The organism is Flavobacterium sp. IB48, from assembly GCF_016405855.1.
GTDB classification, from domain to species: Bacteria; Bacteroidota; Bacteroidia; order Flavobacteriales; family Flavobacteriaceae; genus Flavobacterium; species Flavobacterium ginsengisoli.
The window spans coordinates 1-57671 of the sequence record NZ_JAEFCA010000012.1 but is presented as its reverse complement, the minus strand read 5'-3'; the positions used below and the strand labels follow the sequence as shown (position 1 = coordinate 57671).

Genomic DNA, 57671 nt, shown 5'->3' with positions numbered 1-57671 from the left:
TAAAGTTTCATCAGGAAGTTTAAAATCGTTTAAAGCAAATTTCGTTCAAGCAGATTCTATTCCGATTTATGGATTTAATTTTGATAACGGCGCAGGAGTTCACGTAGATAATTTCTCGCAGAGAGGAAATTCTGGACTACCGATTTCGATGTTTAATGCAGACGTAATGAGAGCATTTAATAATAGCTTGAAATATGATTTGATTATCTTGCATTACGGAACCAACGTTTTAAATTACGGAACAAAAAATTATTCTTGGTATGAAAAAGGAATGACAAAAACCGTAAATAAAATTAAAGAATCTTTTCCTGGTGTTTCAATTTTAATTGTTTCTACTGCAGATAAATCAACTAAATATGATTTAGAAATGAAAACCGATTCTGCTGTAGTTCCGTTAATGAAAGCGCAAAAACATTACGCGCTTGAAGCACAGGCAGGTTTTGTGAATTTATATACTCTAATGGGAGGAGACGGTTCTATGATTAAATGGGTAGATGAAACTCCAGCAAAAGCAAATAAAGATTATACCCATTTTAACCAACGTGGAGCAAAGGCAATTGGAAATTTGCTATACGGGCAATTAAATAAAGGATACGAAGAATATAAAGTGCTCAGAGAAAAAAGAGATGCTGAGGGAACTAAGCCAAAACCAGTACGAAAAGCCAGACCAGATTCCGTTTCAGTAACAAAAGACAGTGTATGATAAACAAACTTATTCTTTCTTTTTGTTGTCTTTTTTTTGCAACAAATGAAAAAACTTCAAAAACACCCGTACATCCAACACCAAAAAGTATGATTCAAAAAGCAGATACAGCAGCAATTGGTGCTCCTTCTGAGGGTCAAATTTACAATGCAAAAGCATTAAATGATTTTTTTCAGAAACTGGAAAAAAACGAAGATCAGAAGAATCAAAAAATCAATATTGTACATATTGGTGATTCGCATATTCAAGGTGATTTGATGACCAATGAAATTAGAAAAAAACTGCAACAGAAGTTTGGTAATGGAGGGCGTGGTTTAGTGTTTCCATATCAATTGGCTAAAACAAATGGTTCTTATAACGAACGTTTTAGATCAAACAGAACTTGGGAAAGCTATAGAAATATTCATCCTGTTAAGAATTGTCCGATTGGGTTAAGCGGAATAGGACTTTGGAGAGATTCTGGTGGATTCGTGATAGAAATGAATGTAAAAGATCTAGCTTACAAATTCAATACGATAAAAATTATTACGCCTCAGAATCAAGATATGTTCGATTTGGCGATTTCATCTAAGATCAATTCTATTCAGACCACAGAGCCCAAAATAATTACACACAAAATTAAAAAAGGCGAAGTACTTGGTTCAATTGCAGATAAGTATAATGTTTCGATTATAGAAATTAAAAGAGAGAATCATTTAAAGTCTAATAATATTCGAGCAGGAAGAATTTTGAAAATTCCCACAAAGGAAACGAAACCAAAGACAATCTCAATGTCAGAATTTGTTCCTTTAGCAATAAAAACAGATTCGTATTCGCATTATTATAATTCAGAAAATGCTTTGAGTCGAATTTTCTTAATTCCGAACAAAGAAGCAAAAGATTATGAATTAAACGGAATTGTTTTAGAAAAAGATGCTCCAGGATTAATCTACAGTAGTATTGGAGTAAATGGCGCTAAATATTCAGATTACAATAAATATCCGTTATTCTTTGAGCAATTAAAATCATTGCAAGCAGATTTACTGGTTTTTTCGTTAGGAACAAATGAAAGCTACGATCATTTAGATGTAGAAAAATATATTCGTGAGCTAAAAGAATTTATCAGCAATATAAGAGCACAAAAAATAGATGCGCCAATAATTGTAATGACACCGCCGCCATCTTTGCTAAGAAGAAAACCAAATACTTATATTGATGATTATGCTAGACAAATTATTGATATAGCTCAGAAAGAAGGTTTTGCCGTTTGGGATCTGTACGATGAGTTTGGCGGAATGAGCGGAATAAGACAATTAAAAATACAAGGACTAATTGGTCCAGATTGGGTTCATTACTCAAAAAAAGGATACGAGAAACAGGGAGATTTGTTTACTCAGGCATTTTTAAAATCATACGATAATTTTAAATTAAAGAATTAAATTGACAACAATAGATAGCATTAATAATTGGTTTATTCAAAACTTTGGTGCAATTACGATAGAACAAGTTAAGAGTTGGTTCGTTTACGATCCAGACGAAAAACTTTTATTCAATACTGGTTTATTCTTAGGTTTATTTCTGGTTTTCTATTTTGTGTATGGTTTTTTACGCAAAACATTTTATTTGAGATTAACGTATGTTATTCTCTTCTCACTTTTCTTTTACTATAAATCAAGTGGAATTTACTTTCTACTGTTATTGCTTTCATCTGTTGTAGATTATGGTTTGAGCCAGATTATTTATAGAGAAAGTAGAGATGGCGTTAAGAAGTTATATTTGGTTATAAGTGTTATTTTGAACTTAGCACTTTTAGGCTATTTTAAATACATGAACTTCTTGATTGTGACTTACAATGATATGTTTCATGGTAACTTTGCACTTCATAATGTTTTCCTTCCGGTTGGAATTTCGTTCTATACTTTCCAATCGATGAGTTATATTATTGAGATTTACAGAGAAGAAATTAAACCGACAAAAAATTATATCGAATATTTATTTTTCGTTTCTTTTTTCCCGCAATTAGTTGCTGGACCAATTGTGCGTGCAAAAGATTTCTTGCCTCAGATTTATCAAAAATTAAACTTGACGAAGCAAGATGTAAATAATGCTTTGTTTTTAATTATCGGAGGTTTAATTAAGAAGACAGTAATCTCAAATTATATATCAGTAAACTTCGTAGACCGTGTTTTTGATACGCCGATGAGTTATACTTCGTTTGAAAACCTAATGGCTTCGTACGGATATGCAATTCAGATTTACTGTGATTTTTCTGGATATTCAGATATGGCAATTGGTATTGCATTATTGCTTGGGTTTAAATTGCCAGTTAACTTTAGAACACCATACAAATCGACTTCTATTACAGATTTTTGGAGAAGATGGCATATTTCGCTTTCAACTTGGTTAAAAGACTTTTTATATATTTCAATTGGAGGAAACAGAGAAGGTTCTTTCGCAGGATATTTATTTCCGAGTTTATTCTTCTTCGGATTATTACTTTGGGGAATGTCTTGTTACAACGAAAGTGTAATTCCGCTAATAATTGCAGGAATCAGTATTTTGATTTTTGCTTTGTCATTTCTGCTTTCAAGTAAAATAAAACAGACATTGGTAACCAATTTCAATCTGTTTACTACAATGCTTTTAGGCGGTTTGTGGCACGGAGCAGGAGCACAGTTTATTGTTTGGGGAGCGCTTCACGGATTAGCTTTGGCTGTTCATAAAATATTTATGGAATTCTTTCCGTCCAAAAAAGATAAAAGCCCAAATTTCTTATGGAGATTTTTCTCAATCGTAATCACATTTCACTTTGTGGTTTTCTGTTGGATTTTTTTCCGTGCAAGAGATTTCGAAACTGCTTTGCAAGTAATTAATAATATTGGCCAATTAACATTCGAACCAGAACTTTGGAAAACAATTGTATTAGGTTACAAAAATGTTTTCGGATTAATGTTATTCGGTTACGTTTGGCATTTCTTACCAGAATCATTCACAAACGGAATGAAATCTGTTTTCGACAAAACACCTTTACTTATTAAAGCAATAATCTTAGGATTTGTTTATTGGATTGTTTACGCAACAGCGGTAGCAGGTTCACAGCCATTTATATACTTCCAGTTTTAATTCTGGAGGTTCAAAGGTTCATAGCAACAAAGGCACAAAGATTTTATTCTTTGTGCCTTTTTTCTTTTGCCACAGATTAGATGGGTTAAAATGATTTTTTTCTCTCGCAGATTCTGCAGATTTAGGGGATTTTTATTCTCAATCAAAAAATATTCTGTTCGATCTGCGAGAGAAAAATATTTGTTTCAGTAATTCGAGAAATTAGCGTAATTCATGGCAAAAAAACTTTGTGTCTTAGTGCCTTTGTGGCAAAAAAAGCATTTAAATAAAAATTGCCTGAAATATCTAATTAGATTATCTTTGCACTTCAAATAAAGAAAATGATATGTTTGATAATTTAAGTGATAAGTTAGATAAAGCGTTCCATATATTAAAAGGACACGGTAAAATTACAGAAGTAAACGTTGCAGATACTTTAAAAGAAGTTCGTCGTGCGTTACTTGATGCCGATGTTAACTTTAAAATTGCTAAAGATTTTACGGCAAGAGTAAAAGATAAAGCAATTGGTCAGGATGTATTAACAACATTACAGCCAGGACAATTGTTGGTTAAGTTAGTAAAAGACGAACTTACCGAATTAATGGGTGGAGATGTTGCTGGCGTTAACCTTTCAGGAAATCCAACAGTGATTTTGATGTCAGGTTTGCAAGGTTCTGGTAAAACTACTTTCTCTGGAAAATTAGCAAACTACTTAAAAACAAAGAAAAATAAAAAACCACTTCTTGTAGCGTGTGATATCTACCGTCCGGCGGCGATTAATCAGCTTCATGTTGTGGGAGACCAAATAGGTGTTGAGGTTTACTCAGAACCAGAAAATAAAAATCCTGTAGAGATTGCTCAAAACGCAATTAAACATGCCAAATCAAACGGATTCAATGTTGTTATCGTCGATACAGCAGGACGTTTGGCAGTAGATCAGGAAATGATGGACGAAATTGCTCGCGTACACAAAGCAATTCAGCCACAAGAAACATTGTTCGTTGTAGACTCTATGACAGGACAAGATGCTGTAAATACAGCAAAAGCTTTCAACGATATCTTAAACTTTGATGGAGTTATCTTAACGAAATTAGATGGTGATACTCGTGGTGGAGCAGCGCTTTCAATCAAATCGATTGTAAATAAACCAATCAAATTTGTTGGTACTGGAGAAAAAATGGAAGCAATTGATGTTTTCTATCCAGAACGTATGGCTGAGCGTATATTAGGAATGGGAGACGTTGTGTCTCTTGTTGAAAGAGCTCAGGAACAATTTGATGAAGAAGAAGCAAGAAAACTTCAAAAGAAAATCGCTAAAAACGAATTCGGTTTTGACGACTTCTTAACGCAGATTCAGCAAGTAAAGAAAATGGGTAACATGAAAGATTTAGTCGGAATGATACCAGGTGCTTCAAAAGCGATGAAAGATGTTGAAATCGAAGACGACGCTTTCAAACATATCGAAGCGATCATTTATTCGATGACTCCAGGAGAAAGAAGCAAACCAGCCATTATCGATGTAAAAAGAAAAGCTAGAATTGCAAAAGGTTCGGGAACAAAAATCGAGCAAGTAAATCAGCTGATGAAGCAGTTTGACCAAATGAGCAAGATGATGAAGATGATGCAAGGTCCAGGCGGAAAGAATCTGATGAAAATGATGGGTGGTATGAAAGGAATGCCAGGTGGTATGCCAGGCGGAATGCCAAAATAATAAAAAGAGTTTCAAGTTTAAGGTTTCAATTTTAGAAACCAAAACTTGAAACTTTTTCACTTAATATATTAAGAGTTTCGTTTTAACATGAAACCTGAAGCTTGAAACAAAAATTAAAACCTGAAACAACACACAATGCAGCTACTAGACGGTAAAAAAACATCTAATGACATTAAAAACGAAATTGCAGTCGAAGTTCAATCTATAAAAGCAGCTGGAGGAAAAGTGCCTCATTTAGCAGCTGTTTTAGTGGGTAATAACGGAGCAAGTTTAACTTACGTAGGAAGTAAAGTAAAATCATGTCAAGAAATTGGTTTCGATTCAACTTTAGTTGCTTTACCAGAAACGATTACAGAAGACGAGCTTTTAGCAAAAATTAAAGAATTGAACGAAGATGACAATCTAGATGGATACATCGTTCAATTGCCTTTGCCAAAACACATCGACGAGCAAAAAATTCTATTAGCAATCGACCCTGACAAAGATGTAGATGGATTTCACCCAACTAACTTTGGTAGAATGGCTCTTGAAATGGAAAGCTTTATTCCAGCAACGCCATTCGGAATTATGGAATTGTTAGAACGTTACAAAGTAGAAACCGCAGGAAAACATACAGTTGTAATAGGAAGAAGCCATATCGTAGGACGTCCGATGAGTATTTTAATGAGCCGAAAAGGAAATCCTGGAGACTCAACCGTTACACTTACTCACAGCCGCACTAAAGATTTAGCAGAATTTACTAAAAATGCTGATATTATTATTACAGCTTTAGGAGTTCCAGAATTCTTAAAAGCAGATATGGTAAAAGAAGGAGTAACAGTTATCGACGTTGGAATTACACGCGTAGAAGATGCATCAAATGCAAAAGGATATGTTATTAAAGGTGACGTTGATTTTGATGGTGTAAGCAAAAAAGCATCATTTATTACGCCAGTTCCAGGTGGAGTAGGACCAATGACAATTGCAATGCTGCTTAAAAATACACTTCTGGCAAGAAAAATGAGAAGCGCAAAAAATAAGTAATATTGTGTCAAAATAAAAAGAAAAAGCCTGTTCATTAAAGAATAGGCTTTTTTGTTTTTATCATTTGGGCGTGACCATATTTTGCGAATGGCGCGCCAATCTTTACGCATATGCACGCCATTCGCAAAATATGGTCGGGCTATCCGCGCTACTTCGGTAGCCAGCTTCTATCCCTCACGCGGTTTGTACAAATAGACCTGATAGGTTTTTAAAACCTGTCAGGTCTTGTTGAAATAAAAAATCACTTTTTTATTTGCCAATTAAAAATAAATAATAACTTTGTAACGCAAAGTACTTTAATTATGAATCAAAAGCACCAAGAAGATTTAGCACATATTCGTTCCATGATGGAGCGCTCTTCAAGAGTTTTATCGTTAAGCGGACTTTCAGGAGTTTTCGCGGGTCTTTCGGCTTTAATTGGCGGAATCTATGTTTACGAGCTTTTCAAAGCAAACGGAATGGATTATCTAAGCGATGAGCATAGATTATATTCTGCCAATCTGGTTTCAGAATTATTCTGGATTGGAATTACAATTTTAGTATTTGCATTTTTATTCGGAATCTTTTTTACCATAAGAAAAAGCCGAAAATATAATTTGCCAATCTGGACTTCAGTAACAAAAAAATTATTGTTTAATTTGGCTGTTCCGCTTGTAACCGGTGGTGTATTTTGTCTAGCTTTAATGTATCATGGACACTTTGGTTTAGTAGCGCCAGCAACATTAATTTTTTATGGACTAGCACTTATAAATGCAGAAAAATATACATTTTCAGATATAAAATATCTAGGTTTTTCGGAACTGATTTTAGGATGTATTGCACTTTTTAATATAGGATATGGATTGATTTTCTGGGTTTTAGGATTCGGAATCTTACATATCGTGTACGGATTAGTGATGTTCAAAAAATACAAATAATCCAATGGGAATTATTGATAAACTAAATAAAGATTTTGAAAGCCGTGTCAGACTGGGTATTATGTCCGTTCTGATGGTTAACGACTGGGTAGATTTTACCGAGATGAAAGCGCTTTTAAATATCACTGATGGTAATTTAGCAAGTCATTCCTCTGCGCTTGAAAAAGCGGGTTATATCGAAGTGAAGAAAGAATTCGTGGGCAAAAAGCCAAAAACCTCTTATCAGGTGACCGATTTGGGGCGTGCGGCTTTTAAAGAACACTTATCGTACCTTGAAAAATTAATGAAATCCTAATAACGCTATTTTTTTACCCATAAACTTTGAAATGCAAAGTACTTTTAGATTTAAAACAATGAAAAAACATCAATTTATTTTAGCTTGCACAGCGGTTTTTTTACTGCTTTTTTACAACGAATCTGTTGGAATCAATATTTCTATTTTCGGTGTAGTTCTTACGCTCTTGATTAGTTATTTCTATCAGGAAAAGATGGTCGACAGATCACATTTGGTTCTTGTAATGACCTCTATTTTATCTTGTTTTGCCTTTGCTTGGTACGGAGATGCAGCCTCATTCTTTGCCTTAGCCTTATCAATTATATTTTTGCAATTCAAAACTCAAAATGGAGAACTCAAGATGATTCAGGTTTTTCCACTAATATTCTTAAACGGATTTGCTTCTGTAGGTAGAATATTTATGTTTCACCAATGGCTTCCAGAGCGAAAAATCCATAATGATTTTGCTAAAAAACTAGTGGCGTTTGTTTTGATTCCAATTGTTTTTCTCGGATTGTTTTTTATTGTGTATTCTTTTGGAAGTGATCATTTCTCTTCATTATTTACGGATTACGAATTAGATATCGATTTACCGCAATTAATCGGAATCAGTATTTTAGGATTTTACATTTCATTCAGTTTTTGGAATTATTGGGTTCCAGATGCCTGTTATGAATACAATCCGAAATTAAACAATGATTTTAGCAATATTTCTGAAGTGAAAAATCAAAGTACTTTTTCTTTTTTAGATTTGGACTTCGAAAGAAAAAGCGGTGTAATTACCCTGTTTCTGTTAAATATTATGCTTTTAGTTTTTATCGGAACGTATAATTATGAGCAGTTTTTTGAAGTAGTGACAGCACAGGCTTCTAAACTTAGTTCTGATACACATGAAAGAGTAAATTCTGTTATCTTTTCGATTCTCATGGCAGTTGGTGTAATTATGTTTTATTTCAAAGGCGGATTCAATTTTGATAAAAAAGCAACACTTCTTAAAACACTTGCTAAAATCTGGATTTTTCTAAATGGAATTTTGATTGTAAGTACCATCATCAAAAATTCAGAGTATGTTTCATTTTTTGGTTTAACCTATAAACGTTTGGGAGTTTACGCTTTTCTTATTTTGGCAATTATTGGTTTGGTATACACTTTTTTGAAAATTACAAAACAAAAAACCAATGTTTATTTAGTAAATCAGATGGTTTGGTGTTTTTACGGGACTGTACTTTTATGCAGTTATGTAAATTGGGGAAACATAATTACCAATTATAATATCTCAGTAAATAAGGGAGTTTCGCCTATTTTTTTAAGCGGTTTAAATTTTAATGATGAGGCTCGAAGAGAATACTTCCAAAAGAACAATTTAGACGGGAAATATGCAGAATCAGTCAGAGAAGAAATGATTTTAAATTATCAAGAGGCTAGTTTTTTATCTAAAGCATTATACTATGATTTTTTAGATAAAAAGAAATAATAAAAAAATCCCATTCAAACGAATGGGATTTTTTTATTTATTATCTCCTCTTTTTTTAAATCTAGGATCGTGTTTTGAAATAAATGCTTTTCTTCTGGTTGGAGTTGCAGTGTTTGAAGTTGAACTTTCAGTTTTAGGAAAGCTGGCTTCTTCCGTTTTGCTAGAAGGCTCAATTAACTGATTTAATTCTTTTATTTCAGCATCTGTCAAATCTCTATATCTTCCAACAGGAACATCCAAAGAGATGTTAATGATTCTAATACGTTTTAAGGCAGTAACTTCATAACCCAAGTATTCAGACATTCTTCTAATCTGACGGTTTAATCCTTGCGTTAAAATGATCTTGAAAGTGAATTTGCTAATTTGTTCGACTTTACATTTTTTGGTAACCGTATCAAGAATAGGAACACCATTCCCCATCCTCTGAATAAAACGATCTGTAATTGGTTTGTTTACCGTAACAGTATATTCTTTTTCGTGGTTGTTTCTGGCACGAAGAATCTTATTTACAATATCACCGTCGTTGGTCATAAAAATTAATCCTTCACTGGCTTTATCCAATCGTCCAATTGGGAAAATACGTTTTGGATAATTAATATAATCAACAATATTATTTTTAACTTCAAGGTTAGTCGTGCATTCAATTCCGACAGGCTTATTGAAAGCTAAATAAACCAATTTTTCGTTTTTCTCTACGATTAATTTACCATTAATACGTATTTCGTCATCTGGCGAAACTTTAGTTCCCATTTCCGCCACCGAACCATTTATAGTTACGCGTCCTTCTTCAATTAATTTATCAGCTTCACGGCGAGAACAATATCCCGTTTCACCAATAAATTTATTAAGACGTTTTAAATTTTCTTCCATACTGCAAAAGTAGACAAAAGTTTAGACATCTTGGAATTTTAGATTTCAGACTTTAAATTTCAGATCTTTGAAAAAAAAACTTAGTCCCGATAGCTATCGAGATAGTAGCTTAGAATCTTAGCACCTTTTCTAGGAATCATGAAAAACCGAACTATCTTGTGGATTTTCTTTTCGATCAAACATTCCGTAATCACGAATCACAGTTGCAATTCGTAAATGATAATCTTTGAAAACTTCATTTCTGCCTTTTGCCTGAGCTGCACGATGCATTTCTAGATTTCTCCACTGCTGAATGCTTTCTTCATCTTTCCAAAAAGATAAAGACAAAATTTTTCCAGGATCAGCTAGACTCTGAAATCTTTCTATTGAAATAAAACCATCAACGTGACTTAATTCGGGTTTTAAATTTGCAGCGATATCTAAATATTCTTCTTTCTTTCCCTCGTTGGGAATGACTTCAAAAATTACAGCACTCATCTTTTTGAGTTATGAATTATGAGTTATGAATTATAAGTGAAATAAAAAAAAGCTTTGTTCCTTTGGGTCTTTGTCACTTTGTGTCTAAGAGCTTTGCTCGCTAAACAAAAACTCAATCACTTTGTCATACAATCCATCATCATGCATTCCGTGACCTAAACCGCTGGTTTCGATAAACTGGCTGTTTTTCCAGCTGCTGGCTATTTTTTTTCCTTCTTCAAAAGCTACGATTTTATCTGAAGTATCATGAGCAATAAAGCCAGGAATAGTAAATTGAGATGCAAATTTTTGTCCTGAAAAATCTTCCAGTTTAAAATTGAAACGGTTAACAAATTTGTTTTCTAATAAAGACAACATTCTTCTATTCAAACTCAGCATTGAGATATAATTGTCGATCAAAGTTTTTAAATCAGAAGGAGCGCCAAGAACAACCATTTTGTTAATGCTCGTGTTCGGAAACAAATATTGATGATAAACGCAGGCCGCTCCGCCAATAGAATGCCCAATTATAATTTCTGGCTGATATTTTTCTACAGCTTTATTGATAAATTCGGCGTAAAGTGGCACATTAAATTCTTTTCCGCTACTTTGTCCGTGTGCAGGCGCATCAATTGCAATAATGGTGCTTCCGGATTTTTGAAGATGTGGTAAGGTTTTTTTCCATCGTGCAGCATTGCTTTCCCAGCCATGCACTAATAGAATTTTGGTTTCATTTCCTTTCCAAATATAGGTTTGAAAATGATGTTCATTATGATGAAATATTTCTGTTTCTGTATGTCGTAAAACTTTTGGAAGTTCCTCTTTTTTTAATCGGCCAATTCGAGGCTGGCTAAAAAGAGCATAAGAAAGTTCCATAGCTTTTTGCGGACGAACATAACTCAAAAAGTTAATGTAAGATCCAACTGATTTTAATGTGATGAACCGAATTCCTTTTTTAATTCCCAAAACTTAAATTTTTTCTAAAGATAAAAAAAGGTCTGCCACGAATTACACAAATTGGAGCGAATTTTTTATTCTCAAAGGAGTAGATTAAAAAAATAATTTGTGAAAATTCGTGGAATTCGTGGCAAAATAAACGTAAAAAAAAAGTCCCGATTTAATCGGGACTTGATATTTAGAATTTTGTGAACAATTGTTCCATTTTTTCTTTTTCTTCTTCAGCTAATTGTGTATCAACTAAGATTCTTCCAGAGTGCTCATCAGTGATGATTTTCTTTCTTGAAGCAATTTCAACCTGAGTTTGAGGTGGAATTGTAAAGAAAGATCCAGCAGAAGCTCCTCTTTCGATAGAAACTACAGCTAATCCGTTACGAACACTGCTTCTGATTCTGTTGTAAGCAGCCAATAATCTGTCTTCGATTTGTGCAGCAAATTCAGCAGATTTCTCAGTTAAGAAAGTTTCTTCTTTTTGAGTTTCAGCCATAATAGCATCTAATTCAGATTTTTTATGTTTTAAATGAGAGCTTTTAGCATCAAGTTTTTCTTTTAAATTAGAAATAACTTCTTTTTTGTGCTCGATAGAAGCTTTCATTTCTTTGATTTGCTTTTCAGCCAATTGAATTTCTAATTCTTGAAATTCAACCTCTTTTGTCAAAGAATTAAATTCTCTGTTGTTACGTACTGATTCTTGTTGTTTTGTGTACTTCTTGATCACTTCTTTATGCTCCTCAATAGCAATTTTCTTTGCTTTGATTTGCTCCTCAATCACTTCAAGTTCACCTTTCAGTTTTTCTGAACGAGTGCTTAAACCTGCAACTTCATCTTCTAAATCTTCAACCTCTAAAGGAAGTTCTCCTCTAACGTTTCTGATTTCGTCAATTCTAGAGTCAATAAGCTGTAAATCATATATTGCTCTTAACTTGTCCTCAACACTTAATTCTTTCGTATTCGTCATATTCTATAAGTACTTAACTGGATTTGTATTTTCTTCCGATAAAATGATTGCAAAATTAAGAATTTTTTTTCGAAGATAATCAACAATATAATTTTTTGTATAGCGTTCGCTCTCAAAATGACCAATATCTGCCAAAAGTAACTTGTTTTCGGCTTCATAAAACTGATGATACTTCAAATCGGCAGTCAAAAATGCATCTGCTCCAGAACTTATTGCATTTCTAATTGCAAAACTTCCTGAACCTCCTAGCACAGCGACTTTTTTGATTTTTTTTCCTAAAAAAGCAGAATGGCGAATTCCGTCGGCAATCATTTTTTCTTTTACAAACTGAAGAAAGTCTTTCTCATCCATTTCAACTTCAAATTCGCCAATCATTCCTAAACCAATATTCTGATGAGAATTTTCAAGATTGTAAATTTCATAAGCTACTTCTTCGTAAATGTGATTTGCAAAAAGAGCTTTTAAAATTCGGGATTGCAAGTGCTTTTCAAACGTAACTTCGATTTTTATTTCTTGCGTTTCGGTTAAGTTGTGGCGTTCTCCGATTACAGGATTGCTTTCAGAATTTCCTTTGTATGTTCCAACTCCTTCAGAGTTAAAACTGCAATTGTCGTAATTGCCAATTGTTCCTGCGCCCGCTTCAAATAATGCTTTGCGAACTTTATCTGCATTATCAGGAATTGTATAAGTAACTAATTTTTGGATGAAATTATTTTTAGGAACTAATATCTTAGTATTTGTCAGACCCAAAGCATCACAAAATATTTTATTAACTCCTGCCGAGTGATTGTCTAAAGCTGTGTGAACGGCATAAATAGCTATATCATTTTTAATTGCTTTTAAAATGGCGCGTTCCACATAATTTTTACCTGTGATTTTTTTAATTCCAGAAAACAATATCGGGTGAAAGCAAACGACTAGATTAGAGTTTTTAGAAATAGCTTCGTCAATTACATTTTCTAATGCATCGTGACAAACTAAAACTCCCGTACATTCGGTTTCAGAATCTCCGACTAAAAGTCCAACATTGTCAAAATCTTCGGCATAGGCCAAAGGAGCCATTTCTTCAAGAACCGATATAATATTTTTGATTTTCATTTTAAGATTTGTTTCAAGTTTTAGGTTTCAAGTTTCAAGTTCTTCGACTTGTGGCAAAACCTCAAACAAATTAACGAAAAAAATTATACTTTCGTAAAATGAACTTACTTCGAAAATTACTTTTCCCTTTCGCCATTTTATACGGATTCATTACTTCAATCCGCAATTTTCTTTTTGATAAAGGAATTTTAAAATCAACTTCATTTGATCTTCCTGTTATTGCAGTTGGAAATTTAAGCGTTGGCGGAACTGGGAAAACTCCTCAAATAGAATATTTGATTCGATTATTATCTGATAAATATAAAGTGGCAACTTTAAGTCGCGGTTATAAAAGAAAATCGGAAGGTTTTGTTTTGGCTGATGAAAATTCGAATGCTGAAATTTTGGGCGACGAACCTTTTCAGTTTTATCAAAAATTTCCAAATGTAATGGTTGCTGTTGACGCCAATCGTACAAATGGAATTCAGCAACTGCTTTCGCAAAAAGAAAAACCTGAAATTGTTTTGCTCGATGATGCCTATCAGCATCGAAAAGTAAAAGCAGGTTTTTACATTTTGCTTACTTCTTATGGAGATTTATTTGCAGATGATTTTATGCTGCCGACAGGAAATTTGAGAGAAAGTAGGAGTGGAGCAGAAAGAGCCAGTATCGTGGTCGTTACAAAATGTCCAAGTATTTTAACTGAAGAAGAACAAACTGCGATTAGATCAAGATTGAAGCTTAATTACAAGCAAAAGCTATTTTTTAGTTTTATTGATTATGATAATGTGATTTACGGTAAAAATGAAAAAATTTCCGTTAACGAAATTAAATCAGAATCAAAAATTCTTTTAGCCGGAATTGCGAAACCAAAACCATTTTTTGATTATTTAAAGAATGAAAACGATGAATGTTTGACTTTTCCAGATCATCATCATTTTTCTGATGCGGATCTAGATTCAATTCAAGTTAAAGCAAACGGCAGAAAAATAGTTACAACCGAGAAAGATTATGTGCGTTTAAAAGATTCAAAATTGGTTTCTCAATTGTATTATCTTCCAATAAAAAGTTCATTCATCAACCATCAGCAAGACTTCGATGCTACGATTTTAGAGTATGTAAAAGAAAACTTAGAATCTTAGTATCTCATAAGAACCTTTGTTAATCAAAAAACTTAGCAATAGTGCTGTAGAATTCGTCTGGTACAAAAGGTTTGGTAATAACATCATCCATTCCAAAAGAAAGAAGCATATCTCGGTTTTCGTCAAGCGAAATTGCTGTTAAGGCAATAATTGGAGTTGCTTTGTCAAATTCACGAATCAATTTAGTTGCTGTAGTTCCGTTAATACCAGGAAGATGAACATCCATTAAAATCATATCGAAGCGCTTGATTTTTAAAAGTTCGACAGCATCTTCTCCATTGTCAACAATCTCGCAGGTAATGTTTTTGTTTTCTAGCATTTTGCGAGTGATCATTTGATTGATCTTGTTGTCCTCAATCAATAAAATAGATTTGTTTTTCAATTGTTTGTCGTTATAAGGTTTTACTTCTTCAATTACTTCCAATGGTTCGTTGTTAATTTTAAAATTTAGTTTAAAGGTGAATGTAGAACCTTTGCCCACTTCACTTTTTAGTTTTATTTCGCCTCCTAAGAGTTCGATTAATTTTTTTACGATAGTTAATCCAAGGCCAGTTCCTCCGTATTTTCTATTTACTTCTATAGAGCCTTGAGAAAAACTTTCAAAAACAGTTTGGAGTTTATCCTCAGGAATTCCAATACCAGTATCCACAATTTCAAAGTAAACTGTTGCTTCTTCTCCTTCTTGCGAATACAATTTTGCAATAACATTTACATGTCCGTTTTGAGTAAATTTTAAAGCATTGTTGATTAAGTTTAATATAATCTGAGATAATTTGGTCGGATCACCAATTAGATTGTCTGGAATTGCTTTGTCTATTTCTAGATTGAAATAATTTTTGTTGGCAGTTGCTAGTTCTTTTAATGAACTTTGAATATTAAAAAGTAGTTCTTTCAAATTAAAGCTGATATTTTCAACTTCAACTTTAGTCGAATCAATTTTATTAATTTCTAAAATTTCATTGATAAAAGTAGTTAGATAATTACCAGAGAATTTTAAAGATTCTAAGTACTTTAATTGCTTTTTCTTTGGTTTGTCTTCAAGTAGAATATGGGTTATTCCGTTAATGGCGTTCAATGGCGTCCGGAGTTCATGGCTTACTGTAGATAAAAATTCAGATCTGGCTTTTGATGCTTTTTCTGCTTTGTTTTTAGCCAAAATCAATTCTTTGTTCTTTTCTCGAAGCAATAAATTATTCTGATTTCTAATGATATTGTTTTTGTACAATGCTAAACTCAAAAGAGATAAAATTGAAATTAAAGCAATTGCCAGAATACTAACCAACTTAGAATAGCGATATGTTTTGAGCTGAAATTTTTCTTCGCTTTCTTTTTTAATGGTGTTGTTTAAAGATTGATTTTTTTTGAATTTTGAGAATTCATCCAAATCAATTTTGGCATTCTTTAATTTTAAAATATAATTTTCAAGCTGGTAATGTTCGTCTAAATACGAATACGCTAGATCATAATTTTTATTTTGTTTGTAATATTGGCTAATTGCTAGAACGATTTTAGATTTCTTGGTAAAATCATTTATTTTGGTATTGTAATCTAATGCTTTGTCAAAATAAATCATTGCCGAATCATTTCGTTTAAGCTGTCCCTCAATTAGTCCAAGCTGATAATATGCATCTATTTTGGTTTTTATAATTGCATTGTTATCCGGCTTTTTGGTGATGGCTTTAAGAGTTTTTACTGCCGATTTAAGATCATTATTAGTCTTAAATGCCAAAGCTTTCTGATAATCTAAAACTGCGGCATTATCATTAATGTTTAGTTGTTTTAGTAAATCTGTGGCTTTCGTATAATAGACACTAGCCGTTTTGTAATCGCCTTTTGCTGTATTGGCTACTCCAATATAATGCAATGCCAAAACTTTTGTACAGCTTGGTTTTAAAGTGTCAAATAAAGAAACTGTTTTATGGAAGTTTTTTAAAGCTTCTTCAAATTTTCCTTGGTTATAATAAATTTTACCAAGCTTAAAAGTCTGATTTGCAAGATTCTCTTTTTTGCCATTTTCTTCACAAAAATTAATCGATTTTTCAGTGTAGTAAACTGCTTGATTGAACTTTTTATTGTTAAGATTAGAATTAGCGAGCTTGTTATAATACATGACGCTATCCGTATTCTTTTTGGCTTGAGAATACAAAAACGAGTTAAAAAAACAAACAACAATAAAAAGATAGTATTTCATGTATGGCAATGCTATTACAATGAATCTTATTTTTTTCTTATCAGTAAAATTAAATCGATCAACCTTGATGAATAGCCAATTTCGTTATCGTACCAGCCTACAACTTTTACCATTTTATCGATAACTGAAGTTAGCTGAGCATCAAATAAACAAGAATGTGTGTTGCCAATTACATCTACCGAAACAATCGGATCTTCGGTATAATCTAATATTCCTTTTAAATTTGTTTTTGAGGCTTGTTTGAATGCTTTATTTATTTCTTCAATGCTCACAGCACGTTTTACATTGAAGGTTATGTCTGTTAATGAGCCGTCTGGAACAGGTACTCTAATACCACATCCACCCATTTTGTTGTGCAATTTAGGAAAAATTTTCGTTAATGCCTTAGCTGCACCCGTAGTTGTTGGAACAATCGACTGGCTGGCACCTCTTGCACGGCGTAAATCCTTATGGGGCTGGTCATGAAGACTTTGGTCTGTTGTGAAAGAATGTATAGTTGTAATGTATGCTTGTTCAATTCCGCACAACTCTTCGATAATTTTAATCATCGGAGCGGCGTTGTTTGTGGTACAGCTCGCATTAGAAACTATATCTTCATTTCCTTCCAGAATATTTTGGTTTACACCTAGAACAACCGTTTTTATGGTGTCAACTTCTGATGGAGCAGAAAGAATTACTTTTTTTGCTCCAGCTTCTAGGTGCGCATTTAATTCTTCATGCGTTTTGTATTTACCTGTCGATTCGATTACAATATCAATCGAATGCGATTTCCAGTCTATGTTTGCAATATTTTTTTCGTGAAAAAAGAAAAAATGCCTTCCATCTACAATGATACTATTTTCGTCATGACTTACTTCAGCAGGCAAAACTCCATGTATACTGTCGTATTTAATTAAATGCGACATGGTTTTATTGTCTGCAATATCATTTATAGCTACGACTTCGATTTCGGGGTGATTTAAAAGCAATCGGAATAAATTTCTTCCAATTCTTCCAAACCCATTAATAGCAATTCTTGTTTTCAATGTTTTGTTTATTCGTTTAACTGTTTAATCGTTTAATCGGTTTTACAATTAAACGATTAAACGATTAAACTTTTTTTATAAAATATGTTTTTGTGCTTTATAAGAAGAACGAACAAGAGGTCCGCTTTCTACATGTCTAAAACCTAATTCAATACCAAATTGTTCATATTTGGCAAATTGCTCAGGCGTAATAAATTCTTTTACAGGAAGATGTTTTTTACTTGGCTGTAAATATTGTCCAATAGTAACCACATCAACATTTGCATTTCTCAAATCAGTCATAGTCTGGAAAACTTCTTCTTCTGTTTCGCCAAGCCCAAGCATAATTCCAGATTTTGTTCTATTGATTCCTTTTTCTTTTAAATAACGAAGGACTTCTAAACTTCTGTCATATTTTGCCTGAATACGAACTTCGCGAGTTAAACGTCGTACCGTTTCCATGTTATGAGAAACAACTTCAGGATTTGCTTCTACAATACGATCAAGGTTTCTTTCAATTCCTTGGAAGTCTGGGATCAAAGTTTCAAGAGTAGTTTGAGGATTCATTCTTCTGATAGCTCTTACAGTTTCCATCCAAATGATAGAACCGCCATCTTTAATATCATCTCTATCAACACTGGTAATTACAGCGTGTTTAATGTTCATGATTTTAATAGAACGAGCTACTTTTTCAGGTTCATCCCAATCTACTGTTTCTGGTCTTCCGGTTTTTACACCGCAGAAACCGCAAGAACGAGTACAAACATTTCCTAAAATCATGAAAGTTGCAGTTCCTTCACCCCAGCATTCGCCCATGTTAGGACAGCTTCCAGAAGTGCAAATGGTATTTAAACTATATTTATCAACTAAACCTCTAAGCTCAGTATATTTTTGTCCGATAGGTAATTTTACTTTTAACCACTTTGGTTTTGTGGTTTGTATATTTTCAGTGACTGTTTCCATATATCAATGTTCAAAGTACAAAGATACGGAATGTAGTTTATTTAGAGATGTTTATTTGCTTTTCGTTTGCTTTTGTTGAAAGAACAGACATTTTTGCAATAAATAAGTTTTAATGTTAATACTTTGATTTAAAATGTTTTTTTGACTTTGTTTTCCTTGCTTATTGTTTCTTCTTCTGACGTTTTGGCTATTTTATTGTAAAATAAGAATATAACCTTAATCTGTTACAAATTTGACTTCTTCAGATATTGTAAAATTTATGCTGTACTAATTTTGCTGTTAATTTAACAGTTTAAAAACATGAAAAAGAAATTTATTCTAGTAGGAATGTTGTTTGCAGCTCTTGGCTTTGGTAAAATAGAGGCACAAATACTTTCGGATAAATCAATGGGAGCTTTGAGCAAAGGTGTTTCAGGATTTACTTTTAGTGATGCGGATGCGGCGGCTCTAGCAAAAAAATCTATCGATGAAATGGATGCAAATAATCCCGTTGCAACACCCGCAGATGGCTACTCAATTCGTTTAGATCGAGTATTTGGAAAACACATAACCACCGAAGGGGTAACTTTAAATTATAAAGTATATCTGGTAAAAGATATTAATGCTTTTGCTTGTGCTGACGGTAGTGTTCGCGTGTTTGCAGGTTTGATGGATATTATGGATGATAATCAATTGCTTGCTGTTATTGGGCATGAAATTGGGCATGTTGTTAATCATGATACAAGAGACGCAATAAAAGCGGCTTATAAAAAAGAAGCTCTTATGGATGCTGCATCATCACAATCTGGAAAAATGGAAACGCTAACCAATTCTCAATTAGGACAAATAGGAAGTGCCATGATTGATAGCAAACACAGCCGAAAACAAGAATCTGAGGCAGATGCTTTCTCTTATAATTTCATGAAAAAAAATGGCTATGATGTGAATGCTGTAGAATCTGCTTTTAGAATTCTGCAAAATTTAAGCGAAGGAGCTGAGTCGTCTTTTATGACCAAAATGATGAGTTCTCACCCAGATTCTGGAAAAAGAGCCGATGATGCTAAGAAAAAGGCAACAAAAGACGGTTTGTATCATGCTTATGTGCAACAGAAAATTGATAACACAGCGCCTGTAAAAGCAAAAACAACGACAACGGCTAAAAAAACGACTGCAAAAAAGAAATAATTTTTTTGATATAAAGGTAAAAGGCAAATTCATTAGAGTTTGCCTTTTTTTGTTTTAAAATATTGTTAGATAATATTTTAAGCGACTGCAGTATAGCTAGTTTAAAAATTATACCTTTAAATGTTAAAAAACTAGATTTCTAATAGAAATGTGAAAATGTTATTATAGTATATTTGTTGTTAAATTAATAAAAGTAAAAAATGAAAAAGAAATTTATTGTATTGGGAGTTTTATTGGCCGCTTTTAGTTTTACTAAAACAAATGCACAGATTAATCTGGGAGATAAAGCAATTGGGGCAGTTCAAAAAGGAGTTACTGGTTTTACTTTTAGTAATGCTGATGCAGCAAAACTATCTAAAGAAGCCGTTGATAAATTAGACGCTGAACATGAAATTGCTGGACCGACAGATGGTTATACTTTAAGATTAAATCGTGTTTTTGGCAAACATGCATCTGGAGAAGGATTTACTTTAAATTATAAAGTGTATAAATTGAAAGAAGTAAATGCTTTTGCAACTGCAGACGGAAGCGTTCGTGTGTATTCTGGATTAATGGATATCATGGATGATAACGAATTAGTTGCTGTAATTGGACACGAAATCGGACACGTTGCAAACAACGATTCTAGAGATGCTGTTCGTGCAGCTTATCAAAAAGAAGCTTTAATGGATGGAGTTGCTTCTCAGTCGGCAACTGTGGCAACAGTAACAGATAGTCAGCTTGGAAAAATTGGAAGCGCGATTATTGATAGTAAATACAGCCGTAAACAAGAATCTGAAGCCGATTTATTTGCTTATAATTTCATGAAGAAAAATGGTTATGATGTAAATGCTGAAGAATCTGCTTTTAGAATTTTGGCAAAAATGAGCGAAGGATCTGAAGCGTCATTTATTGATCAAATGATGAGTTCGCATCCAGATTCTAAAAAGAGAGCAGATGATGCTAAGAAAAGAGCAGAAAAAGATGGTTTGTACAAACCATATGTACAGCAGAAAATTGTAAATACAGTTCCTGTAACAAGCACTAAAAAGACAACTACAACAACCAAAAAGAAAACGACAACAACCAAAAAGAAATAAGAGTTGTTCTTTAGAATTATAAACCCCAGCAATGCTGGGGTTATTTTTTTATCCTAATACATGAAAAGCAAGAACTTTTTGCACTTCATAAACATTAACCGATTTGTTGAATTGTTTTACAATACTTGGTTGCTGTTCGCTTGAGATCCAGATTTTTAATTCGGCATCAAGATCAAAAGTTCCTGCAGTTTCTACACTGAATCTTGTAATATTTTTGTAAGCAATAGATTTGTATTCTGTTTTGCTTCCTGTAATTCCTTGCACATCAACTAAGATTAATCTTTTGTTGGTAAAAATAAAAGTGTCGCGAATAAGTTTAAAACCCATTTCGATTTCTTCATTTGTAGTTAAAAGCTGCCCATACTTTTTGATTAAATCTTCTGAACTTACAGAACCTGCATTACCAAGAATGGCTGAAAATATTCCCATTATTTTGTTTTTAATTAGTTGAAATGAATTCCGTTTTGAAGAGGTAAATGTAGTGGATTTTAAACGAATATAAACAAAAAAGCAGAACCTAAAGTTCTGCTTTTTACTTTTCAAAATATCTATAATTAGTCAACTTCTGTTTTTATTGTAATAGGAAGATTGTATGCAGTTCGTACTGCTTGTCCGTTAAGAACTCCTGGAGTCCATTTTGTTTTTAATGATTTTAAAACTCTAATAGCTTCTTTGCCCATTCCGTAGCCAGGATCATTTTTTACCATAATGTCAGTAAGTGATCCGTCTTTTTCAACTACAAACGATACATACACTTTTAATGTTTTTTCTACATCAAGTTCTGGTCTGCGGAAATTATTTCCAACATATTTGTAAAACTGTGCAATTCCGCCTGGGAATTCTGGAAGCTTATCCAAAACAGCAATAGAGACAGGCTCATTAGTTGGTGGTGCAACCGAAGCAACTTCACCATTTCCTCCAGAAGAAGGCATTGTATTAATTGCAGGTCCATTTCCAGTTGTATTGTCTGAAACAGGCACATTTTCTGTATTTACTGCAATGTTTTCCACTGCATCTTGTGTTCTACTAACAACAGGATTTGTCAACTGAACCGCATCTGTTTTTGGAGCTGTGCTATGTTCAACCATAGGCGCAGGCGGAGCTGGCGGTGGCGGCACAACAATTGGATCCACAGGTATAACTGTAGGTTTGTAGATTGTTGGTTCTGGCTCTACTTCAACGGGTGAAGTCCTAAATAGTTTGCTAATAAGTACTGGTGTACTTCCTAAAGCCGTTATTAACAATAAACCCATAAAGAGAGCTGTAACAGAATTTTTGGAATTCTCCTGGCGTAATTGATACGCGCCGTATTCTTTGTTTTTGTTCTCGAAAACAAGATCGGTCCACTTGTTTTCATAAATGCTTAATTTAGACATAATTTTTGGGTTTTAAGGTTAAGTAACTTTAAATCATACGCAGAAAAGGTTTAGGGTTGAGCTAACAACGTAGAAGTTGTAGTTTTAATGTTGTGAAAATATATCTATTTTAAGAATAAAGGTAAGAATTGTTTATTCTTTGATTAAAGATAGTAAATTATCTGTTACGTTCAATGATTTCTGCTAATAATTTTTTAGCACGCAAAAGTTTTACTTTGACGCTACTTAAAGGTTCGTCAATCTTAGCCGCAATTTCCTGATAAGACATTTCTTGGAAATAACGAAGCTGAATTACTTCTTGATAATGTGGTTTAAGTTCTTTGATGCATAAGAGCAGACGAGAGAGATTCTGTTCTTTAATTAAAGCATCTTCTGCAGATGGAGTAGGGTCTGCAATGTTGTATGCCTGTTGGTCTTCATTGTCTGTGATTTCTATAAAAAGATTGGTTTTCTTTTTTCGAAGTAAATCAATATAGACATTTTTTGCAATTGCAATAAGCCAGGTATTAAACTGAAATTCTGGATTATAAGAAGCTATTTTGTCAAAAGCTTTAGAGAACGTTTCTATGGTAATATCTTCTGCGGTGGTTTCATTTTCGGTTCGTTTGAGCATAAACGAATACACCTCATTCCAATAATGATCTAATAAAAAAGTAAAGGCGATCTGATCGCCTTTTTTTGCTTTTTCTATTTTAGAATTTATTTCCAATATACTGGTTTTGAAAAGATATTAGTTATAAAGATATTAATTTGCGTTAATATAAGCGCTATCTCAACAACTGGAAACCAAATTTTAATATCTTTTTCTTTTAGTTTTCCTGCTGAAAATCCGATTACTGTCCATACAACAGTGTAACGTGTTGCTAAAATTGCTAATACGGCGATCCATTGAAATTGAAACGCTAACAATATTATAACTGACAAAAAGAAAAATAATTGCGAAAGAAAGAACAAACCTAACTGCATTTTGTCAAAAAACTTGTAATGTTCTGCAGTAGAAACATGTCTTCTTTTTTGAGTAAACCATTCCTTATAAGTTGTCTTAGGTCTTGAATATGTAAAACTTTCAGGTGTATAAGAAATAGTGGTATTTGTTTTATTCGCCGCTTGGTTAATGAACAAATCGTCATCGCCAGAACGAATCTGAATATGGTCAATAAAACCATTTACATTAAAAAATTCTTCTTTTTTATAAGCAAGATTTCTGCCGACTCCCATGTATGGAAGTCCCATTTTTGCCCAAGAAAAATATTGCATTGCTGTTAAAACAGTTTCAAAACGAATAATTTTGTTTAAAAACGAACGCTCTACTTTCTCATAGCCACCATAACCCAAAACGATAGTTTTGTTCATAGTAAAATGAGAAGACATGGAAGAAATCCAATCTTTAGAATTTGGGAAACAATCTGCATCTGTAAAAAGTAAATAATCTTTCTTTGCTGCTTTTATTCCAAGCGTTAAAGCGTATTTTTTATTTCCCCAAAAAGCCTCATTGTTTTCGACTTTAACCAAACGGATATTAGAGAATTCTTTTTCAAATTCTTCAAAAACTTCAAGAGTTTCATCGCTAGATGCGTCGTCAATTAGAACAACTTCGAAATCTGGATAATCTTGCTGTGCCAAAAGCGGAATGTATTTTTTTACATTCTCTTCTTCGTTTTTAGCGCATACAATTACAGAAACCGGAAGATTTTTAGGTTTCACATGTTGAGGTTTGGCAAAAGCAAATTTTCCAAAAACTCCTAAATAATAAAATAATTGAACTACGACAATAGCAATAAAAAAGTAAAATATGTATATAAGCATCTGATTTATTTGGTTCTATTAATTTCACGTTCTGCGACTGCAAATGTACTTATCAATTCGCTAAATTCAATAACCAAAACCGATTTACTTTCGGCATTTTGACATTTCTTTTGCAACAGCAATAGACTGAGGGTTTTCGGTTTTTTCCAGTTCCGAAATTATATTTTTGTAATTGTGATCGTCGCGGTTTTGGGACAGTTTTTTTGTAGCTTGAATTTCTTCAATTTCGATTTCAAAACCAAAAATTCCACGGGCTTCCCGCATAGTTTTTTCAGATAAATCTTCAACACAAATAGGGTTCTTAGAATTCGCTTCGTATTTGTCTACAAGTTTTTTCAGTTGTTCTACAGAAGTTTCATAATCTACAATCTTGATTTTTCCGTAAACATGTACGGCTATGTAATTCCATGTTGGAACATTTTCGTGATCATACCAAGACGATGAAATATAACTGTGTGGTCCTGTAAAAATAGCTAGAACCTGATCGTTTGCTGCAAAACCTTCTGCTTGTGGATTCAGTTTTGAAATATGCCCTTGTAAAATTTCCTTTCCATCAGAATTTAATTCTAATTCTATCTGAATATGAGTTGCGCACAACTTCCCGTTAGTCTGATTAACTAGAATTCCAAAGCTGTTTTCTTTTAAAAAAGCTCTAATTTCTTCAGGATTTTCGTTTTTATATAGGTCAGGTGTGTACATTATTTGTGGTTTAAGAAAGATTTACAAATAAATTTTTATGTTTAATTTTCAGCAACTTCTTTATCTAAATTAAACAATTTTGAATTTACGCTAAAATAAATAAGGAAAAGTCCAATGATCGTAAAAACAATTCCTTCGATTAAACATTGTATGGCAAAATCATCTGAAAGCATTACTCTGATTGGTCTAAAAAGAAGTGAAAATATTTCTTTTCTAAAAAACTTTAATCTTAAAAGAACATACAAGGCGATTGCAAGCAAAATAGTGTTTATAGAAGAAAGTTTACGTTTCCAGTTAAGAAATGCAACGTAGAAAATGCCCATTAAAAGAGCAAAAAAGATCCATATAAAAACACTTGGCCAGAAATTGGAAACATCTTCATTTGTAGGGAATAATCTGTTCCAATTTTCGGGTTTTTGAAACTGAAATTGATTTTTCATGCAAATGACTTTTTCTGCAACAGTAAATAAACGCAACTGAAAAATGCCATTAATTAGGAAAATCATTCCTAGAAATTGAACTAAAAGAATTCCTATGTTTAGTTTTTTCATTAAAGATTTAAAAAATGAAGATTATATTTAAATCACATTAACTTCCGCCTCGATCTGAATGCCGAAAGTTTCAAAAACCGTTTTCTGGACTTCTTTCGAAACCGCTAAAATTTCTTGACCTGTCGCGTTTCCGTAATTTACCAAAACTAAAGCTTGATTTTTATGAACTCCAGCATCGCCAAAACGTTTTCCTTTAAAACCTGCTTGCTCAATCAGCCATCCTGCAGGAACTTTTACTTCTGTTTCCGAAACTTCATAAAATTTCATTTCTGGGAATTTTTGGTGTATTTTTTCAAAATCAGATTTCAATAAAATCGGATTTTTAAAGAAACTTCCACTATTTCCTAATTCTTTTGGATCTGGCAATTTACTTTGTCTAATAGCGATTACAGCATTACTTACATCTTTTAAAGTTGGTTCTGTAATGTTGTTTTTAGCCAATTCAGCCAAAATATCTCCGTAAGATGTATTGATTTTATGATTGCGTTTGGTCAGTTTAAAAATAACCGAAGTAATGATATATTGGTCTTTAGCTTCATGTTTGAAAATACTTTCGCGGTAGCCAAAATTACATTCGGCGTTCTCAAAAGTTTTTATTTCCTGAGTTGCAATATTTATGGCTTCACAAGAAACAAAAGTGTCTTTAATTTCCGTTCCATAAGCGCCAATATTTTGCACTGGAGTTGTGCCGACATTTCCAGGAATTAGTGACATATTTTCTAATCCGCCGAAATTGTTGTCGATTGTCCAAAGAACGAAATCGTGCCAAGTTTCTCCTGCTTGACTTTCGACCCAAACAAAATCGTCGTCTTCTTTTGTGATTTTTTTTCCTTTTAAATCGATATGAATAACCAGCGCCTCAATATCTTTTGTCAAAAGCATATTGCTTCCGCCGCCCAAAATGAATTTTTTCTCGTTTTTGTTTTCTGCTAAAACTGTTTTTAATTCATCAATAGAATGAACCGCAACAAATTGTTTAGCACTGGCTTCAATGCCGAAAGTATTATATTTTTTTAAAGAAAAATTGGATTGGATTTCCATAAATAAAAGGCTTTTTAAGTTCCGAAACTTCGGAAAAATTCTGAGATCAAAAGTAACGATTATAATTTATTTGAGTAGATTTTCTGTAAAAAGACTTTTTTCAAAATTTTACTTTATGGCTTCAATAAATCGCTGCATTTCTTTCATTGTGCCAATAGTAATTCTGGTCCATTTTCCGTTTTCTTCGTAGATTTTTGTTCCTTGTATATTATTGGCTTCTAATTGCTTGAAAAAATCTTTTTTATAATTGTCTAAAGAAAAATAAATAAAGTTTGCGTGTGAAGGAATGCATGTTAAATTTAGTTTAGTAAGCTGGTCGATAGTGTATTTTTTTACTTCTTCATTTGCCGTGTGTACTTGCTGAATAAATTTATCGTCATTTAGCGATGCTATCGCCGCAGCTGTAGATACCACACTAACAGACAAATTTGGAGAAGATTTTAAAATGCTAAGTTCTTCAATTGTTGACGAAGATGCAACTGCGTAGCCTATACGAGCACCGGCTAGACCATACATTTTTGAAAAAGTTTTTGTAACGATTAAGTTTTTATTTTCGATTACAAGATTACTTAATGATTTTTCTTTTGTGAAATCAAGATATGCTTCGTCTACAAAAACAATTGCTTTTTTAGAAGCTTCTTTTACAAAAGAAATTAGTTGCTCATAATCGCAAATTGTTCCTGTCGGATTATTGGGATTACAGATATAAATCATTTTTGTATCAGAATCAATTGCTTTTAGCATTGCAGTTAAATCATGTTTTTTATCAGCAGTTAGCGGAACTGTGATTTTTTTTAACCCTAATTTCTCAGAAGGAAATGTCCAATAATTAAAGGTTGTTTCGGCCAGTATAAAATTGCCTTTTTGTAAAGCAGTATATTGAAGAACCAAGTCTAGAATTTCTGTTGAGCCAGCGCCAAGTAAAATATTCTGGTTTGAAACATTGTTTTTTGTAGCAATAAGTGCAATTAATTCGTCTGAAAGATTCCAGCCATATCGATTACTATTATTAATGCTTTTTTGCATGGCAGCACGAGCAAGTGGAGAAGGTCCGTAAGGATTTTCATTTGATCGTAATAATATGGGCGACTGGTCTACATCTGGAAGTATATATGTTTCTGGTGGAGTGTTTGCGAATGTTTCAAATTGGCAGAGGCCTAATCCAACTGCACCTAAACCTATTTGTTTTAACCAGTTTCTTCTATTGCTCATATTACTAAAGAATTAAATTAGACAATTTGTTTTAGTAATATGTCGTTGAGTTTTAATAAAAGTTACGATGTAGTTTTTACCGCAAAGACACAAAGTTTGCGCAAGGAGCGCTAAGCTTTGTGTTCTTTGCGCAGATCTTAGCGAACTTTGCGGTTAAATTATTTTCTAGAATCAATCAATTTGTGATATTGATCAGCGATAACCTTCATATTAATATCATAATTTGCATTTTCCTCCACAAATTTTCTATTTCGAATAAGTGTTTCATTTCTTAATTCAGGATTTTCTAAAGACCAGATTAATTCATTGGCTAACATTTCAATATTATCAATTGTAATTAATTGACCATTTTCTCGATGCGTAATCCAACTTTGGTTTCCGGGAATGTCTGAAACAACTGGAAAACAATTAGAGGCCATTGCCTCAAACAAAGATGCAGAAACACCTTCGGTAATAGGCATGCTGATATAAATATTCGATTGTTGTAGTAATTTTGGAAGTTCTGTATTCGGGATTCTTCCTGTAAAAATTACTTTATTTTCGATTTGAAGTTCTTTAGATAAATCTTTTAAATACTGCAATCTTGTTCCGTCGCCAACAATTGTCAAAGAAAAATCAATTCCCTTTTGATGTAAAATTCCAAATGCTTTTAATATACAATCGTGTCGATATTCAGGCATTAAAGAACGCGTTACAATAGCTTCAATTTTATTTGAGTTGTTTGTGGATGGAGTAAAAAGCGATAAGTCAATTCCTTTTGGAAGTATTAAAACTTTATCCATGTCAACGCCAGTTGCTTTCATGTGAATTGCCATAACTGGTCCCCAGGCATGAATTAAATGCGCTTTTTTGAAAGCATATTTCTGAATGAATTTTTTAAAAGGGTATAATTTAGATTCCTCTGGCCATAAATCGGTACGGCCTTGCTGTGCGATTGCAATGGTTTTTGATCCAGATAATGCTGCAAGAAAACCATAGCTGGTAGTTCTTTCTGCAATAACCATATCTGGTTTTTCTTTTTTAATGATTTTTCGAATAGAAAGAGGAGAGAAGAAATACTCTAAAATACGCTTGAATCTATGATTGTTAGATGTTTGAAGTTCCCAAGTGACAATTTCAAAATCGCCAAATTCTTTGAGGCCTTTCATCCAAGTGATAGCATCGGCGCGGTAAGATTCTCCAAGAAAAAGTATTTTCCTTTTCATTCAGTAAATGAGTTTTTGTCGCCGCGAATTTCACAAATTTTCACTAATTAATTCGTGTCAATTCGTGAAATTCGTGGCGTTTTATCTTTTTCTAGAATTCTTCAGTGTCTAAAGCTCGGTTTATAAATTCGTTTAAAGGTTTTAGAGCAATCAATTTCTGGCTTATCTTTTTTACAAAGTCTTTCTGAGTAACTTCGGAGATGTCATATTTTTGAGTTGCCGTAAAACTTTTCAGTTTCAAAAACTCAATTGCTGGATGGTCTTTTTCGTAACCGCGAGGCATGCTTTTTAGTGAATTGTTTTCGTTTATATCTAAACTTCCAAACTCTTTTTTGAAGTTTTTGTCATTTAAGATTTCCTGTAAATCATCGTAGAAAAAAGCAATTTCTTTACGGACTTTTTTCAAATCTTCAGATTCGGGAGAATAAAATCCGCCAGCAATAAAACTTGCTCCTTTCTCAATATGTACATAATATCCGGCGCGGTTTAAACCTTTTGTTCCGCCAGACATCCAGATTCCTAAATGCGCTTTGTATGGAGATTTGTCTTTTGAGAATCGAATGTCACGATTAATTCTGAAAGTGCAATTTTTTACTTCCAATAATTCTAGTGAAGGATCAAGCGGTTTCATTGCATCTAGAAAATCGCTTACCAATTGATGATAATCTTTCTTGAAAACTTCATATCGTTTTTTGTTTTCTTGAAACCATTCTCGATTATTGTTCTTTTTTAAATCGTCTAAAAATTGCAATGATTCTTTCGCTAACATATTCCTTAATATATTTTATTGCAGTTAATTTTTAAGTTTTTTGTTTAAGCTAATTTAATGATTTCTATTTTGGAATTGATTCTAAAAGCTGATACAAATTATATCAATTTTTAAGGAATCGGATAAAATCACAAATTAAATATCTTATAGGTCTGATGCGTCGATTTTACAATCGCTTCAGTTCTTTCTGGATGAGTGTCAGAAATAAAAAGTTGTCCAAACGTCTCGCTGTTTACCATTTCTATGATTTTGGCAACACGCGTTTCGTCTAATTTGTCAAAAATATCATCAAATAAAAGAATAGGTTTTACACCACTTTGTTTTTTCAAGAATTCAAATTGCGCCAATTTTAAAGCAATCAGAAAAGATTTCTGCTGTCCTTGCGATCCGAATTTTTTTATCGGATGTGAATCAATTTCAAAAGACAAATCATCTTTATGAGTTCCAACGGTTGTGTAGTGCAACGCTCTATCTTTGTTGATGTTTTCCTGTAAAAGTATCAAAAGATCTTTTTCGAATAAATGGCTTTCGTAAACCAACTGCACACTTTCTTCAGATCCTGTAATTGCTTGATGATGTCTATTAAATATAGGTATAAACTGCTCTAAGAAATCTTTTCGTTTTTCAAAAATCGATTTGCCGTAGCCTTGCAGTTGTTCGTTATATATAGATAAGGTATCGTTGTCAAAGACATGATTGAGAGCAAAATATTTTAAAAGTGCATTTCGCTGCGTAATTACCTTTTGGTATTGTATTAATTCGTGCAGATAAGTCGCGTCTAATTGCGAAATCACGCTGTCCATAAATTTACGACGTGTTTCACTTCCTTCAATAATCAAATCGCGATCGGCTGGCGAAATAATTACAAGCGGAATAAACCCAATATGATCTGAAAATTTATCGTAAGGTTTTCCGTTTCGCTTTAAAACCTTTTTTTGCCCTTTTTTTAAACTGCAAACAATCTGTTCTGTTCTCTCATTTTTTTCGAGTTCGGCATCAATTACAAAAAACTCTTCACCGTGTTTGATATTTTGTACAGCAAGCGGATTAAAATAACTTTTTCCGTAAGCTAAATGGTAAATAGCATCGAGCACATTGGTTTTTCCAATGCCATTTTTACCCACAAAACAGTTGATTTTGATGTCAAAATCAAAACTTGCTTCAGAAAAGTTCTTGTAATTGAATAATGAGATTTTGTTTAAATGCATTTTTAGGGACTCCAAGTGTAAAATTCACCGTTTTTGAACAGTAAAAATTTGAGGCTGCAAATTACCGAAAATTATCGATATAATTGGCTTTAGAGCGATTCTCAGCCAATTTATTTTAGCGCTTCCGCGAAAGTACAAATCACAAAAGAAAATATTTCTTTTAAAATAGTGATAAAATTGAAATTTTTTACGTCATTTTCAATAAAAATTTTATTTTTGCCGTTCACTAAATAAATTTTAAATGGCAACTTACAATAAAAGAGGATATAAGACACCAAAAGAAAAGGAAGTAAAAGAAGTGGTTACTGAAGAGCAACAAGTAGTTATTGACGAAAAAGACAGCACAACAGCTGGAGTTTTCTCAAAATTAGATGAAACGGCTTCAAGAACTGAGGATTGGGTGGCTAAAAATCAAAAAATCATTATTGGTTTAGTTGCTGGTATTGCAGTTGCTACAATTGGATATTTGGCTTACCAAAAATTTATTGCAACTCCTAAACAAGAAGAGGCTGCAAGTGAAATGTTTGTTGCGCAACAAAACTTTGAAAAAGCTGTAAATGGTGTTTCTAGCGATTCATTATTCAAATTATCATTAAACGGTTCTGAAGGTAAATTCGGATTTATCAAAATCGCTGACGAATATTCTGGAACTGATGCTGGAAATTTAGCAAACTACTATGCTGGTATCGCTTACTTGAATACTGGTAAATTTGATGAGGCAATTAAATATTTAGGTGAGTTCAAATCTAAAGATGTAATCTTGAGTGCATTAGCTAAAGGTGCTACAGGAGATGCTTATTCTCAAAAAAATCAGCAAAAAGAAGCTTTAGATTTTTATGTAAAAGCTGCTGAATCTAACAAAAATGATTTTACAACGCCTCGTTTCTTATTAAAAGCTGGAAAAACTGCTTTGGCTTTAGGGCAAAAAGAAGATGCTTTGAAATACTTTAATGACATTAAAGATAATTACGACAGTACTCCAGAAGCTGCATCTGTTGATGCTTTGATCGGATTAGCACAATAATTATACTATTTGAGTTCAGTTTTTAGATTTTAGATTCGTATTTTAGCAGTCTGAAATTTAATAACAAAAATAGTACAGATGGCTACTGAAAATAAAAATCTATCAGAATACGATAAAAACACAATCCCAAACGCGAAAGACTTTCGGTTTGGGATTGTTGTTTCTGAATGGAATGATACTATAACAGAAGGACTTTATAATGGTGCTTTTGACGCTTTGGTTGATTGCGATGTTCCTGCTCAACAAATTATCCGTTGGAATGTTCCTGGAAGTTTTGAGTTGATCTACGGAGCTAAAAAAATGCTTCAAACACAAAATGTTGATGCGGTTATTGTAATTGGATGTGTAATTCAAGGAGAAACTAAACATTTTGATTTTGTTTGTGAAGGCGTTACACAAGGAATTAAAGATTTGAATGTTCAAACTGATGTTCCAGTTATTTTCTGTGTTTTAACAGATAATAATATGCAACAGTCAATTGATAGAAGTGGAGGAGTTCACGGAAACAAAGGAACTGAAGCGGCGATTGCAGCAATTAAAATGGCTTATATTCGTCAGCAAGCTTCAATAGCTCACATTTTTAATCAGCCATTACTAACTTCTGGAGCAATTCAAATTGAAGATTCTCCGAAGAAAATAGAAAACGAATAAGCACATTTGTTTTAAAAAATATTAAAACCTATACTGTGTAATAACGGTATAGGTTTTTTGTTTTTTTTATGATTGTTCTTATTCTAAAAGCCAATCAAAATTTACTAAATTTGTACTTCTTGGTTTGCAAAAACCTAATCTAACTTTTAAACTTATTTTTGCTTAATGTCGAGTATTATTCAATTGCTTCCTGATCACGTTGCTAACCAAATTGCTGCTGGAGAGGTGGTTCAAAGACCAGCTTCAGTCGTAAAAGAATTGTTAGAAAATGCTGTAGATGCGAAGGCAACTGATATTAAATTAATTATTAAAGATGCGGGCAAATCATTAGTCCAAGTTATTGATAATGGAGTCGGAATGACAGTTACAGATGCACGTTTGTGCTTTGCGCGTCATGCCACTTCAAAAATTCGTCAGGCAGAAGATTTATTTTCGCTTGGTACAAAAGGTTTTCGTGGAGAGGCTTTGGCTTCTATTGCAGCGATTGCACACATGGAAATGAAAACGAAACAGGACCAAGACGAACTAGGTACGCATATTGTAATTGAAGGAAGTAAATTTGTTTCGCAAGAAGTGGCTGTTTTGCCAAAAGGAACTTCATTTGCGGTTAAAAACTTGTTTTTTAATATTCCTGCTCGCCGTAATTTCTTAAAATCAGATACGGTTGAATTTCGTCATGTTATGGATGAGTTTCAGCGTGTAGCATTAGCGCATCCTAATATTCATTTTAGCTTTTACCATAACGGAAGTGAGATGTATAATCTTCCAGCAGCAGGATATCGCCAGCGAATTGTTGGTATTATGTCTGGAAAAACGAATGAAAAATTAGTTCCTGTAAACGAAGATACCGAAATTATAAATGTTCAAGGTTTTGTATGTAAACCTGAATTTGCTAAGAAAAATAGAGGAGAGCAGTTCTTTTTTGTAAACGATCGATTTATAAAAAGCAGTTTCTTGCATCACGCTGTAATGTCTGCATATGATGGATTACTGAAAGACGGTTCTCAGCCAAGTTATTTCTTGTATTTGCAGGTTCCACCAAACACAATTGATATTAATATACACCCAACTAAAACGGAAATTAAATTTGATGACGAGCAAGCATTATATGCTATTTTAAGAGCCTCTATAAAGCATAGTTTAGGACAATTTAATGTTGCGCCGGTTTTAGATTTTGATAGAGATTCTAATTTAGATACGCCATATCATTATAAAGATGTAGAAGCAGAAGTACCAACGATTCAAGTAGACGGAACTTTTAATCCATTTACTGATGATAAAACCAATCAGCATTACAGTAAAGCTGGTTCGGGGTCATCAGGATATAGTTCTGGTTCTTCTTTTTCGTCTTCATCTTCTTCATCAGGATCATCATCTTCTGGATCATATTCAGGATATTCTAAAAGAGTAGAACCAACTGCAAGCTGGGAGAGTTTATATGTTGGTTTAGATGTTGAAAATCCAGAAAGCATTGAAAGTTCGCCTTTTACATTCGAAAACGAAGAAGTGACTTCTTCTTTATTTAATGACGAAGATGTAGAACAAGCTACTCAGAAAACGTATCAAATTCATAAAAAATATATTGTTTCGCCAATAAAATCAGGAATGATTATTGTTGATCAACAGCGCGCGCATCAGCGAATTTTGTACGAACAATTTTTACTGAATATGACGGTCAATCAGGCCTCGAGCCAACAGTTGCTTTTTCCTTTAGATTTGTTTTATTCAGCATCTGAAATGGAATTAATCGAAGAGTTAAAACCTTCACTGGCAACAACAGGATTTGTTTTCGACGAAAGTAAAACGGATCATGTTGTAATTTCTGGAATTCCAGTAAATATTACAGAAAGCGAAGTTTCGCAGGTCATAGAGCAATTATTGAGCGATTTACAAGACGGAATTCCTGGTAATAGCTACAGTCAGAACGATACAATTGCAAAGTCAATGGCCAAAAGTTTAGCGGTTAAAACAGGATCTTATTTAACCGAAAAAGAACAAGATAATATAGTAAACGGATTGTTTGCTTGCAAAGATCCAAATATTTCACCTTTTCAAAAACCTACTTTCATCACCATGCGTGTTGAAGATATAGATAAAAAGTTTGCAGTATGATGAATATCACACCAGTAGTTAAGCAACTACTAATTATTAATATAATATTTTTTATTGGGGCTCAGTTAGTGCCAATTTCTTATGAATATCTTGCCCTTTTCTTTCCGGAAAATCCAGAATTTAAAGTTTGGCAGCCGGTTACTCACATGTTTATGCATGGCGGTTTTGCTCATATCGCATTCAATATGTTTGCATTGTATTCTTTTGGATCTACATTAGAACATTTTTGGGGAGGAAGAAAATTTTTATTTTTCTATATCTCATGTGGGCTAGGAGCAGCTTTGGTGAATTTTGCGGTTAATTATTACTTTTATCAAGATAGCCTTAATATTTTGATGGGACACGGGTTTGCGAAAGCGGATATATTAAATATCTTAAATCAAGGAAAGATTGATACTAGATGGCAGCAAATTTTGACAGTCTCAGAATTTAAACATTTTACAAGTGCCTATTTCGGAACTGTGGTCGGGGCTTCTGGAGCAATTTATGGATTGTTGGTGGCTTTTACTTTTATGTTTCCAAATGCAGAACTGGGAATTATGTTTATTCCTATTCCAATAAAGGCAAAATATTTTGTGCCAATTTACATGCTTTTATTTGATGGTTTCTTCGGAATTTTTGGAAGTTCGCTGATGGGAATAGAATCTGGAATCGCACATTATGCGCATATTGGCGGTGCATTTTTTGGATTTATGATTATGTGGTACTGGAAAAAAAATCAGTTTAATAACAACCGTTGGAATTAATTTTTAACTTTAAAGTACGAATTCTAAAATAGAAGAATTTTTATGAATATTCTAGACGATTTAAAATTACAGTATAGATTGGGTGGTATTGCTATGCGAGTTATGTATTGGAACGTAGCATGTTTTATTGTGTCACTTATCTTTTTCTATCAATTTTCAGTAGGTCAGTTTGCATTTCCAAATTGGCTGGCTTTGTCGTCAGATCCTCAGGTTTTTATGTTTAAACCTTGGACTTTTTTAACGTATGCGTTCTTTCACGACGGATTTTTTCATCTGTTATTTAATATGATGGTGCTTAATTTTGCAAGCACTTTGTTTCTTACTTATTTTACTCAAAAGCAATATTTAGGATTGTATCTTTTAAGCGCTCTTTTTGCAGGAGTAGCTTTTGCGCTAAGTTTTTATTTTTCTAATATCAGCGGTTCTATTGTTGGTGCCTCGGCGGCTATTATGGCTATTTTAGTGGCAGCAACAACTTATTCTCCTTTAATGAATGTGCGATTATTTCTTTTCGGAAATGTAAAACTTTGGCACATCACAGCTGTTATTATAATCTTAGATTTAATGCAGTTTCGTTTAGGAAATATGGGCGGACATATTTCGCATCTTGCAGGTGCTTTCTTCGGATTTGTATATATTAAATTACTCCAGAACGGTACCGATTTAAGTGTCATTGTTTCTAAAACCTTAGATTTCTTCGTAAATCTTTTTAGAAAATCTCCTACGACCCCATTCACAAAAGTTCATAAAAATTACAAAAAACCTACAGAAAAAACAACATCAAGAATTGTTACGAAAGACAAAACGCAGCAACAGATAGATGAAATTTTAGACAAAATTAGCCAGTCAGGATATGATTGTCTGACAAAAGAAGAAAAAGAGTTTTTATTTAAAGCTGGAAAATAAACTTGTAGGAGAATTAAATATGAAAAACCTTTCTTGGTTTAATAAAATAATGTTCTTTTTGAATATAGTGCTAACTGTGCTTACATTTAGCGTCTATGTTTTACCTTTTTTAGCACCTAAAAGTTTTCCGCTTTTATCGGTGCTTACGTTGTTTATGCCTGCTTTTTTTGTAGCCAACATATTGTTTTTCGTCTATTGGGGAATTCAGTTCAAAAAACGTCTTATTTTATCTGGTTTAGTTTTATTGACAGGTATTACATTCATTAGTAAGTTCTATAAGTTTTCTGCAAAAGAGTATGTGAAAGACGAAAAAGATTTTTCTGTTATGAGTTACAATGTGCGTCTTTTTAATGTTTTTAAATGGCTTGATCGCGATGATATTCCAGCAAATATTAAAGCTTTTATAGACGAAAAAGATCCTGATATTTTGTGTATTCAAGAATATTCTAATTCGGCACATTTAGATTTGAAAGTATATCCGCACCGTTATATTTTTATCGATGGAAAAAAAATAAAAACGGGACAGGCTATTTTTTCTAAGTTCCCAATTATTGAAGAAGGGAAAATTATTTTTCCAAAATCAGACAATAATGTAGTTTATGCCGATATTAAGCGTGGAAAAGATATTATTCGTGTTTATAATATGCACTTGCAGTCTATTAAAATTTCTCCTGATGTAAGTGAAATATCAGATGATATTGATAATGTTAACCAAAAAAAATCTCAGCGAATTTATGGCAGAATAAGCAAAGGGTTTAAGCAACAGCAAGAACAAGCTGAGATTTTTAGAGAGCATATAAAAAACTGCAAAACTCCAATGATTATTTGTGGAGACATGAATAATAGTCCGTTTTCTTATGTGTATAGAAGCATCAAAGGAAAATTGAAAGATGCTTTTGAAGAAGCAGGAGAGGGTTTTGGAGCTACTTATAAATTTAAATATTATCCAGCAAGAATTGACTACATCTTTACAGACAATAAAATGAAAGTAAAGCAATTTGAAAGCTTCCCTGATTTCGAAAATTCAGATCACTATCCGATTATGACAAGATTGTCAATGGAATGATTTATTAATCGTGATAAGTTAAGAAAGATATGAGAATTCATAACTCATAACTTACAATTCATAATTTATACGATTTTCTGTGTTTTTAAATAATCCATTGCAAATTTACCTTCGTTAAAAAGTAGATCCAAAACACTTAGATTATTAATGAAGCCATGTTTGTCATCAAAAACCTGAGTGTATTTTTCAAAAGAATTAGCATCTTTTTTACCATTTGCCAAATATCTGAAATCGTTAAAATCATTTACTTCATGAAAGTATTCTGCGGTTTTTCCAAATTCCAGTTTCATTCGAAGACATTTAGTTACAACATCTAGAACTTCGAAGTTTAAATCCATCAAAAATTGGTGTTTTTTCTCGAAAATAGGAGCGATATCGTCTTCAAAGTACTCGAAGAAAGGAGAGCTTCTATATGCCGCTTCAAGCGATTTAAAATGCTGTTTCTGCCAATCAAATTCGTTTTCGATCAAAATGTCTTTTGTCTTCTGATGCGTGGCTTTAGAATGCTTAACAGGGATATTTAATAATTGAATTCCATTTGGGCTATAAATATAAGTCCTATTTCTATTGGTCTGTTTTTGGAAATTATCTTCCATTTCAAAAGTAATACTGTCAGATTGTGCTATAACAGCAAAATGACTGATAGATGGGAAATAAGTTGGAAGTATTAAGGAATTCATTTTGTTTTGTTTCAAGTTTAAAAGTTTCAGGTTTCAAGTTGACGTAAAAACGTGAAACTTGAAACCTGACACAAAAATAACTTTTTTTTAATTATGCTTTATTTTCTCTTCTTTTTTTCCAGATAAAATCTCCTACGAAATAAATAGCTAGAAGTATTAAGAAATATTTAAAGTAAGATTGAGGCTGACCTTCGCCATCTACAGTTGTAAATACTCGGCTCCAGCGAATCTTGTTAATTCCTTTTCCGTTAGTATCCCAGCTCATCCAAATGAATACTGGTTTACCTACGATATGATCTTCTGGAACATAACCCCAATAACGGCTATCTTCTGAGTTATGACGGTTGTCTCCCATCATCCAGTAATAGTTTTGTTTGAAGGTATATGTTGTAGCAGGTTTTCCATTAATAATGAATTTAGAACCTTGTAATTCTAAAGTATTTCCTTCATAATTTGTAATAATCTCTTTATAGAAAGGAAGTGATTCATTTGTTAATGCAACTGTTTTTCCAGCTTCAGGAATATAAATAGGTCCCATGTTATCTTGGTTCCATTTGTTGATATGAGGGAAAATATCATTGTTATTTCCCGTGTCAATTTTTCTAATTACAGCAGTAACTCCAGGAGTATGTTTGAATCTTTCTGCTCCCGCTTCTGTTAATGAACCCAAGTAGAGTGTGTCTCTTTTTTCTGTTCTAAAACCTGCTGGGTCTGTAATGTCTAATTCTTTGAAGATTGTTTCAAAGTCAATTGGAGTTTTTCCGTCTAAAGCTACAGCGTATGAATACTGTGGTTTTGCTCTTTCTGGTAAAACTAATTTTTTTCCGTTAATAAAAACGTAACCATCTTTTATTGATAAGCTGTCCCCAGGTATACCAACACATCTTTTTACGTAATTTGATTTTTTATCAATTGGTTTAATGACACCTGGTCTTCCTTTTGGTTCAAAGAAGTAATGAACGGTATCGACCGGCCAGTTGAAGACGACAATGTCGCAACGGTTTATTTTTTGAAGAGCTGGAAGTCTTAAATAAGGTAATTGTGGCCAGCTTAAATAGGATTTAGTTTTGGTTAAAGGAATAGAGTCGTGAACCATTGGCAAAGCTACCGTGGTCATTGGGACTCTAGGCCCATAGTTTAATTTACTCACAAATAAGAAATCACCAATCAATAAAGATTTTTCTAAAGATGATGTCGGAATTGTGTATGGTTGTACAACATAAGTGTGTACTAATGTTGCTACTATAATTGCAAATAATAAAGAGCTAACCGTATCTGCAGTTTTATTTTCGGGAGTTAATTTACGATCTTTATTATACTCTAATTTCTGTGTGTAATTGACAACATAAATGTAAAAACCTAAAGTAAAAAGACCTAAAATAGTGTCTAAAGTTGATTTTTTGCCAAAAGTTCTTAAAGTTTCTACCCATATAACTGGAAACATAATCAAGTTAATGATTGGGATAAAAAGCAGTAATGTCCACCATGTTGGGCGTCCAATAATTTTCATTAAAACGATAGAATTGTATACCGGAATTGCTGCTTCCCAACTTTTTCTTCCTGCTGCCTGATATAATTTCCATGTTCCTAGAAAATGAATAATTTGAACGGCTAAGAAAAATACGAACCAAGAGTAAAATGTCATAATATTGTATTTTAAGTTTCAAATTCAAGTTTTTATTAATCTTGAATTTAAGTCAATTTATTGTAAGTTTAATACATCTTTCATTGAGAAAATTCCCTGTTTTCCTGCTAGCCATTCTGCAGCGATAACAGCTCCAAGAGCAAAACCTTCGCGGTTATGAGCAGTATGTTTAATTTCGATGCTGTCAATGGCAGAGTCGTAATTTACTGTGTGAGTACCAGGTACTTCTCCAATTCTTTTTGCTTCAATTTGGATTTCATTTGCTTTAGCTTCTTCCATAGTCCAATTAGCGTAATTGCTGTTTTCAATAACGCCTTGAGCTAAAGAAATGGCCGTTCCGCTTGGAGCATCAAGTTTATGAATGTGGTGAATTTCTTCCATCGAAACTTTATAAGAATCGAATTGCTTCATGATTTTAGCTAAATATTCATTTAATCCAAAGAAAATATTTACTCCTAAACTGAAGTTTGAACTAGAAATAAATCCTCCTTTTGTCTCATTGCAAAGTGCAATCATTTCGTCATAATGTTCTAACCATCCAGTAGTTCCTGACACTACAGGCACATTAGCATTAAAAGATGCAGAAATATTACTCACTGCTGCAGAAGGAACACTGAAATCGATGGCAACATCAGCAGTCGAAAGTCCGTCATAGGTGTTAAATTCATCTTTTCTTAAAACTATTTCATGACCTCTTTCCAAAGCAATTCTTTCGATTACTTTGCCCATTTTTCCGTATCCTAAAAGCGCAATTTTCATTATGATTTGTTTTTTGATTTTTTAAATAGAATTCAATCTATTAAAACTTATAATTAAAGGTTAGTCCGACGTTTGGTTTAAATGTTACATCGGCAGGATAAATTTCTGGACGCATTGAGAGTCTTTCATTTACGTTAAACTGTATCAAAGCCGCGTCAACATTGGCATCAATAATGTTTAAAACATAAAATCCGACAACAAATAAGGCAGATAAGTCTCTGTTTCTCTGGTAGAATTTTTGACCAGCAACAAGTCGGCTTTCATCCAAATATTTATATTTATCATCATTATAGCCTTCTAATCTTCGTTTGTAGGCGTCACGATAATCGTGGTATTTTTTATTGTTGTCTATGTAGAAATATAAACTTGTTCCAATTGCTCCGTAAACCAATGGGATTTTCCAATACTTTTTGTTGTATGCTTGACCTAAACCTGGTAATACAGCAGAATAGAAAGCTGCTTTTGCTGGTGTAAGCGGGTCTATTTCTTCTAATGCAGTAGTGTCTTTTACGACCAAAACCGTGTCTTTTTTTGCTTGGGCAAAAAGAGAAACGGTTCCTGTTAGAAAGAACAATAGACCAATGGGGACAATTTTATTCACTATCCGTTTATTAATTTCATAATTCTGTTAAAGTCAGCTTCAGAATTAAATGGAATTGTAATTTTTCCTTTTCCGTTGCCAGCGACTTTTATATCAACTTTTGAGCCAAAATAATCGTTAAAACTGTTTTTTTGAGTTTCTCTAACTACGAATGCAGCATCAGCTTTTGGCTTTCCGTCAGCTTTTGGCTGTAAACCTTCGTGATAATTTTTGACTAAAGCTTCTGTCTCACGAACTGACAAATTTTGGCTAACGATTTTTTGATAAATATCGGTCTGAACGTCTAAATCTTCAATGTTGATAATTGCTCTACCATGTCCCATGCTAATAAAACCATCGCGAATACCTGTCTGGATAATCGGATCTAATTTTAAAAGACGTAAATAATTGGCAATTGTAGAACGTTTTTTACCAACTCTTTCACTCATTTGTTCTTGAGTTAATTGAATTTCGTCAATTAAACGCTGGTATGATAAAGCAATCTCAATTGGATCTAAGTCATGACGCTGGATGTTTTCAACCAAAGCCATAACCAAAGATTCGTTGTCATTTGCAATACGAATATAGGCAGGAACATGAGTTAAGCCTACTAATTTTGATGCACGAAGACGACGCTCTCCAGAGATTAATTGATATTTATTAAAATCTAATTTACGAACAGTAATAGGTTGAATTACGCCAAGTTCTTTGATTGAAGTGGCTAATTCGCGTAATGATTCTTCATTAAAATTGCTTCTAGGCTGAAACGGATTTATTTCAATCGCACTTATTTCAAGCTCAATGATGTTTCCAACAACTTTATCAGCATTTTTGTCTTCTACTGATTTAATGTCATTTTCTGGATCTTTTAATAGTGCAGATAATCCTCTTCCTAAGGCTTGTTTTTTAATTACTTTTGTCATAAAAACTATTTACTGTTTTTCTTTATAATTTCTTGAGCTAAATGAATATAGTTTACAGCACCTTTACTTGTAGCATCATAATTAATGATACTTTCTCCAAAACTCGGAGCTTCACTTAATTTTACATTTCGCTGAATTACAGTGTCAAAAACCATGTCGTTAAAGTGTTTTTGAACCTCTTCTACAACTTGATTAGATAAACGTAATCTTGAATCGTACATTGTTAGCAATAAACCTTCAATGTCTAAATCAGGATTGTGTATTTTTTGAATACTCTTAATAGTGTTCAATAATTTTCCTAATCCCTCAAGTGCAAAATATTCACATTGAATAGGAATAACTACAGAATCTGCTGCTGTTAAGGCATTCAAGGTTAACAAACCTAAAGAAGGCGCACAGTCGATAATGATATAATCATATTCTTCTTTTGCTTCTTCCAATGCTTTTTTAAGCATGTATTCACGGTTTTCTTTGTCAACCAATTCAATTTCGATAGCAACAAGGTCAATGTGAGCTGGTATCACATCTACATTTGGAGCTGTACATTTTAAAACGGCTTCTTTTGGTGTTACAGTATGCTCAAGTATTTGGTAAGTTCCAGTTTCAACTGTTTCTACGTCAATTCCAAGACCAGATGTAGCATTGGCCTGTGGATCTGCGTCGATCAACAATACTTTTTTCTCTAAAACACCTAATGAGGCAGCAAGATTTACTGATGTAGTAGTCTTTCCAACGCCTCCTTTTTGATTAGCAATAGCAATGATTTTGCCCATTTATTTTCTGAATTTTGAACCGTAAAAATACAATTATTTATGGTTTTTGAAAATCTATTTTGTTAACATTTGTGAAAGTTCGCTTAATCGTGGTTTCATGGGTGCTTGGCGGAAAATAATTTTAGTTATGAATAAAATTATAATAAGATTTTTGAATAATTTAGTTGATATTCTAGCTGCAAAAAGACAAGAATCTATTTTTGTTTCGAAAAAAATCTTATTTTAAGATTTCAATTGTAACATAAACTAAACCGCTTTTTTTATTTGAAGCAATCTCCATAAATGCTCTTTTACTGAGGTCAATTTCTCGTCCTTTTACAAAAGGGCCTCTGTCTGTAACTTCTACAATTGTAAATTTCTTATTTATTTCGTTTGTTATTTTTAGGATAGTGCCAAAAGGAAATTTTTTATGCGCTGCAGTGAGTTTATTATTATTAAATCTTTTGCCACTTGCTGTTTTTCTTCCATTAAATTTATCATGATAATAGGAAGCGTGTGCATTTTTCTTATATAAAATACTTTCTTTAATTAGCGTACACGAGTCAATAGGAAAGCTGTTTTTTTGCTGTGCTTTAATAATGGTGAAAAAAAGTAAAGCAATAAATAGTACAATTTTTTTCATTTGATTTTTTCTTTCTATTTGATTAAAGACAAACAGATGAGTTCAATAAGCTTTCTTTATGTTATAAAAAGGCAAAATATCCAGTTTTTGTAGTGTTTTTGATAAGAAAATTGAATGTTCTAATGAAGATACGGGTTAAAGATTATTGCTATTTTGGGATTTCTAAAAATTACATTTATTACAATCTATCAAACCACAAAAAAGAACATTCTTATGAGTAAAAAAGCATTCTCATTACTTGCAGTATTTGCGTTTTTTCTGTTTTTATGCAGTTTTGTTTCACCTGATTCGATTAACGAAACAATGGAAGGAAATAAAAAAATAGAACGCAAAATTGTTTACAACAAAAAGAAACATACTATTACATTATCATGGTCGGCTTTTGGCTCTTCGGGAAATTATATTATTACAAGAGGAGGAAGTCGTTTAGCATCAGAATTTGTGTCAGTGGGATCGACTTCTAAATTGATATTTATTGACAATAAGCCTAATAAAGCTAAATATGAGAATTATTATAAAGTCACTCGTGACAATATCACTATTGTAATTTCTCTCGAAAATCAAATTTTTGGAGACAATATGTATTTCTATGATCGAAAACACGAAAAAACTGAAACGGCACGAGATGAAATTAACTCTCAGTTTAGCAGTATTGGCTTAGGTGGTGCAAATGGCGAATGGACAACAAAACGCCAAGCTTATTACTTTAAACCAAATGTAAATGGTCAGACTTATGATGTTGGTGGTTCTGGTTCTGCATCGTCAAAAGAGGCAAATGCTATAGAGTTAGGGTTTTATTCTCATATTGGAGGTTTAGGAAAAGTGCCTTCTGACGTTAAATTGGGCGCAATATTTACAAGACCGCATCTTTCTGGCGGAGCAAATGCGACATGTACGTTTTGGCGTTCTGTAGAAAACGTAGAAATTATGCGTGATTTTTCGTGGACGGTTTCTCAATCAACGAGCGCAAGAAGACTTTTGATTGAAAGTACTTCTAAGTATATTTCGGATATTGGAGATACCAATTTTTGGGGAAGTGGCGGTTTTATTGCCGATGCTCATTACACTACGTCAAGGCCGAATTGGGGCGGACAGCAACAATGGTATACAAGAAATGCAGTTTTTCCTTCGGGTTCTATTGCCATGGGAGGTTCTTATAATATGGTGTGGCAAGGTTGCGTCAATGCTCCTGAAGCAGATAATAGTAATTCGCCTATTCCTACGACACCTATTATCAGAGAAAAACCTTTCCTTTTTATTGATAGTGATGGAGAATACAAAGTGTTTGTTCCTGCGTGGCAAAATGATAGAGTTGGGGTTTCTTGGTCTATGACAGATATGGGGAAAGGTAAAGTTCAAGATTTAATTACGAGTTGGTATGTTGCCAAAGAAGGAGATACCGATAAGGAAATTAACGCAGCTTTGAAAGCTGGCAAAAATATATTTTTTACTCCAGGACATTATGCGTTAAATGCTCCAATCCAAGTAAATAGGAAAGATGCGATTCTTTTAGGAGCAGGTATTGCATCAGTTACACTTGAGCCTACCGAGAAAAATAGTTGGGGATGCATTTATGCAGATGATAAAGATGGAATTGTCATTGCGGGACTTTTGATGGATTCATTAAATAGTACCACATATCAAATTAGAATTGGTAATGAAGGAGCAAATACGGATCACAGTGCAGATCCTATTCTGCTTAGCGATATTACTTGTAGAGTAGGTGGAGTTCAGTCAAAAAATATTCAGATTGAGGCTTCTATGCAAATAAATAGCAATAATGTTGTAGGAGATCATTTCTGGTTGTGGCGTGCCGACCATGGTTCGCAAAAAGGAGGTGATGCACGCTGGACGAGAGATAGATGTAAAAACGGACTTATTGTTACAGGAAATGATGTTACGCTTTATGCATTATTTGTTGAGCATTATCAGGAATACGAAGTGTTATGGCTTGGTGAGCGCGGGAGAACTTTTTTCTTTCAGAATGAACCTCCATACGATGCTCCGAATCAAGCAAGTTGGAGTAGTCAAGGAGGTAGAGTTGATGGGTATGCGGCTTTTAAAGTAGCAAATACCGTCAAAGAACATCATACAGTCGGAATGGGTTCATATGCAGTTTTTACAGGAACGGATGGAAATGTAAATAAGAAAAATGGTTTTGAAATGCCAAACAGTCCAAATGTGAAATTGGAGAAAATGTGCATTACTCGGTTTGCTGGATCGGGTAATATTCAAAATGTTATAAATAGTACGGGCGGAAGCACGTCAACTGGTGCAAAACGTGTAGCGTCTTATAATAATGGCGAAGGCACACAGCCTTTTGATGAGGAATTTGTTTTGCCAAAACGTGAATCGTATCCTTCTTATATTAGTATGGGGAAATAATAAAAAAAAATCTCGAAACAAAAACTCTGAAGGCTATTGGTTTTCGGAGTTTTTTTTATTTTTCTATTGTGTTTTTTGCTCGTAAAGTTGCAAAAACGCAAAGTTGATGTTTTAAGTTTATGGAAATAAAAAAGCCGAACATTTCTGTTCGGCTTTTGTCGGGGTGGCAGGATTCGAACCTGCGGCCTTCCCGCTTTAAGGCGGGACGCGATAACCGAGCTACGCTACAATTGATATTCAAAATTTATATCTTGAAGATACCTTTTTGCACCACGTTTTTTTATTTTGTCTTCCAGAGTCACTGCTTCAGACCTTGTGTTTAATTGAATTGTATAAATGATTTTCCAAGGAGTACCATTTTTTGTGGATAGTGATTGTCCACTATTGTGTCTTCTCAATCTATCGTCGATATCATTTGTTTGACCGTTATAGAATTTTTCCTTTGTAGCGCTGTAAAGAATATAAACGAAAAACATAAGGTTGGAATTAAAATAAAAAAGCCGAACATTTCTGTTCGGCTTTTGTCGGGGTGGCAGGATTCGAACCTGCGGCCTCCTGCTCCCAAAGCAGGCGCGATAACCGGGCTACGCTACACCCCGAAGATGTAATTTTTGTTGTAGTGCCCGAAAGCGGATGCAAAGATATAAATAAATTTGATTTGTAAAAGAAAAAAAGGAAAATAAATAAAACTTATTTTAAGATAGCTATTTCAGATTTATTTTCGAGGTTATTTTTTATAATAAAGTTTACATTTGCAACTCAAAAAAACTATTACTATGTCAAATACAATCGAAAAAATTAAATGCCTTATTATAGGTTCTGGTCCTGCAGGTTATACTGCAGCTATTTATGCGGCTAGAGCTAACATGAATCCAGTATTATATCAAGGAATGCAGCCTGGTGGTCAGTTGACTACGACTAATGAGGTTGAGAACTTTCCAGGTTATGTTGATGGAGTAACAGGACCTGAAATGATGATTCAGCTGCAAGAACAAGCAAAACGTTTTGGTGCGGACATTCGTGACGGATGGGCAACAAAAGTTGATTTTTCTGGAGATATTCATAAAGTTTGGATTAATGATACAATCGAATTACACTGCGAAACTGTAATTATTTCTACAGGTGCTTCGGCTAAATATTTAGGATTGCCATCAGAACAACACTATTTAAATATGGGTGGTGGAGTTTCTGCTTGTGCAGTTTGCGACGGATTCTTCTACAGAAATCAAGATGTTGTTATTGTTGGAGCAGGAGATTCTGCTTGTGAAGAAGCACATTACTTATCTAAACTTTGTAAAAAAGTAACAATGTTGGTTAGAAGTGAGAAATTTAGAGCTTCTAAAATTATGGAAGAGCGTGTTCGTAAAACTGAAAACATTGAGATTTTAATGAACCATGATACAGTTGAAGTTCTTGGAGATAATAATGTAGTTCATGCTATTAAAGCATTAAATAAAACTACGGGAGAAACTATCGAAATTCCTGCAACTGGTTTCTTCGTAGCAATTGGACACAAACCAAATACAGATATCTTTAAAGATTATATCACATTAGATGAAACAGGTTACATCGTAAATACTCCAGGAACATCTAAAACTAATGTTGATGGTGTTTTTGTAGCTGGTGATGCCGCTGATAATGTATACCGTCAAGCAATTACTGCTGCAGGTACAGGATGTATGGCTGCATTAGATGCAGAAAGATATTTAGCTTCTAAAGAATAATTTTAGTTTAAAGCTTTCAAGACTGTTGGAGCGTTTAAAACTTTGCATAAAAAATCCCAATTTTAATTGGGATTTTTTTTTATGATTATTTCTAGTCCTCTTAACTTGTCAGACATTGTTTTTCCTGTAGCAATTAAAGTGTCATGATGATTAATGGTTATTAACCATTCATATTTTTTTGATACTATATAAAGCTCACTAAACCAACTTTCACCAATTATGATTTGTATTGTTTTTATTTTTCCTTCGTAAAACCAAAATTTATCACTTTCATTAATTGTTTCATTAACGATGTACCAGACATTTTCTTCTTCGTCAACTAATTTATCAAGATAATTTTCAGGACGTTGAGCTAAATTTGAAAGTGCAAATGTATCGAGTTTAAAATCGGTCCAAATCCAAGTTGGCTTTTTGTTAGAATGCGATAAATTGCAGAAAATATTAATTATATTATTTTCAATTTTTTCCCAATTTTCATTTGTTGATAAAGGGCGAAAATCTTCTTTAGAAATTTCTTTTTTGTTAATTATATTGGCTATTTCAGCTCTTAAATTACTCCAGTTTTTTCTAAGTAAATTTCTTTCCTTTCTCATCTTCATGAATTTAGGTGATTTTAAAAACCGAATCTACTTAATCTTCTTAAGCAACTTCGCTTCTTCAGAAAAACGCGTAAGCTGTATTGCTGGATTTCCGTAAAGAGAAATTTCTGCTTTGTCACCTATTGCTAAAGAAAGTGTAGTTTCGGCTAGAATGCTTCCAATAGCAGAACTTTCAGCAGTTACATTTGCTTCTTTCAAAGTAAATTTTACTCCCGTAAAAACAGAATTATTGTCTAATCTAATAGTTGCTTTTTCAGCAATACCTTCTATCGCAGCATTTGCTTTTTGATATAAATCACATTTGAATTTTATAGCAGAAACTAAAGATTTAACAACTGCATTTTTGCTCAACTGTAAGATTCCGTCTTCTGCTTTTAAATTTAATTCTGTCCTTGTTTTATCATCTGCTATAAGAGTGAATTTTTTAGAATTTACATTCAAAAATAGTTTAGAAAAATCAAGACAATTCATTGTGATGTCATCTAGATGCAATTCTTGAATAGCATAAACAACTGCTTCGTTTTTAGTAATTACTTTTTTCAACGATTTAGTATAAGTAACTTTTACAGATAATTTTTTGAAAATAGTAGATTCTTTATTAGTATACAATCGAAGCGTTTTTTCTCTTAAATCCATTCCTACAATATCGTGCAGGTTATCATCGGCTTCGATTTTGATTGCATTTTTTTCTCCCTCTTCCAAGTAAACTTCCAGGTTATCGTCAACTTCAAGAGCGTCAAAACTTCCAATTTCTTGTAATGAGGTGGTAACGATTTTAGAACCTTTTATTTTTTCTCTTTTTTGTGCAAAAGTCAAGGTTGTAACAAATAATAATAAGAGCAGCGCTGTACTTTTTTTCATTAATTCTAGATTTGATTTTGACAAATATAAAAAAATCATCCACTTTTGATGAATGATTTCTTTTATATTTAACAGTTGTTTGTCTAGCTTTTGCTAACGCTTCCTCCAGAAGTTTCAGATTTTTCAACTTTTTTTGGATTACCGCTGTAGTTTACATTTCCACCGCTAGAAGCTTCTGCTTTTAGACTCAAGATTGGGCGTACAGAAACTGTTCCGCCGCTAGAAGCATCTGCATGAATATCATTCGCCATTAATTCCTCAGCATCAATACTTCCACCGCTTGAAACAGAAGCGTTAAGGCTTAATGCTTTACCTTTAATTTCTATAGAACCAGCACTTCCTGTATCTATTGAAATTCTATCCGATTCAATATTCATATCCATTGATGCGGCGCTAGAAAGTTCCAAAGTAATATCTTCACCATGAATAAGTCCGCTAGTTTCAACAGTTGATGCGCTAGAAGCTTCAATTCTATTAATTGCAGGCATTTTTACCGTTACCTTTTTTGACGTAATGTTACGGAAAGAGCTGTATTTGCATTCAATAATAAGAGTTCCGTTTTCTACTCTAGTAACAATTTCTTTTTGAAGATTATCGTCGGCTTCAACTGTAATTTCTGTTTGGTCAGATTGCTGAATAACTAGATCGATAGCATTGCTTACAGAGATATTTTTAAATTCTCCGTTAACGGTTCTTTTTTCTGTTGTAACATTTCCGCTTCCTTCAATTGCATTCATGTTAAAGTTGCATGAGGCAAATAATAAAGCCGTAATAGTTATAATTATAAATTTCGTAATATGAATGATTATTTTTATCATGGTTTAGTTAATTTTGATTATCACTCCGTTTTTATCAGTAGTTAGTCTTCCTTTAGTTTTTTTTCCGTTTAAAACTTCTTTTCCGTTAATTTTAACAGAAACTTCTTTTATAGTGTCAGCAGGATCAATTTTAGCATCATTAATGGCTTCATTAACATCTTCGTTGATACTATCATAGTTAGTTTCATCATTGTTTTCATCAGCAGGGCAGTTTAAACATTTTACTTTAGCCCCGATAACTTTATAGCTGTAATCTCCTTTATAATTTAATTCGAAGAAATTGTCATCTGAATTGTAATAATCTCTAACAGAAGAATCTGGTTTAATTAATTGTCCTTCTGGAAGATAAAGGTAGATATCAACTTCTTGACCTCTAAATTTATTTTTAACATCTGTCAGAAAATAGTTATCCAAAATTAAATGATTTCCGTTAACTTGAAACTTGTAATTAATTTTTTCTGCTCTTTTTTTAGCATTTGTAAAAGAGTTTCCTCTTGCACTTTTTTCGATCTGCATAAATGGAGTCGACTCATCTGTGTGTAATACATGTATACGTACATCATTAGAATAAATCAGTTCATTGTTTGCAGAATCTTGTACAAATTCAAATTCTCTATAGTGGTTCAAGCTTTTTGTATAGTAATCATTATACTTGAATTTAATGTATAAAGTATCAGTTGGTTTAATTGCTAGAACTTTTTTCTCTACTACTTTATTATCGTATGAAATTTCAGTAGCCTGTTTGATTCCAATACTAGTAAGAATTGCAATAGATATAATCCAAAGAGCTAAAAGCGTATATTTTGTAATATTCCCGATTGATTTTAAATTTGGAGATAACAATTTAAATCCTAAAAGTGTTAAGAAGAAAAATGGAATTCCAATTGCAAAGAACATTAATAATCCAAATGACCAAAGCGGATATTCTGTAAAGTTTCCTGCTTCAATAAAATTTTGCCAAGGGAAATCGATAAAAATGTTAGTTCCTAGAGTAAATACCCCAATCAATAACATAATCAAAGTTGAAAGTCCTGCTATAATTAGAATCACACCTAAAAACTTAGCAAAAATTTTAAAAACCGTCATGACAAAGTCTCCAAATGAACTACTTATTCTCTCAGCTCCCGACTTTACTTGGTTTCCCATTTTATCATAATCTGCATTTTTGAATTTTTCAGAAAGCGTATCAATTTCTTCACGAACTTTTTTTTCGATGTTCGAAATCGTTACTGGCTCTCCTGTCATTTCTAATTTTTCAGAAGTTGTAACAGCTTCAGGAGTTACAATCCAAAGAACGAAATAAGCTAAGATTCCTGTTCCAAAACCTGCAAAAACGAAGATTAAGAATATGATTTTAATCCAAACAGCGTCAATTCCAAAATAATGTCCTAAACCTGTTGCTACACCACCAATCATACCTTTTTCTTTATCGCGATATAATTTTTTGTGTTTTCTTGGGCCGTAATTATTGAAAGATTGGTTTGCGTTTTCTTCATCTTCAATTCGGTAATCTTCTGGCTGACCCATTACTGCAATCACTTCGTCAACATCTTTCAGTCCAACAACATGTTTTTCGCTTTTTTGTTTTTCTGTCAACAATTCAGAAACACGCATTTCGATGTCTTTAATAATTTCATCTTGACCAGAAGAGTTGTTAAGTGATCGTTTTATAGCGTCAAAGTAGCGTGTCAATTTTAAGTATGCATCTTCATCGATGTGAAAAAACATCCCGCCTAAGTTAATATTTACTGTTTTGTTCATGACTTATTGATTTTGATTGGTGATTAGATTTACGGCGTCAGATAATTCTGTCCAAGTGCCGCTAAGTTCGTTTAAAAAAGTTTGTCCTATTTCGGTTAATCCATAATATTTTCGTGGCGGCCCTGAGGTCGATTCTTCCCAGCGATAATTTAGTAAACCGTCATTTTTTAATCTAGTTAACAACGGGTAAACGGTTCCTTCTACAACTAGTAATTTTGCGTTTTTTAAAGTGTCTAATATTTCAGATGTATATGCGTCTTTTTCTTTTAGAACAGATAAGATGCAAAACTCAAGAACACCTTTGCGCATCTGTGCTTTTGTGTTTTCAATGTTCATAATTTCATTTTGTTTTTTTTTGATTGAACAATTCGTTTTTTGATTGATGATGATTTGATTGATGATTTGATTGATGATTGATTTCGAAACGTATATGATTTGATTGATGTTTCGGCTATAACTTTTAATTTTTTCGTTTTACTTTACAAAAGGAATCGTAAGCGGATATTTATATAATTCTCCGTTTGAAGCTTTTATTGAAGCATAAATCACTAAAAAGAATTCAACAAATTTCAAAACTGCAAAAAGAACGACAGCTGTAATCCCGACACTTAAAATTCCAATGTTTGCTTGAATGTTGAAATTTCTGATTACAAAATCGTCGTCATTAAAAACAGCTTCTATTGGAAGATTCTGCAAGAAAACTGTAATAAAAATTGGAATAGCAATAAGGGCTAAAATTAAAGAGTAAAGCAAAATGCTTAACTGAAAGTTCAAAGCCTGTTTTCCGTGATGATCTGCAAATTCAGATTTGTCTTTGTAACTAGTCCAAATTATTAGCGGAAAAATATAGTTCCCAAAAGGAATTATATATTGACTTAAAGTACTCAAATGAGTAAATGCTGCTGTATTCTTTTCTGATGTTTTTTCCATGATTAGTGGTGATGTTGTTTCCATGATTAAAAGTATATAGTAATTTCTTATGCAAATATATGGCTAAAAAACAGTATCTTGTTTTGCATAGTACTAATTATTAACAAAAATTTAACAAATTTAAAACTATGAAATTGACTTTAAATTGTTGAAAATCATTCGAAAGTCTTATGTTTATTGGCTTCGTTTTGTTAAGTTAATAATTTATTGTGCGTGCATAGTTTTTTTGTATTTTTACATAAAAAAATAAATCATATGGCACTTTCGGTATCAAAACTTAATAAATTCGTCTTATTCAAATTGCCTTCTGCATACTTTTGCGGAGTGCGAGTAAAAGACATCAGCGATAGTAGTTGTACAGTTACAGTGAAGCACAGATGGATCAATCAAAATCCGTTTAACTCAATGTATTTTGCTGTTCAAGCCATGGCGGCAGAGTTAACAACTGGAGCTTTGGTAATTTCTCAGATTCAACAGAGCGGTAGAAAAATCTCTATGTTAGTAGCCAACAACAAAGGAAACTTTACAAAAAAAGCAACTGGAAGAATTACATTTGTTTGCAACGATGGCCATTTAATTGCCGATGCTATAAAAAGAACAATTGAAACTGGAGAAGGACAGACATTCTGGATGAAATCTATTGGAACAAATGAAGAAGGTGTTCAGGTTTCTGAAATGGATTTTGAATGGAGTATTCGAGTGAAATAATTATTTCGTTCAATCTATATCTATTTTAATATAGAAGTAAAAGCAATAAATTTTTTATTGCTTTTTTTATTTTTTGACCTCACTATATTTATTATATCTGAATTTTTTAGCTCAAAAAACAAAACTTAATTGTTAAGTTGTTAAAAATCAGTATCTTTATAGTTGCTATAGTTATGGTTTTATCAAAATCTTCCAATACAATTGTTCACATTCTTTAAATTACTACAAGCCTATATTTGAAAATTGTTTTTCTAACTTATAAAGCCTATTTTTTTGTAAGTTATTATTTATTTTTTTGATTTTTTACGATTTTACTGCTCTCAGAAGGTAAAAAGATGTCTCTATTTAATATTCTTTAGACGATTAGAGGTAAAACAAATCGTCAAACTAAAAAGAAATTTGCAGCGTCTAAAAACAATTTAGACAGAAGATAAACACTAAAAGCAAATATAAAGCAGTATAATTGATTTTATAACACATTGAGCTGTTGTAAATATTTGTTTTTAATAAATACATATTTATGAGAACAAAGGCTACTCTATTTTTATTAATTTCTTTTATTGGTTTAACAAAGCTGTATTCTCAAACCGTTACGGCTGTTGCAACACCATCAACTTGTGCTGCTAATGGAAAAATAGAGTTAACAGCATCAGGCATACCAGAGCCCATTATCTATGGTATTGCAAAATCTCCTTACACAGCTGCTGATGTTATCAGCAGTACTTCTCCGGTTTTTTCCTTTTTGGCTCCAGGGAATTATTATTATGGATATTATAATGGTGCTAATTTTGTTTCCTCTTCTTCAACTATTGCAGTTGCCAACCAATATGTTACAACTTCTCCCAGCTTTACAGCCTATTATGCTACTAGATATGCTTACTGCGGTGGTACAGATCCATTAGGAAGGGTAACTGGTTCATTGTCTGGAGGTAATAAGCCGTATAATGTAGAATTGTTAAACTCAAGTAATGTTGTTGTGCAGCAAAAGCAAACAACTGGATCATCTACAACTGCAATTTTTGATGGAGTTGCAGCAGGAACTTATACCTTAAGGGGGACAGATGCTTGTGGTACAGTGGTATATGCGCCAAATACTATAGTAGTACAGTCCAATGTGATTTATTCGGATTTTACTTTAGGAACGGTTAATCCGCAACCAACTACGTCTTATTTTAATGTGGTTTATAATACACCAGGTGATGTTTGTTCAGGAATTGTATCGGCTTCTATTACCAATATCGCATTTATGACCGGTACAAACACCATAACAGACATAACAACTCCAACTGGAGGGCCAACATTTTATGGAGGAAGAAATCCTATTTATAAAGTAGAAATACAAAATGCGTCTGGCGGATATGATGTTTATGATAATTTAACTAGTGGTCAAGTGAGCACTAGTACTAGTTATGTACTTCCTAATGATCGGAGCAAATGGGGATTAATAAAAGTTTCGGTTACGATTTGTGGTATTACTAAGACAAACCAATTAGATTTAGCTGCTTATAATGAATTTAAAATAAAACCCTTTACGTTCACAGGTTTTACAATTTATGATGACAGTACTCCCGCCGCTTGTGCCCCGCCAAGCCAAGTTGAAATCTGGACAAGTACTTTTCAATCAGGAGGATGTCAGCCTATTACGCTGGATATTACAGAAAATGGAACTTCAAATACACAGCATTATGTACTACCTCAAAATTTTAAATTTAAGGTAGATATAGGCAAAACCTATACTGTCGTCGTAAAAGATGGTACTGGTGCTTTACTGCCATCTTATTTATTTAGAAACAGTACTTCCTCCACAACTACCCCTAAACCTCCTTCTCAGACAGACCCTAATAATTTGTATATAGATCCTGCTTATTTTACTCCGATATTAACTAAGGACAAAATAACTTTTACAGATGGTTTAAGTGGTAAAAACATTGGGAAATGTGCTCTCGTAATAAATAATTTGACAAGTGCTCTTGGACTTATAGCACCTGTTTATGTTGAGACAATCAGTGGGCCCACGAATATTAATCTAACCGTAACACCAACAACGGGATCTTATAATATTGGCCTGGGAAATAATCTAACACCAGGAACATATAAAATAAGAATAAGAGATTCTCAGTGTTTTACAGCTGACTATGATATTGTTTTAAATAGTTATATTGTGAGTGTGCAGCTTCAAAATATAACTTCTGTTCCAAGTACCACAGCCTGCGACCGATATATTAAGAAAGGTGAAGTTAAGATTACAGCTGTTGGAAAGATGTTTGATACGTCAGGACCTTTACAGAGTGTTTACGGATATGATTATGCTACTCCTAGAATTCTCAGTGCACCTGCTGGGGCTAGTACTTTTGTTAGTATTGATGGTAATTTTGTTCTAAGAGGCAATCTAGTGATTCCTTTTACTTTTACGGCAGATTTGCCAGGGGATTATCAGATCGCATTAAGCAGGAAATCAGACAACCGTTTATTACTCCCTTCAGAAGTATTTGAAAATACAACACCCGTACCGTTAACAGTTACACAAGATTTTCCTGCTTTTGATCTTTCACAGTCAGGAGGAGTTATCTGTCCTGGAAATACAACAGGAAATTTGACCGTAAAAATTAATAATGCTGCGGGAACAATAACTTATTACATAAAAAAAGATACAGATGCAAATTTTCCGGCAACAGGACAAACATCTGCAGTTTTTACAGGATTAACTGCGGGAAATTATGATATAAAGGCAAAAACGCTTTGTTATGAGGTAGTGCAGTCTTTTAAATTAGCGACTCTCGCTCAATTGACAGATGTTATTTTTGGAGATAATACTTATTGCAGTGGTGCTTCACTTCATTTTTCCACTGTCGCTGTAGGGCCTGTTAGCAGTATTGTATGGACACTGCCAAATAATTCTACAGTTACAGGGAATATACTGGATATTCCAAATTTGACAACAGCAAATAATGGAGAGTACAAAGTTACGATCAACAGTACGGCGGGCTGTGTGATAAATGGTTCAACAATTGTAACGGTAAATACTCTTCCAGAGGTACAGATACCAATTTTTAATGCTTTAAGTCCTAGCGTAATATGTCAATCTGTTAGTGCTCAGCAATCTGATTATACTGCTACAGCAGTAAATGCTACAGCAATAAATTATGATATTTCTCCTCCTGAAGCTGGCACAATTACAGCAGGAATAGTAAGTTGGAATTCGTCGTTTCATGGAACGGCCGTTATTACTGCAATAGCAAGTGGTTGTGGTACCGATGAAACATCCAGTTTCACAGTTACTGTAAGTCCACGAACAGATGTTTCGGAAATTATTACTGAAGACAGGTCAATATGTCCAAACGAAACGGGGATTATTTTGGAAGCTTTAGCGCCCAATATTTCAAATCCGATTTTTACATGGTATGATAGTAATTTATCATCAGCATCCGTGTTAGCTGTTGATGATAATCTTGTAGTTAGTCCAACATCCACAACAACTTATTATGTAGGAGTTGAAGGCAGTGATCTTTGTGTAAACGAAGCTGGAAATCGTAAAGCGGTAACAGTAACAGTTAAGCCTTTAGCAACAGTATCAGATATTATTGTTTCAGACCAGACTATATGTCAAGGAGAAACAGCAACTTTAACAGCGTCAAGTCCATTAACAAATCCGTTGTTTACATGGTATACAGATGACGCTTTAGAAAATTTAATAAGTAATGTCGAAACAATAGATGTTAAACCAAATGTTACAACAACCTATTATGTCACAGTTGAAGGTGATGGTGTTTGTGCGCTTCCACCACCAGCGAAGGCAGTAACAGTTAATGTAAATCAATTGCCAGTAGCTACAATTTCGTATAGCAATAGTGTGTATTGTAATCGTGGCAGCGCTGCCGTAACTTTAACGGGAACAGTAGGAGGAACTTTTAACAGTGATGCAGGTTTAACAATTGATGTCGCAACAGGAGAAATTAATTTAGCATCTTCAACAGTAGGAATGCATACAATCTCTTATGTCTTTAGTGATGGAACTTGCTCTAATACCGTTTCAACAGATATAACAATCAACGCTACAGTTTTACCAGCTGCACTTCCAGATATAATTGAAGAATGTTCTGCATCGCCAGCAGTTCCAACTTTGACTGACCTATGTGCGGGAATAATAACTGCAACAACTCCAACAAGCTTTCCAATTACGACTCAGGGAATAACAGAAGTGACCTGGACATTTGATTATGGTGGAGGTTTTACCCAAACAGTAATACAAACAGTAAATATCAAAGACATAACCAAACCTGCAAAACCTATTTTAGATCCTGTTACAGCCGAATGCGAAGTGGTTTCAATAGCACCTCCGACAACGACAGACAACTGCGCCGGAACAGTTACGGGAACCACTTTAGCAGGTTTCCCAATCACGGCACAAGGCACAACAGAAGTCACTTGGACATTTGATGACGGAAACGGAAACATTGAAACAGCGGTTCAGGAAGTGGTCATAAAAG

54 protein-coding genes and 1 tRNA gene (1 of these 55 running past the window's edge) are annotated in these 57671 nt (G+C 33.2%); 21 read left to right on the top strand and 34 right to left on the bottom strand.

Annotation, left to right across the window (positions count from 1 at the left end; all coding sequences use genetic code 11):
- The 8 genes from JC605_RS22985 to JC605_RS22950 form a co-directional block, all read left to right on the top strand.
- Positions 1–703: the 3' end of an SGNH/GDSL hydrolase family protein gene (locus JC605_RS22985; protein WP_198858414.1), read on the top strand. The gene continues 776 nt to the left of window position 1, outside the view; the window shows 703 of its 1479 coding nt (coding positions 777–1479); the start codon falls outside the window, past its left edge; its stop codon occupies positions 701–703.
- Positions 700–2121 (top strand): GDSL-type esterase/lipase family protein, encoded by a 1422-nt coding sequence (locus tag JC605_RS22980; protein ID WP_198858413.1) that lies wholly within the window; start codon positions 700–702, stop codon positions 2119–2121. The genes JC605_RS22985 and JC605_RS22980 overlap by 4 nt, the downstream gene beginning before the upstream one ends.
- 1 nt (position 2122) lies before the next feature.
- A complete protein-coding gene (locus JC605_RS22975) occupies positions 2123–3805 on the top strand; it encodes an MBOAT family protein (RefSeq protein WP_198858412.1) in 1683 nt (560 codons plus the stop codon).
- A gap of 325 nt (positions 3806–4130) precedes the next feature.
- Positions 4131–5495, top strand: coding sequence for a signal recognition particle protein (gene ffh, locus JC605_RS22970; protein WP_198858411.1), 1365 nt, complete (start codon positions 4131–4133; stop codon positions 5493–5495).
- Between the two features lie 135 nt (positions 5496–5630).
- On the top strand, positions 5631–6518 hold the full coding sequence (locus JC605_RS22965) for a bifunctional 5,10-methylenetetrahydrofolate dehydrogenase/5,10-methenyltetrahydrofolate cyclohydrolase (protein WP_198858410.1): 888 nt from the start codon (positions 5631–5633) through the stop codon (positions 6516–6518).
- A gap of 302 nt (positions 6519–6820) precedes the next feature.
- Positions 6821–7435 (top strand): hypothetical protein, encoded by a 615-nt coding sequence (locus tag JC605_RS22960; protein WP_198858409.1) that lies wholly within the window; start codon positions 6821–6823, stop codon positions 7433–7435.
- Between the two features lie 4 nt (positions 7436–7439).
- Entirely contained in the window at positions 7440–7730 is a 291-nt protein-coding gene (locus JC605_RS22955; RefSeq protein WP_198858408.1) for a transcriptional regulator, read from the top strand.
- A 58-nt stretch (positions 7731–7788) separates the two neighbouring features.
- Complete coding sequence (locus JC605_RS22950; protein WP_198858407.1) at positions 7789–9183, top strand: DUF4173 domain-containing protein; 1395 nt, start codon at positions 7789–7791, stop codon at positions 9181–9183.
- Positions 9184–9216: 33 nt separating this feature from the next.
- On the opposite strand, the gene rluF is transcribed toward JC605_RS22950, so the two are convergent.
- From rluF to JC605_RS22925, 5 genes are all read right to left on the bottom strand, one after another.
- A complete protein-coding gene (rluF, locus tag JC605_RS22945; RefSeq protein ID WP_198858406.1) occupies positions 9217–10053 on the bottom strand; it encodes a 23S rRNA pseudouridine(2604) synthase RluF in 837 nt (278 codons plus the stop codon).
- Positions 10054–10182: 129 nt separating this feature from the next.
- Positions 10183–10530, bottom strand: a complete 348-nt coding sequence (locus tag JC605_RS22940) for an antibiotic biosynthesis monooxygenase (protein ID WP_198858405.1) — start codon at positions 10528–10530, stop codon at positions 10183–10185.
- A gap of 84 nt (positions 10531–10614) precedes the next feature.
- Positions 10615–11475, bottom strand: a complete 861-nt coding sequence (locus tag JC605_RS22935) for an alpha/beta fold hydrolase (RefSeq protein ID WP_198858404.1) — start codon at positions 11473–11475, stop codon at positions 10615–10617.
- Positions 11476–11644: 169 nt separating this feature from the next.
- Entirely contained in the window at positions 11645–12424 is a 780-nt protein-coding gene (locus JC605_RS22930; protein ID WP_198858403.1) for a zinc ribbon domain-containing protein, read from the bottom strand.
- A 3-nt stretch (positions 12425–12427) separates the two neighbouring features.
- The gene (locus JC605_RS22925; RefSeq protein ID WP_198858402.1) at positions 12428–13522 is read right to left on the bottom strand and encodes a Nif3-like dinuclear metal center hexameric protein; all 1095 of its coding nucleotides are present in this window, start codon (positions 13520–13522) and stop codon (positions 12428–12430) included.
- 98 nt (positions 13523–13620) lie between these two features.
- Here JC605_RS22925 and lpxK point away from each other — a divergent pair, with 98 nt between their 5' ends.
- Positions 13621–14643, top strand: a complete 1023-nt coding sequence (gene lpxK, locus JC605_RS22920; protein WP_198858401.1) for a tetraacyldisaccharide 4'-kinase — start codon at positions 13621–13623, stop codon at positions 14641–14643.
- Positions 14644–14662: 19 nt separating this feature from the next.
- On the opposite strand, the gene JC605_RS22915 is transcribed toward lpxK, so the two are convergent.
- The 3 genes from JC605_RS22915 to lipA all read right to left on the bottom strand — a co-directional run bounded on the left by JC605_RS22915 (position 14663) and on the right by lipA (position 18801).
- On the bottom strand, positions 14663–16834 hold the full coding sequence (locus JC605_RS22915) for an ATP-binding protein (protein WP_198858400.1): 2172 nt from the start codon (positions 16832–16834) through the stop codon (positions 14663–14665).
- A gap of 26 nt (positions 16835–16860) precedes the next feature.
- Positions 16861–17859, bottom strand: coding sequence for a type I glyceraldehyde-3-phosphate dehydrogenase (gene gap, locus JC605_RS22910; protein ID WP_198858399.1), 999 nt, complete (start codon positions 17857–17859; stop codon positions 16861–16863).
- A gap of 75 nt (positions 17860–17934) precedes the next feature.
- Complete coding sequence (gene lipA / locus JC605_RS22905; protein WP_198858398.1) at positions 17935–18801, bottom strand: lipoyl synthase; 867 nt, start codon at positions 18799–18801, stop codon at positions 17935–17937.
- A 300-nt stretch (positions 18802–19101) separates the two neighbouring features.
- Here lipA and JC605_RS22900 point away from each other — a divergent pair, with 300 nt between their 5' ends.
- Positions 19102–19965 (top strand): M48 family metalloprotease, encoded by an 864-nt coding sequence (locus tag JC605_RS22900; protein WP_198858397.1) that lies wholly within the window; start codon positions 19102–19104, stop codon positions 19963–19965.
- A 200-nt stretch (positions 19966–20165) separates the two neighbouring features.
- Positions 20166–21044 (top strand): M48 family metalloprotease, encoded by an 879-nt coding sequence (locus JC605_RS22895; RefSeq protein ID WP_198858396.1) that lies wholly within the window; start codon positions 20166–20168, stop codon positions 21042–21044.
- Positions 21045–21092: 48 nt separating this feature from the next.
- Here JC605_RS22895 and JC605_RS22890 read toward each other — a convergent pair whose 3' ends face one another.
- The 11 genes from JC605_RS22890 to JC605_RS22840 all read right to left on the bottom strand — a co-directional run bounded on the left by JC605_RS22890 (position 21093) and on the right by JC605_RS22840 (position 30911).
- Positions 21093–21473: a PH domain-containing protein gene (locus JC605_RS22890; RefSeq protein ID WP_198858395.1), complete on the bottom strand. Its 381-nt coding sequence runs from the start codon at positions 21471–21473 to the stop codon at positions 21093–21095.
- 125 nt (positions 21474–21598) lie between these two features.
- A complete protein-coding gene (locus JC605_RS22885) occupies positions 21599–22420 on the bottom strand; it encodes an energy transducer TonB (protein ID WP_198858394.1) in 822 nt (273 codons plus the stop codon).
- 157 nt (positions 22421–22577) lie between these two features.
- Positions 22578–23129: an RNA polymerase sigma factor gene (locus JC605_RS22880; RefSeq protein WP_066033644.1), complete on the bottom strand. Its 552-nt coding sequence runs from the start codon at positions 23127–23129 to the stop codon at positions 22578–22580.
- Positions 23120–24226: a glycosyltransferase gene (locus tag JC605_RS22875; RefSeq protein WP_198858393.1), complete on the bottom strand. Its 1107-nt coding sequence runs from the start codon at positions 24224–24226 to the stop codon at positions 23120–23122. The genes JC605_RS22880 and JC605_RS22875 overlap by 10 nt, the downstream gene beginning before the upstream one ends.
- A gap of 84 nt (positions 24227–24310) precedes the next feature.
- Entirely contained in the window at positions 24311–24925 is a 615-nt protein-coding gene (locus JC605_RS22870; RefSeq protein WP_198858392.1) for an FMN-binding negative transcriptional regulator, read from the bottom strand.
- A gap of 41 nt (positions 24926–24966) precedes the next feature.
- Positions 24967–25476, bottom strand: a complete 510-nt coding sequence (locus JC605_RS22865; protein ID WP_198858391.1) for a hypothetical protein — start codon at positions 25474–25476, stop codon at positions 24967–24969.
- A 27-nt stretch (positions 25477–25503) separates the two neighbouring features.
- Entirely contained in the window at positions 25504–26517 is a 1014-nt protein-coding gene (gene murB, locus JC605_RS22860) for a UDP-N-acetylmuramate dehydrogenase (protein ID WP_198858390.1), read from the bottom strand.
- Positions 26518–26625: 108 nt separating this feature from the next.
- The gene (locus tag JC605_RS22855) at positions 26626–27729 is read right to left on the bottom strand and encodes a histidinol-phosphate transaminase (protein ID WP_198858389.1); all 1104 of its coding nucleotides are present in this window, start codon (positions 27727–27729) and stop codon (positions 26626–26628) included.
- Between the two features lie 158 nt (positions 27730–27887).
- Positions 27888–28934 carry a glycosyltransferase family 4 protein gene (locus tag JC605_RS22850; protein WP_198858388.1) on the bottom strand — a complete coding sequence of 349 codons (1047 nt, stop codon included), beginning with the start codon at positions 28932–28934 and terminating at the stop codon, positions 27888–27890.
- A 91-nt stretch (positions 28935–29025) separates the two neighbouring features.
- Complete coding sequence (locus JC605_RS22845) at positions 29026–29703, bottom strand: DUF2461 domain-containing protein (RefSeq protein WP_198858387.1); 678 nt, start codon at positions 29701–29703, stop codon at positions 29026–29028.
- A gap of 128 nt (positions 29704–29831) precedes the next feature.
- Positions 29832–30911 (bottom strand): DNA replication/repair protein RecF, encoded by a 1080-nt coding sequence (locus tag JC605_RS22840; protein WP_198858386.1) that lies wholly within the window; start codon positions 30909–30911, stop codon positions 29832–29834.
- 241 nt (positions 30912–31152) lie between these two features.
- Here JC605_RS22840 and JC605_RS22835 point away from each other — a divergent pair, with 241 nt between their 5' ends.
- The 6 genes from JC605_RS22835 (at position 31153) to JC605_RS22810 (ending at position 37416) form a co-directional block, all read left to right on the top strand.
- Complete coding sequence (locus tag JC605_RS22835; protein ID WP_198858385.1) at positions 31153–31935, top strand: tetratricopeptide repeat protein; 783 nt, start codon at positions 31153–31155, stop codon at positions 31933–31935.
- 78 nt (positions 31936–32013) lie between these two features.
- The gene (gene ribH / locus JC605_RS22830; RefSeq protein ID WP_198858384.1) at positions 32014–32586 is read left to right on the top strand and encodes a 6,7-dimethyl-8-ribityllumazine synthase; all 573 of its coding nucleotides are present in this window, start codon (positions 32014–32016) and stop codon (positions 32584–32586) included.
- Positions 32587–32751: 165 nt separating this feature from the next.
- Entirely contained in the window at positions 32752–34698 is a 1947-nt protein-coding gene (gene mutL, locus JC605_RS22825) for a DNA mismatch repair endonuclease MutL (protein WP_198858383.1), read from the top strand.
- On the top strand, positions 34695–35444 hold the full coding sequence (locus tag JC605_RS22820) for a rhomboid family intramembrane serine protease (protein WP_198858382.1): 750 nt from the start codon (positions 34695–34697) through the stop codon (positions 35442–35444). Before mutL ends, JC605_RS22820 begins: the two co-directional genes overlap by 4 nt.
- Positions 35445–35486: 42 nt before the next feature.
- Positions 35487–36350, top strand: a complete 864-nt coding sequence (locus tag JC605_RS22815; RefSeq protein WP_198858381.1) for a rhomboid family intramembrane serine protease — start codon at positions 35487–35489, stop codon at positions 36348–36350.
- A gap of 19 nt (positions 36351–36369) precedes the next feature.
- Positions 36370–37416 carry an endonuclease/exonuclease/phosphatase family protein gene (locus JC605_RS22810; RefSeq protein WP_198858380.1) on the top strand — a complete coding sequence of 349 codons (1047 nt, stop codon included), beginning with the start codon at positions 36370–36372 and terminating at the stop codon, positions 37414–37416.
- Positions 37417–37481: 65 nt separating this feature from the next.
- Here JC605_RS22810 and JC605_RS22805 read toward each other — a convergent pair whose 3' ends face one another.
- From JC605_RS22805 to JC605_RS22775, 7 genes are all read right to left on the bottom strand, one after another.
- Positions 37482–38096, bottom strand: coding sequence for a WbqC family protein (locus JC605_RS22805; protein ID WP_198858379.1), 615 nt, complete (start codon positions 38094–38096; stop codon positions 37482–37484).
- Between the two features lie 91 nt (positions 38097–38187).
- Positions 38188–39741 (bottom strand): signal peptidase I, encoded by a 1554-nt coding sequence (lepB, locus tag JC605_RS22800; protein ID WP_198858378.1) that lies wholly within the window; start codon positions 39739–39741, stop codon positions 38188–38190.
- 57 nt (positions 39742–39798) lie between these two features.
- Positions 39799–40500, bottom strand: coding sequence for a 4-hydroxy-tetrahydrodipicolinate reductase (dapB, locus tag JC605_RS22795; protein WP_198858377.1), 702 nt, complete (start codon positions 40498–40500; stop codon positions 39799–39801).
- Between the two features lie 40 nt (positions 40501–40540).
- The gene (locus tag JC605_RS22790) at positions 40541–41101 is read right to left on the bottom strand and encodes a DUF5683 domain-containing protein (RefSeq protein WP_198858376.1); all 561 of its coding nucleotides are present in this window, start codon (positions 41099–41101) and stop codon (positions 40541–40543) included.
- On the bottom strand, positions 41101–42003 hold the full coding sequence (locus JC605_RS22785; protein WP_095929441.1) for a ParB/RepB/Spo0J family partition protein: 903 nt from the start codon (positions 42001–42003) through the stop codon (positions 41101–41103). Before JC605_RS22785 ends, JC605_RS22790 begins: the two co-directional genes overlap by 1 nt.
- Positions 42004–42008: 5 nt before the next feature.
- Positions 42009–42776, bottom strand: coding sequence for a ParA family protein (locus JC605_RS22780; RefSeq protein WP_008464569.1), 768 nt, complete (start codon positions 42774–42776; stop codon positions 42009–42011).
- 217 nt (positions 42777–42993) lie between these two features.
- A complete protein-coding gene (locus JC605_RS22775; RefSeq protein WP_198858375.1) occupies positions 42994–43398 on the bottom strand; it encodes a septal ring lytic transglycosylase RlpA family protein in 405 nt (134 codons plus the stop codon).
- A gap of 213 nt (positions 43399–43611) precedes the next feature.
- Here JC605_RS22775 and JC605_RS22770 point away from each other — a divergent pair, with 213 nt between their 5' ends.
- Positions 43612–45783, top strand: a complete 2172-nt coding sequence (locus JC605_RS22770) for a hypothetical protein (protein WP_198858374.1) — start codon at positions 43612–43614, stop codon at positions 45781–45783.
- Between the two features lie 224 nt (positions 45784–46007).
- Here JC605_RS22770 and JC605_RS22765 read toward each other — a convergent pair whose 3' ends face one another.
- Positions 46008–46259 carry a GIY-YIG nuclease family protein gene (locus JC605_RS22765; protein ID WP_198858373.1) on the bottom strand — a complete coding sequence of 84 codons (252 nt, stop codon included), beginning with the start codon at positions 46257–46259 and terminating at the stop codon, positions 46008–46010.
- 48 nt (positions 46260–46307) lie between these two features.
- A tRNA-Pro gene (locus JC605_RS22760) sits at positions 46308–46382 on the bottom strand.
- Positions 46383–46559: 177 nt separating this feature from the next.
- On the opposite strand from JC605_RS22760, the gene trxB reads away from it, so the two are divergent.
- The gene (gene trxB, locus JC605_RS22755; protein ID WP_198858372.1) at positions 46560–47507 is read left to right on the top strand and encodes a thioredoxin-disulfide reductase; all 948 of its coding nucleotides are present in this window, start codon (positions 46560–46562) and stop codon (positions 47505–47507) included.
- Between the two features lie 62 nt (positions 47508–47569).
- Here trxB and JC605_RS22750 read toward each other — a convergent pair whose 3' ends face one another.
- From JC605_RS22750 to JC605_RS22725, 6 genes are all read right to left on the bottom strand, one after another.
- Entirely contained in the window at positions 47570–48100 is a 531-nt protein-coding gene (locus tag JC605_RS22750) for a DUF6756 family protein (RefSeq protein ID WP_198858371.1), read from the bottom strand.
- A gap of 33 nt (positions 48101–48133) precedes the next feature.
- Positions 48134–48967 (bottom strand): GIN domain-containing protein, encoded by an 834-nt coding sequence (locus JC605_RS22745; RefSeq protein WP_233074215.1) that lies wholly within the window; start codon positions 48965–48967, stop codon positions 48134–48136.
- A gap of 83 nt (positions 48968–49050) precedes the next feature.
- Entirely contained in the window at positions 49051–49785 is a 735-nt protein-coding gene (locus JC605_RS22740) for a head GIN domain-containing protein (protein WP_198858369.1), read from the bottom strand.
- 3 nt (positions 49786–49788) lie between these two features.
- A complete protein-coding gene (locus JC605_RS22735; RefSeq protein ID WP_198858368.1) occupies positions 49789–51546 on the bottom strand; it encodes a PspC domain-containing protein in 1758 nt (585 codons plus the stop codon).
- A gap of 3 nt (positions 51547–51549) precedes the next feature.
- A complete protein-coding gene (locus JC605_RS22730) occupies positions 51550–51882 on the bottom strand; it encodes a PadR family transcriptional regulator (RefSeq protein ID WP_008464689.1) in 333 nt (110 codons plus the stop codon).
- A 138-nt stretch (positions 51883–52020) separates the two neighbouring features.
- Positions 52021–52500 (bottom strand): DUF4870 domain-containing protein, encoded by a 480-nt coding sequence (locus JC605_RS22725; protein ID WP_233074213.1) that lies wholly within the window; start codon positions 52498–52500, stop codon positions 52021–52023.
- 231 nt (positions 52501–52731) lie between these two features.
- Between JC605_RS22725 and JC605_RS22720 the strand changes: the two genes are divergently transcribed.
- Together JC605_RS22720 and JC605_RS22715 are read left to right on the top strand one after the other, a co-directional pair.
- Positions 52732–53184, top strand: coding sequence for a DUF4442 domain-containing protein (locus tag JC605_RS22720; RefSeq protein ID WP_198858367.1), 453 nt, complete (start codon positions 52732–52734; stop codon positions 53182–53184).
- A gap of 520 nt (positions 53185–53704) precedes the next feature.
- On the top strand, positions 53705–57671 hold a 3967-nt coding region (locus tag JC605_RS22715), incomplete at its 3' end, for a hypothetical protein (protein ID WP_198858366.1).

Excerpts from the sequence above, each read along its gene's own strand:
- JC605_RS22980 (WP_198858413.1), top strand. The coding sequence starts at position 700 with ATGATAAACAAACTTATTCTTTCTTTTTGTTGTCTTTTTTTTGCAACA.
- ffh (WP_198858411.1), top strand. The coding sequence starts at position 4,131 with ATGTTTGATAATTTAAGTGATAAGTTAGATAAAGCGTTCCATATATTA.
- JC605_RS22965 (WP_198858410.1), top strand. The coding sequence starts at position 5,631 with ATGCAGCTACTAGACGGTAAAAAAACATCTAATGACATTAAAAACGAA.
- JC605_RS22960 (WP_198858409.1), top strand. The coding sequence starts at position 6,821 with ATGAATCAAAAGCACCAAGAAGATTTAGCACATATTCGTTCCATGATG.
- JC605_RS22955 (WP_198858408.1), top strand. The coding sequence starts at position 7,440 with ATGGGAATTATTGATAAACTAAATAAAGATTTTGAAAGCCGTGTCAGA.
- JC605_RS22950 (WP_198858407.1), top strand. The coding sequence starts at position 7,789 with ATGAAAAAACATCAATTTATTTTAGCTTGCACAGCGGTTTTTTTACTG.
- rluF (WP_198858406.1), bottom strand. The coding sequence starts at position 10,053 with ATGGAAGAAAATTTAAAACGTCTTAATAAATTTATTGGTGAAACGGGA.
- JC605_RS22940 (WP_198858405.1), bottom strand. The coding sequence starts at position 10,530 with ATGAGTGCTGTAATTTTTGAAGTCATTCCCAACGAGGGAAAGAAAGAA.
- JC605_RS22930 (WP_198858403.1), bottom strand. The coding sequence starts at position 12,424 with ATGACGAATACGAAAGAATTAAGTGTTGAGGACAAGTTAAGAGCAATA.
- JC605_RS22925 (WP_198858402.1), bottom strand. The coding sequence starts at position 13,522 with ATGAAAATCAAAAATATTATATCGGTTCTTGAAGAAATGGCTCCTTTG.
- lpxK (WP_198858401.1), top strand. The coding sequence starts at position 13,621 with ATGAACTTACTTCGAAAATTACTTTTCCCTTTCGCCATTTTATACGGA.
- JC605_RS22915 (WP_198858400.1), bottom strand. The coding sequence starts at position 16,834 with ATGAAATACTATCTTTTTATTGTTGTTTGTTTTTTTAACTCGTTTTTG.
- lipA (WP_198858398.1), bottom strand. The coding sequence starts at position 18,801 with ATGGAAACAGTCACTGAAAATATACAAACCACAAAACCAAAGTGGTTA.
- JC605_RS22900 (WP_198858397.1), top strand. The coding sequence starts at position 19,102 with ATGAAAAAGAAATTTATTCTAGTAGGAATGTTGTTTGCAGCTCTTGGC.
- JC605_RS22895 (WP_198858396.1), top strand. The coding sequence starts at position 20,166 with ATGAAAAAGAAATTTATTGTATTGGGAGTTTTATTGGCCGCTTTTAGT.
- JC605_RS22890 (WP_198858395.1), bottom strand. The coding sequence starts at position 21,473 with ATGGGAATATTTTCAGCCATTCTTGGTAATGCAGGTTCTGTAAGTTCA.
- JC605_RS22885 (WP_198858394.1), bottom strand. The coding sequence starts at position 22,420 with ATGTCTAAATTAAGCATTTATGAAAACAAGTGGACCGATCTTGTTTTC.
- JC605_RS22875 (WP_198858393.1), bottom strand. The coding sequence starts at position 24,226 with ATGCTTATATACATATTTTACTTTTTTATTGCTATTGTCGTAGTTCAA.
- JC605_RS22870 (WP_198858392.1), bottom strand. The coding sequence starts at position 24,925 with ATGTACACACCTGACCTATATAAAAACGAAAATCCTGAAGAAATTAGA.
- JC605_RS22865 (WP_198858391.1), bottom strand. The coding sequence starts at position 25,476 with ATGAAAAAACTAAACATAGGAATTCTTTTAGTTCAATTTCTAGGAATG.
- murB (WP_198858390.1), bottom strand. The coding sequence starts at position 26,517 with ATGGAAATCCAATCCAATTTTTCTTTAAAAAAATATAATACTTTCGGC.
- JC605_RS22855 (WP_198858389.1), bottom strand. The coding sequence starts at position 27,729 with ATGAGCAATAGAAGAAACTGGTTAAAACAAATAGGTTTAGGTGCAGTT.
- JC605_RS22850 (WP_198858388.1), bottom strand. The coding sequence starts at position 28,934 with ATGAAAAGGAAAATACTTTTTCTTGGAGAATCTTACCGCGCCGATGCT.
- JC605_RS22845 (WP_198858387.1), bottom strand. The coding sequence starts at position 29,703 with ATGTTAGCGAAAGAATCATTGCAATTTTTAGACGATTTAAAAAAGAAC.
- JC605_RS22840 (WP_198858386.1), bottom strand. The coding sequence starts at position 30,911 with ATGCATTTAAACAAAATCTCATTATTCAATTACAAGAACTTTTCTGAA.
- JC605_RS22835 (WP_198858385.1), top strand. The coding sequence starts at position 31,153 with ATGGCAACTTACAATAAAAGAGGATATAAGACACCAAAAGAAAAGGAA.
- ribH (WP_198858384.1), top strand. The coding sequence starts at position 32,014 with ATGGCTACTGAAAATAAAAATCTATCAGAATACGATAAAAACACAATC.
- mutL (WP_198858383.1), top strand. The coding sequence starts at position 32,752 with ATGTCGAGTATTATTCAATTGCTTCCTGATCACGTTGCTAACCAAATT.
- JC605_RS22820 (WP_198858382.1), top strand. The coding sequence starts at position 34,695 with ATGATGAATATCACACCAGTAGTTAAGCAACTACTAATTATTAATATA.
- JC605_RS22815 (WP_198858381.1), top strand. The coding sequence starts at position 35,487 with ATGAATATTCTAGACGATTTAAAATTACAGTATAGATTGGGTGGTATT.
- JC605_RS22810 (WP_198858380.1), top strand. The coding sequence starts at position 36,370 with ATGAAAAACCTTTCTTGGTTTAATAAAATAATGTTCTTTTTGAATATA.
- JC605_RS22805 (WP_198858379.1), bottom strand. The coding sequence starts at position 38,096 with ATGAATTCCTTAATACTTCCAACTTATTTCCCATCTATCAGTCATTTT.
- lepB (WP_198858378.1), bottom strand. The coding sequence starts at position 39,741 with ATGACATTTTACTCTTGGTTCGTATTTTTCTTAGCCGTTCAAATTATT.
- dapB (WP_198858377.1), bottom strand. The coding sequence starts at position 40,500 with ATGAAAATTGCGCTTTTAGGATACGGAAAAATGGGCAAAGTAATCGAA.
- JC605_RS22785 (WP_095929441.1), bottom strand. The coding sequence starts at position 42,003 with ATGACAAAAGTAATTAAAAAACAAGCCTTAGGAAGAGGATTATCTGCA.
- JC605_RS22780 (WP_008464569.1), bottom strand. The coding sequence starts at position 42,776 with ATGGGCAAAATCATTGCTATTGCTAATCAAAAAGGAGGCGTTGGAAAG.
- JC605_RS22775 (WP_198858375.1), bottom strand. The coding sequence starts at position 43,398 with ATGAAAAAAATTGTACTATTTATTGCTTTACTTTTTTTCACCATTATT.
- JC605_RS22770 (WP_198858374.1), top strand. The coding sequence starts at position 43,612 with ATGAGTAAAAAAGCATTCTCATTACTTGCAGTATTTGCGTTTTTTCTG.
- JC605_RS22765 (WP_198858373.1), bottom strand. The coding sequence starts at position 46,259 with ATGTTTTTCGTTTATATTCTTTACAGCGCTACAAAGGAAAAATTCTAT.
- trxB (WP_198858372.1), top strand. The coding sequence starts at position 46,560 with ATGTCAAATACAATCGAAAAAATTAAATGCCTTATTATAGGTTCTGGT.
- JC605_RS22750 (WP_198858371.1), bottom strand. The coding sequence starts at position 48,100 with ATGAGAAAGGAAAGAAATTTACTTAGAAAAAACTGGAGTAATTTAAGA.
- JC605_RS22745 (WP_233074215.1), bottom strand. The coding sequence starts at position 48,967 with ATGAAAAAAAGTACAGCGCTGCTCTTATTATTATTTGTTACAACCTTG.
- JC605_RS22740 (WP_198858369.1), bottom strand. The coding sequence starts at position 49,785 with ATGATAAAAATAATCATTCATATTACGAAATTTATAATTATAACTATT.
- JC605_RS22735 (WP_198858368.1), bottom strand. The coding sequence starts at position 51,546 with ATGAACAAAACAGTAAATATTAACTTAGGCGGGATGTTTTTTCACATC.
- JC605_RS22730 (WP_008464689.1), bottom strand. The coding sequence starts at position 51,882 with ATGAACATTGAAAACACAAAAGCACAGATGCGCAAAGGTGTTCTTGAG.
- JC605_RS22725 (WP_233074213.1), bottom strand. The coding sequence starts at position 52,500 with ATGGAAACAACATCACCACTAATCATGGAAAAAACATCAGAAAAGAAT.
- JC605_RS22720 (WP_198858367.1), top strand. The coding sequence starts at position 52,732 with ATGGCACTTTCGGTATCAAAACTTAATAAATTCGTCTTATTCAAATTG.